The organism is Acinetobacter pittii ATCC 19004 = CIP 70.29 (assembly GCF_000369045.1).
Classification (GTDB): Bacteria; Pseudomonadota; Gammaproteobacteria; order Pseudomonadales; family Moraxellaceae; genus Acinetobacter; species Acinetobacter pittii.
Genome location: NZ_KB849797.1, coordinates 526,132 through 583,802, shown reverse-complemented (window position 1 = coordinate 583,802; position 57,671 = coordinate 526,132). Strand labels below are relative to the sequence as shown.

Annotated in this window: 44 protein-coding genes, 1 tRNA gene and 1 pseudogene (1 of these 46 running past the window's edge); 33 read left to right on the top strand and 13 right to left on the bottom strand. The window is 40.9% G+C overall.

Annotated features, from left to right (window positions below; all coding sequences use genetic code 11):
- Positions 1–634: the 5' portion of a tetratricopeptide repeat protein gene (locus tag F928_RS21385; RefSeq protein ID WP_005079579.1), read on the bottom strand. 59 nt of this gene lie to the left of the window's left edge; only the first 634 of its 693 coding nucleotides appear in the window; its start codon is at positions 632–634; its stop codon lies beyond the left edge, outside the window.
- Positions 635–895: 261 nt separating this feature from the next.
- On the opposite strand from F928_RS21385, the gene F928_RS21380 reads away from it, so the two are divergent.
- From F928_RS21380 to F928_RS21365, 4 genes are all read left to right on the top strand, one after another.
- Complete coding sequence (locus tag F928_RS21380; RefSeq protein WP_005079577.1) at positions 896–3,709, top strand: type VI secretion system Vgr family protein; 2,814 nt, start codon at positions 896–898, stop codon at positions 3,707–3,709.
- Positions 3,702–4,796, top strand: coding sequence for a DUF2515 family protein (locus F928_RS21375; RefSeq protein WP_005079574.1), 1,095 nt, complete (start codon positions 3,702–3,704; stop codon positions 4,794–4,796). Before F928_RS21380 ends, F928_RS21375 begins: the two co-directional genes overlap by 8 nt.
- Positions 4,797–4,821: 25 nt before the next feature.
- Complete coding sequence (locus F928_RS21370; protein WP_005804793.1) at positions 4,822–5,709, top strand: hypothetical protein; 888 nt, start codon at positions 4,822–4,824, stop codon at positions 5,707–5,709.
- Between the two features lie 89 nt (positions 5,710–5,798).
- The gene (locus F928_RS21365) at positions 5,799–7,007 is read left to right on the top strand and encodes an IS256-like element ISAba26 family transposase (RefSeq protein WP_000343018.1); all 1,209 of its coding nucleotides are present in this window, start codon (positions 5,799–5,801) and stop codon (positions 7,005–7,007) included.
- A gap of 62 nt (positions 7,008–7,069) precedes the next feature.
- Here F928_RS21365 and F928_RS22560 read toward each other — a convergent pair.
- Positions 7,070–7,426 (bottom strand): annotated as a pseudogene (locus F928_RS22560) (short-chain dehydrogenase); the annotation flags it as partial.
- Between the two features lie 36 nt (positions 7,427–7,462).
- Between F928_RS22560 and F928_RS21360 the strand changes: the two are divergent.
- Complete coding sequence (locus F928_RS21360) at positions 7,463–7,906, top strand: hypothetical protein (protein WP_005079571.1); 444 nt, start codon at positions 7,463–7,465, stop codon at positions 7,904–7,906.
- A gap of 137 nt (positions 7,907–8,043) precedes the next feature.
- Here the strand turns inward: F928_RS21360 and F928_RS21355 are convergent, their stop codons facing one another.
- Positions 8,044–8,745, bottom strand: coding sequence for an SDR family NAD(P)-dependent oxidoreductase (locus tag F928_RS21355; protein ID WP_005079569.1), 702 nt, complete (start codon positions 8,743–8,745; stop codon positions 8,044–8,046).
- Between the two features lie 608 nt (positions 8,746–9,353).
- Between F928_RS21355 and F928_RS21350 the strand changes: the two genes are divergently transcribed.
- The 5 genes from F928_RS21350 to F928_RS21330 all read left to right on the top strand — a co-directional run bounded on the left by F928_RS21350 (position 9,354) and on the right by F928_RS21330 (position 12,326).
- Complete coding sequence (locus tag F928_RS21350) at positions 9,354–9,857, top strand: DUF2867 domain-containing protein (protein ID WP_005079567.1); 504 nt, start codon at positions 9,354–9,356, stop codon at positions 9,855–9,857.
- A gap of 80 nt (positions 9,858–9,937) precedes the next feature.
- Positions 9,938–10,639 (top strand): DUF1003 domain-containing protein, encoded by a 702-nt coding sequence (locus tag F928_RS21345; RefSeq protein ID WP_005079566.1) that lies wholly within the window; start codon positions 9,938–9,940, stop codon positions 10,637–10,639.
- Positions 10,640–10,750: 111 nt separating this feature from the next.
- Positions 10,751–11,416, top strand: coding sequence for an RluA family pseudouridine synthase (locus F928_RS21340; protein ID WP_005079564.1), 666 nt, complete (start codon positions 10,751–10,753; stop codon positions 11,414–11,416).
- A 126-nt stretch (positions 11,417–11,542) separates the two neighbouring features.
- On the top strand, positions 11,543–11,920 hold the full coding sequence (locus F928_RS21335) for a ribonuclease E inhibitor RraB (protein WP_005079563.1): 378 nt from the start codon (positions 11,543–11,545) through the stop codon (positions 11,918–11,920).
- Positions 11,921–11,948: 28 nt separating this feature from the next.
- Positions 11,949–12,326, top strand: coding sequence for a nuclear transport factor 2 family protein (locus tag F928_RS21330; protein ID WP_005071906.1), 378 nt, complete (start codon positions 11,949–11,951; stop codon positions 12,324–12,326).
- 44 nt (positions 12,327–12,370) lie between these two features.
- On the opposite strand, the gene F928_RS21325 is transcribed toward F928_RS21330, so the two are convergent.
- Positions 12,371–14,461, bottom strand: a complete 2,091-nt coding sequence (locus tag F928_RS21325; protein ID WP_005079559.1) for a TonB-dependent receptor — start codon at positions 14,459–14,461, stop codon at positions 12,371–12,373.
- 74 nt (positions 14,462–14,535) lie between these two features.
- On the opposite strand from F928_RS21325, the gene F928_RS21320 reads away from it, so the two are divergent.
- Positions 14,536–15,681, top strand: a complete 1,146-nt coding sequence (locus tag F928_RS21320) for an acetyltransferase domain-containing protein (protein WP_005079555.1) — start codon at positions 14,536–14,538, stop codon at positions 15,679–15,681.
- A gap of 40 nt (positions 15,682–15,721) precedes the next feature.
- On the opposite strand, the gene F928_RS21315 is transcribed toward F928_RS21320, so the two are convergent.
- Positions 15,722–16,189: an Lrp/AsnC ligand binding domain-containing protein gene (locus F928_RS21315; protein WP_001247568.1), complete on the bottom strand. Its 468-nt coding sequence runs from the start codon at positions 16,187–16,189 to the stop codon at positions 15,722–15,724.
- Between the two features lie 136 nt (positions 16,190–16,325).
- On the opposite strand from F928_RS21315, the gene dadA reads away from it, so the two are divergent.
- The 5 genes from dadA (at position 16,326) to F928_RS21290 (ending at position 22,487) form a co-directional block, all read left to right on the top strand.
- The gene (dadA, locus tag F928_RS21310) at positions 16,326–17,591 is read left to right on the top strand and encodes a D-amino acid dehydrogenase (RefSeq protein WP_002118025.1); all 1,266 of its coding nucleotides are present in this window, start codon (positions 16,326–16,328) and stop codon (positions 17,589–17,591) included.
- Positions 17,592–17,611: 20 nt separating this feature from the next.
- A complete protein-coding gene (alr, locus tag F928_RS21305) occupies positions 17,612–18,715 on the top strand; it encodes an alanine racemase (RefSeq protein WP_005071914.1) in 1,104 nt (367 codons plus the stop codon).
- A 10-nt stretch (positions 18,716–18,725) separates the two neighbouring features.
- Positions 18,726–19,085, top strand: a complete 360-nt coding sequence (locus tag F928_RS21300) for a RidA family protein (RefSeq protein WP_005071917.1) — start codon at positions 18,726–18,728, stop codon at positions 19,083–19,085.
- Positions 19,086–19,246: 161 nt separating this feature from the next.
- Positions 19,247–20,686 carry an amino acid permease gene (locus tag F928_RS21295; RefSeq protein ID WP_002118023.1) on the top strand — a complete coding sequence of 480 codons (1,440 nt, stop codon included), beginning with the start codon at positions 19,247–19,249 and terminating at the stop codon, positions 20,684–20,686.
- Positions 20,687–21,056: 370 nt separating this feature from the next.
- Positions 21,057–22,487: an amino acid permease gene (locus F928_RS21290; RefSeq protein ID WP_005079552.1), complete on the top strand. Its 1,431-nt coding sequence runs from the start codon at positions 21,057–21,059 to the stop codon at positions 22,485–22,487.
- A gap of 62 nt (positions 22,488–22,549) precedes the next feature.
- Here F928_RS21290 and mauR read toward each other — a convergent pair whose 3' ends face one another.
- The gene (gene mauR / locus F928_RS21285) at positions 22,550–23,431 is read right to left on the bottom strand and encodes a LysR family transcriptional regulator (protein WP_005071920.1); all 882 of its coding nucleotides are present in this window, start codon (positions 23,429–23,431) and stop codon (positions 22,550–22,552) included.
- Positions 23,432–23,597: 166 nt separating this feature from the next.
- Here mauR and mmsA point away from each other — a divergent pair, with 166 nt between their 5' ends.
- The 7 genes from mmsA to shiA all read left to right on the top strand — a co-directional run bounded on the left by mmsA (position 23,598) and on the right by shiA (position 32,198).
- Positions 23,598–25,115, top strand: a complete 1,518-nt coding sequence (gene mmsA / locus F928_RS21280) for a CoA-acylating methylmalonate-semialdehyde dehydrogenase (RefSeq protein WP_005071922.1) — start codon at positions 23,598–23,600, stop codon at positions 25,113–25,115.
- Positions 25,116–25,126: 11 nt separating this feature from the next.
- Complete coding sequence (gene mmsB / locus F928_RS21275; protein ID WP_002118054.1) at positions 25,127–26,017, top strand: 3-hydroxyisobutyrate dehydrogenase; 891 nt, start codon at positions 25,127–25,129, stop codon at positions 26,015–26,017.
- 77 nt (positions 26,018–26,094) lie between these two features.
- On the top strand, positions 26,095–27,744 hold the full coding sequence (locus F928_RS21270; RefSeq protein ID WP_002118052.1) for an AMP-binding protein: 1,650 nt from the start codon (positions 26,095–26,097) through the stop codon (positions 27,742–27,744).
- Between the two features lie 11 nt (positions 27,745–27,755).
- Complete coding sequence (locus F928_RS21265; RefSeq protein ID WP_002118030.1) at positions 27,756–28,883, top strand: acyl-CoA dehydrogenase family protein; 1,128 nt, start codon at positions 27,756–27,758, stop codon at positions 28,881–28,883.
- A gap of 21 nt (positions 28,884–28,904) precedes the next feature.
- The gene (locus F928_RS21260) at positions 28,905–29,678 is read left to right on the top strand and encodes an enoyl-CoA hydratase (RefSeq protein WP_002118081.1); all 774 of its coding nucleotides are present in this window, start codon (positions 28,905–28,907) and stop codon (positions 29,676–29,678) included.
- A 12-nt stretch (positions 29,679–29,690) separates the two neighbouring features.
- Positions 29,691–30,716 (top strand): enoyl-CoA hydratase/isomerase family protein, encoded by a 1,026-nt coding sequence (hibcH, locus tag F928_RS21255; RefSeq protein ID WP_002118072.1) that lies wholly within the window; start codon positions 29,691–29,693, stop codon positions 30,714–30,716.
- 120 nt (positions 30,717–30,836) lie between these two features.
- On the top strand, positions 30,837–32,198 hold the full coding sequence (gene shiA / locus F928_RS21250) for an MFS transporter (RefSeq protein ID WP_002118019.1): 1,362 nt from the start codon (positions 30,837–30,839) through the stop codon (positions 32,196–32,198).
- Positions 32,199–32,321: 123 nt separating this feature from the next.
- Here shiA and F928_RS21245 read toward each other — a convergent pair whose 3' ends face one another.
- The 4 genes from F928_RS21245 to F928_RS21230 all read right to left on the bottom strand — a co-directional run bounded on the left by F928_RS21245 (position 32,322) and on the right by F928_RS21230 (position 36,624).
- On the bottom strand, positions 32,322–33,218 hold the full coding sequence (locus F928_RS21245) for an EamA family transporter (protein ID WP_005071928.1): 897 nt from the start codon (positions 33,216–33,218) through the stop codon (positions 32,322–32,324).
- A gap of 64 nt (positions 33,219–33,282) precedes the next feature.
- Positions 33,283–34,722 carry an amino acid permease gene (locus F928_RS21240; RefSeq protein ID WP_005071933.1) on the bottom strand — a complete coding sequence of 480 codons (1,440 nt, stop codon included), beginning with the start codon at positions 34,720–34,722 and terminating at the stop codon, positions 33,283–33,285.
- Positions 34,723–34,780: 58 nt separating this feature from the next.
- Complete coding sequence (locus F928_RS21235) at positions 34,781–36,217, bottom strand: NAD(P)/FAD-dependent oxidoreductase (RefSeq protein ID WP_002118046.1); 1,437 nt, start codon at positions 36,215–36,217, stop codon at positions 34,781–34,783.
- An 11-nt stretch (positions 36,218–36,228) separates the two neighbouring features.
- Positions 36,229–36,624 carry a nuclear transport factor 2 family protein gene (locus F928_RS21230; RefSeq protein WP_002118089.1) on the bottom strand — a complete coding sequence of 132 codons (396 nt, stop codon included), beginning with the start codon at positions 36,622–36,624 and terminating at the stop codon, positions 36,229–36,231.
- Positions 36,625–36,896: 272 nt separating this feature from the next.
- Here F928_RS21230 and F928_RS21225 point away from each other — a divergent pair, with 272 nt between their 5' ends.
- Positions 36,897–38,408 carry a MocR-like pyridoxine biosynthesis transcription factor PdxR gene (locus F928_RS21225; protein ID WP_002118034.1) on the top strand — a complete coding sequence of 504 codons (1,512 nt, stop codon included), beginning with the start codon at positions 36,897–36,899 and terminating at the stop codon, positions 38,406–38,408.
- Positions 38,409–38,534: 126 nt separating this feature from the next.
- Here the strand turns inward: F928_RS21225 and abaI are convergent, their stop codons facing one another.
- Together abaI and F928_RS21215 are read right to left on the bottom strand one after the other, a co-directional pair.
- Positions 38,535–39,101: an acyl-homoserine-lactone synthase AbaI gene (gene abaI, locus F928_RS21220; protein WP_080631243.1), complete on the bottom strand. Its 567-nt coding sequence runs from the start codon at positions 39,099–39,101 to the stop codon at positions 38,535–38,537.
- Between the two features lie 63 nt (positions 39,102–39,164).
- On the bottom strand, positions 39,165–39,581 hold the full coding sequence (locus F928_RS21215) for a DUF4902 domain-containing protein (protein ID WP_005079551.1): 417 nt from the start codon (positions 39,579–39,581) through the stop codon (positions 39,165–39,167).
- 783 nt (positions 39,582–40,364) lie between these two features.
- Here F928_RS21215 and abaR point away from each other — a divergent pair.
- The 9 genes from abaR to F928_RS21170 all read left to right on the top strand — a co-directional run bounded on the left by abaR (position 40,365) and on the right by F928_RS21170 (position 57,413).
- Complete coding sequence (abaR, locus tag F928_RS21210; protein ID WP_005071946.1) at positions 40,365–41,081, top strand: LuxR family transcriptional regulator AbaR; 717 nt, start codon at positions 40,365–40,367, stop codon at positions 41,079–41,081.
- 687 nt (positions 41,082–41,768) lie between these two features.
- Entirely contained in the window at positions 41,769–43,658 is a 1,890-nt protein-coding gene (locus F928_RS21205) for a fatty acyl-AMP ligase (protein WP_005071949.1), read from the top strand.
- 50 nt (positions 43,659–43,708) lie between these two features.
- The gene (locus tag F928_RS21200) at positions 43,709–45,484 is read left to right on the top strand and encodes an acyl-CoA dehydrogenase family protein (protein ID WP_080631247.1); all 1,776 of its coding nucleotides are present in this window, start codon (positions 43,709–43,711) and stop codon (positions 45,482–45,484) included.
- Entirely contained in the window at positions 45,481–45,741 is a 261-nt protein-coding gene (locus F928_RS21195; RefSeq protein WP_005071952.1) for an acyl carrier protein, read from the top strand. The genes F928_RS21200 and F928_RS21195 overlap by 4 nt, the downstream gene beginning before the upstream one ends.
- Positions 45,738–49,697, top strand: a complete 3,960-nt coding sequence (gene dhbF, locus F928_RS21190) for a non-ribosomal peptide synthetase (RefSeq protein WP_005071954.1) — start codon at positions 45,738–45,740, stop codon at positions 49,695–49,697. Before F928_RS21195 ends, dhbF begins: the two co-directional genes overlap by 4 nt.
- Positions 49,698–49,721: 24 nt before the next feature.
- Positions 49,722–53,468, top strand: coding sequence for an outer membrane lipoprotein-sorting protein (locus tag F928_RS21185; protein WP_005071957.1), 3,747 nt, complete (start codon positions 49,722–49,724; stop codon positions 53,466–53,468).
- On the top strand, positions 53,465–54,739 hold the full coding sequence (locus F928_RS21180) for a DUF1302 family protein (protein ID WP_005071959.1): 1,275 nt from the start codon (positions 53,465–53,467) through the stop codon (positions 54,737–54,739). The genes F928_RS21185 and F928_RS21180 overlap by 4 nt, the downstream gene beginning before the upstream one ends.
- A 54-nt stretch (positions 54,740–54,793) precedes the next feature.
- On the top strand, positions 54,794–56,659 hold the full coding sequence (gene dfrA, locus F928_RS21175) for an alpha/beta fold hydrolase (protein WP_005079547.1): 1,866 nt from the start codon (positions 54,794–54,796) through the stop codon (positions 56,657–56,659).
- Positions 56,652–57,413, top strand: a complete 762-nt coding sequence (locus F928_RS21170; protein ID WP_005071962.1) for a 4'-phosphopantetheinyl transferase family protein — start codon at positions 56,652–56,654, stop codon at positions 57,411–57,413. Before dfrA ends, F928_RS21170 begins: the two co-directional genes overlap by 8 nt.
- 167 nt (positions 57,414–57,580) lie before the next feature.
- Here F928_RS21170 and F928_RS21165 read toward each other — a convergent pair.
- Positions 57,581–57,656 (bottom strand) — tRNA-Gly (locus tag F928_RS21165).
- Between the last annotated feature and the right edge of the window lie 15 nt (positions 57,657–57,671).

Sequence of the window (57,671 nt, the reverse complement as noted above, 5' to 3'; positions counted from 1 at the left end):
GAAACCATTTCTTTGCCAGTTGTAGGTTTTTCGGTGTGCCTTCACCATTTAAATACATCTGGGCCAAGTTGTACTGAGCATCGCTTTCATTGTGCTCAGCCGCTTTGGTGTACCACTTAAGTGCTTGCTCATCGCTTTGTGAGACGCCGTGACCTTTTTTATATAGATGAGCTAAATTATATTCTGCGGGTGGGTAGCCTTGCTTGGCAGCACGACTAAACCATTCAAACGCCTTTCCATAATCTTGCGCAGTTCCTTCACCTCTGTCATATAACACCCCTAAGTTATATTGTGCTTTCGCATGGTCCTTGGCCGCAGCCTTAGTAAAATAATCAAAAGCGCGCTTGGCATCTTTTTCGACGCCCGTGCCTGTGTAATACATCATCCCTAAACTATATTTTGCCCCCATACTTCCATTTTGATCAGCCACAGTTAGCCATTTAAACGCTTGCTCATAGTTTTTAACAACGCCTTGTTCGCCACTTAAAAGCATCATCCCCAGATGATATTGAGCAACGGATTGTCCTTGTTCTGCACGATATTGAATATCGGCCACGCTCGGTTCAGCAAATGCTGAAGAATGAAGAGAGAAAATCATCGTAAATATATAAAAAGTAGTATTTTTTATTTTCATATCTCATCCTGCATTTTATTAATTTGAGTAGTTGTTTTCTTCAATATCTATTTGAATATAAAAGAAAAATATTAAATATATTTGGTTGGTTTATAGTGCTTTAAAATGATCTGATTTTACGGTTTAAATACCTATTTAATAAAAAATTAACCTAAAACTGCATATTTAGACTAGTTACATTTTGAAAATGAGTATAGATAGACAGATTAGTCTTTTTTTAATTAAAATGCGGCCTAAATATAAGTTTGATTGATAATAAAAATGCAGATGAGTGTGTCGAGTATATTGGAGCGTTTAGGCCTTGTTTCACAAAATCGCGCTGTTCATATCCAATTCTCAAATCAGTCTTTAAATCAGCAAGTTTTCTTGCAACGCATTGAGGGTGAACATACCCTCAATCAAGGTAGCGTTGCTGAGTTACTGTGTCTATCGACAAACGCACATATTGCATTAAAACAATTTATTGGCTGTCAGGTTGCCGTAGATCAAGTCACCGATACAGGCCAGTTCTTTAGAACCACGGGCATTATTACCGAAGCGAGCCAAGGGCAAAGCGACGGCTCACTCACCATTTATAACCTCACCTTAAAAGACCCAACTGCACTCTGGCATAAACGCCGTAATAGCCGCGTGTTTATGAACAAAAGCGTGCGCGATATTAGCGAAATTCTATTTAAAGAATGGCAGGGGAAAAGCCCGTTATTTGCCGCAAGCTTAACACTCGACACATCTGGCTTAACCAAAGACTATGATGTGCGTCCATTTGTGATGCAGTCAAACGAAAGCGATTATGACTTTTTAACCCGTTTATGGCGTAGTGAAGGCATTAACTGGTTGGTCGATGAATCGCAACTTTTTGTCACTGACCCGAATGCTTCCATTCAGCCACAAGTGTTACGTTTAATTGACGATAACCAAAATTATCAGGCGCTTGAACGCCGTAGTCTCCGCTACCAACGCAGCAGTGCGACAGAACAGTTCGACACCATTACCCAAGTCACGGCTGAACGCCGCTTACAACCGACTTCTGTTCATGTGCAACGCTGGCAAGCCGATGCCCTCCAGCAAGAAGAAGGCAGTGGCAGCGTACAAGGTAAACAGCAGCACAGCGAACACTATGACAATGCTAGCCTAAACCTTGAAGATGCATGGCATGTTAGCCCCGCTTGGATGCAGGACTTAAACGGTGAAGACCAAGCCACTGCTTCAGGCAATGGCCAGATTGAACAGCTTAACCAGCACATTAATGCTTACCATCACCTGAGTTCTAAACAATTTACCGTTTCAGGTAACATCCGTGATGCACAGGTGGGTTACTGGTTTGAACTCAATGACCATCCAGAACTCGACCAACATGACAGTGCCGATAAAGAATTCTTAATTTTAAGCAAGCACTACTACAACCAGAATAATTTACCAAAAGAATTACAACAGCAACTTGAGCGTCTGTTGCCCAAAGACAAACTCAACGCAGCCGAACTCGACAACCAAAACCCTGAGCAGCGCCACTTTGCTGAACTGAACGTTGTTCGACGCAACATTAAAGCTGTCCCTGAATATAGCCCGCTAGAACACCGACCAGCCGCTTACCCGCAGCGCGCTAAAGTGGTGGGACTAGAAGGCGAAAGCATCCATGTCGACCAGTGGGGGCGCATTAAAGTCCGTTTCTTGTTTACCCGAACTGACGACCATAGCCATGACGGTGGAGCTGGAAGTAACGACAATGACACTGACTCCGCTTGGGTCGATGTACTGACTCCATGGGCAGGCGCAGGTTATGGCGCACGCTTCTTGCCACGTGTTGGTGAGATCGTGGTGATCGACTTCTTTGACGGTAACATTGACCGCCCATTTGTAGTCGGACGTATTCATGAAGCCGAACGTCACCCAACGCAGTTTGACCAAAAAGGCCAGCTACCTGACACTAAAAAACTCAGCGGCATCCGCTCAGAAGAAGTCGACGGTAAAGGCTTTAACCAGCTACGTTTTGATGACACCACAGGGCAAATCAGTGCCCAGCTACAAAGTAGTCATGCGGCAAGCCAGCTCAACTTGGGTAACTTAAGCCATCCAAAAGATAAGGCGGAGAGTGAAGGTCGTGGTGAAGGCTTCGAACTAAGAACAGACCAGTGGGGCGCAGTAAGAGCTGGCAGTGGTTTACTCGTTAGTACCCACAAACAGGATCAAGCTCAAGGTGTACACCTTGATGCAAATGAGGCTAAGCAACAAATAGAAGGCGGCCTCAACAATGCCAAGGCACTCAGTGAAGTTGCTAAAAATCAGCAAACTGACCCGTTAGAAAATTTAGAAAACTTAAAATCTTTTATTGAAAAACTTGAGCAGCAAGACAACGCAAAAGCCAAAACCTTTAAAGAAGCGATTATGCTGCTGGCAAGTCCGAATAGTGTCGCGTTGAGTAGTAACGAAGACATTCACTTAACCGCAGATGGGCAGCTAAACCAAACTGCTGGAGACAGCATTAATCTGTCTACCCAAAAGAACCTGATTGCACATGCCCAAAATAAAATTAGTCTTTTTGCAGCTCAAGAAGGGGCAAGACTCTATGCAGGCAAAGGCAAAGTTGAGATACAAGCGCAAGGCGATGGAGCAGATTTGATTGCCCGTAAAGCTGTTCAGGTGATTTCGACTGAAGACAAAATCGAAGCGACCGCAGCCAAAGAAATTGTACTCACCGCAGGCGGTTCTCAAGTCAAAATTACCGGTTCGGGCATTTTTATGACTACGAGCGGCAAGTTTGAGGTGAAGGCTGGACAGCATTTGTTTAAAGGAGGAGCTGAAGTAGGCATGAACCTTCAAGGGTTACCTGCTTATGAAGCCTATAATGAGAGGTTCAAGATGTTATTACCTTCAGGTGAACCACTTTCATTTGTTGATTACAAGATATCTTCTGAAGGTAAAGAAATTTTTGCTAACTCAGATAAGAAAGGTCAAACCAAAGAAATACATAGCCCTAAAGAACAGGGGCTTAAGCTCGATTTGTTATGGTTGGATCTAGAAACAGTAGATGAAGCCGAAGTTTGGGTAGATCCAGCGCAAGGAAGTAAAAATGTCTAACAGTTTAGATTGGAACAGTAAAACGAACATAAGTGAACATAGTTGTAAGGATGCTCACTGTGACTGTTTGACATTTTGGGAAATATATCAGCAAGAAGCGATCAAGAGATTATCTAATTTACAAAGAGCGAATAACTATAAACTTGAGCCAGGATATGAGGCAAGAGCAAGAAGAATTGCCTCTGTATATGCCAAAATATTTTTAGAAATAGAGCTCGGTGGGAATAAAAATCTACTAGGACGATATTATTGGATGGGCTTAGGAGCCTTTGCCTCAAAAACAGTTGCAACTATATTCAAGCATTGGGGGAGTCTGCTTGGCTATAATGTCGGTGTACAAGAGGCTATAAATCTTTTTGCTCGTGGCAATTTGTGGTTGTTTATGGATATTGCTCCTTGGCATTTAGCTTGGAGTGTATCTTCGGAATCTTTTAAGAGTTGTAAAGATACACGAGATACAAGTACATTCAAATTTGTTAAGCCAGCATTAATGAATTTGCCATGGTCATCGTGTTTACCTAGTATTAAAAATTTAAAAGCGACAAAAGAAATTAGAAAGGCTTTTGCTCTATTACCTGAAATTGAGAAAGCTTTTGCGAATGAAAAAAGTGAACAAAAAAAATTTAAAATTGCTAAAGATGATTTATTTGCGCATTTAATGTTTATTGCTGTACAGGAGCAACATAATATTCTTCAAGTTGTTGTTTGGGAAAATACATCAGTTAAATTTGGCGCGTGGATGCAACGTTGGTTTATAGGTATGCCAGATGCCACACTTGTTCTATCAAGTGATTATAGTGTAGACGCGGTAAAAAAGAATTGGTTTGGTAATTATACAGGTAGTAAAGCTGATCAATTAGTAGAGCTAAAAGAGGATGTCTATATTGCTCCTCTCAAGGATACGATTGCTGAAGATTATGATAGTCGTATGAAATGGATTGGTAAAGCAGCTGAAAAATATCACCGTTTAATGCTTGATGAAAAAGGTCGGCCATTTTTACAACAAGAATTGAAAACCATTTCTAAATGGGGAAATAGTAAAGCCGATTTTAAAATACATTCAAGTAGTAATGAAGGGAAGGTGTGATGTTAGACAAGGCTGGAAACTTATCATGAAAAACTATTTATCTTTATTTATCTGCATTATTACATGCATCTTTTTAACTTCTTGTAAGCCCGCAAATAATACTACCCAAGGAAATAAGTCGATGAACCAAAATCAAGATGTAATAGCCCTTCATTTTGGTGAACAAGGCATGCAGGATTTTAGTAAAAATAGTACTACGCCAGTTGATCGTCAGCCTGCAGGGATGAATTTTTTATCATTAGATTGGACTCCACCAAAACTAGGTCGAGTACGTGTGATTACTGAAAAGAGTAATTTAGAAATTGAAAATGTGATCAGTGTGCTAGGTACACAAGTAGCTCGACGAAGCAATGATGGTATTCAAATCATGGACATTAATGCTAGCTTACATCCAAATGAATATACCACGAGCCAAGAAGCCTATACTGCTTATACTAAATTAGTACATCAGATTAATGACAAACAATGGAAGCAATATTTTTTACCTTTTAGTGCTCGAATTGATAAGCAAGATAATTTTAAGCATATGAATGAAACGATGGGTAAGGTTATCGATCCGACTTATGTATTAAGTTTTAAAGAATGGCAGGACATTTTATCGAAAACAAATAGACTCGTATTTAACTTATACAATGGTGATGCAGAATTAAGTATTAGCCTTCAACAAACGTATCAAGATGATAAAAAAGAACAGTATATGGTGAGGTATAGCTTTGAGAACTTTAAATATGCAGGACGAAATGCTATATCTGATACAGATAAGATGAATTCAGAGCAGTTAAAGCAAGCATTTGAAACTGAAGTTGCCAATAATAAGAAAGCCCGTAAAACTGAAGAAAATAATATGAAAAAAGAGGGTTACCATATAGATGAGAGCTATATAGACCCAGATATTTGGCCTTATGTGCAATAAGCTGTAAGAAGCGTGGGACTGTTCTAAATTTTGTGTAAGTACTTAATTTTCATTTATCCTTCAGAGGATAATTACAAAAGGTACTTCACATGGATGAAGCAACAATCAAAAGTATGGCTGCCGAATTGGCTAAAGGTCTAAAAACACCAGAAGACTTAAACCAAATGACAGCAGTCTTTAAAAAATTCATGATTGAAACTGCACTCAATACTGAACTTTCAGACCATCTCGGTTATGAAAAGCATCAGCCCAAGAAAGGCTCAAATAGCCGTAATGGGTTTAGTTCTAAAACCATTACAACTCAAGATGGACAACTGGCTTTAGATATTCCCCGTGATCGAGAAGGTTCATTTGAGCCACAAATTATCAAAAAGCACCAAACACGCATCACCAGTATGGATGACCAAATCCTCTCACTGTATGCAAAAGGAATGACTAATAGGGAAATTGTAGCCTTCTTCAAAGAAATGTACGATGCCGATGTGTCAGCATCTCTCATCAGCAAAGTTACCGATGCTGTGATTGAGCAAGTGACTGAGTGGCAAAATAGAGCCTTAGATAGCCTTTATCCTGTTGTCTATCTTGACTGTATTGTTGTCAAAGTCCGTCAGCACTCCAATGTGATTAACAAGTCCGTATACCTTGCTTTAGGCATCAATATGGATGGGCAAAAAGAATTACTGGGTATGTGGATTGCTCAGACAGAAGGTGCCAAATTCTGGCTGTCAGTCATGACAGAGCTAAAAAATCGAGGAGTACAGGACATTCTTGTTGCCTGTGTAGATGGATTAAAAGGCTTCCCTGACGCGATAGCCTCTGTTTACCCTCATACTGATATTCAACTGTGTATCGTGCATGTTGTACGCAATAGCCTGAGATTTGTAAGCTGGAAAGACTACAAAGCTGTTACGTCGGGTCTGAAAGCGATTTATCAGGCAAGTACAGAGGAAAATGCTTTAAAATCCCTAGACATCTTCTGTGATCAATGGAATCACCAGTATCCCAAAATTGGAGAATCCTGGCGGGCCAATTGGGAAAATATCCGAACGATCTTTAGCTATCCAGCCGAAATACGTCATGCAATTTATACAACAAATGCGATTGAGTCGTTGAATAGCGTAATACGCCATTCAACGAAGAAAAGGAAAATCTTTTCATCTGATGACTCAGTAAAGAAGGTCATTTACTTAGCAACATCAAATGCTGCGAAGAAATGGACGATGCCAATTCAAAATTGGCGTTTAGCAATGAATTGGTTTACGATTCAGTTCGATGATCGATTAAAAGATCATTTATAAAAAATGGAACTTACACAAAATAATTTACAGGCTCAGAAGCGTAATTGATTACGCTTCTCTTGTCATAAGAAATAGTTTAAGCAGCTTGAATGGGCTTCACCACAAAAGGAAACAGTTTCTTGCTTATGCTGGTGTAAGTACCAGAACTGCTCCGCAATGGTTTCTGGATGTACCGTGTAGGTCTTATCTTGTGCTCCAGATGTCCCATCAACAAAATCATTCACAATCACTTGGCTCACATAAACATTTGAGTCCGCTAGACTATGAGCAAGTAAGTTGGTGGTTTTGTATTGGGCGGCAGCTGTAGTTGCTAAGGATGAATATTCTTTGGCAACAAAGTCGATGCCAACTGCATCGAAAGCAAAAATCCCGTTTGTCGATAAAATACTGCCATGATTCTTTTCTAAATCACCAGAGCAAATATTGCAAGCCGAATTAAAAAAGGTTCAAGTAAAATGAAATTTTTATCATGTATATGGATATTTTTATTATTTGGTTGTACTTCTAAAAATATAGATTATCAATCTACCGATATTAATTTTGGAAAATTTAAATATTTCCAATCTATGTATAGTGGAGAAAAAACATACCAAGGTTTTGTTACAAGCTCTTCTTCTTTAAAAGAAATTTCTGAAAAAAATGCATTTCCTATTTCTAAGCTAAATTGTTTGGAAAATCAGTTTATGGTAAGAGGTGGAGTAGACTTAGATTCAGAAGAAATTAATAATCAATTATATAAATATATGGCACATGTCGAAATATGTAAAAATGATGATTGTTCAGTCGATATTAAAAAAGCAAAAATTGATACTGAATGTAGAATCGAATTAAGAAAAAATTACTCAAATGATGCTTATCAATCAAATAAAGCAAAGTTGACGAATGCTAATTTTGAATAAAATCAATTTGTTGGTGCTAAATTTGATCTATAATTTATTAAGTTGAGAACTAGAAATGTAATAAACCCGCCAAAGCGGGTTTATTTATTTATCAGAGAAGCGTAATTGATTACGCTTCTTCTGTCATAAGAAATAGTTTAAGCCGCTTGAATGGCTTCTCCACAAAGAGAAACTGTTTCTTGTTTATGTTGGTGTAAGTACCAGAACTGCTCTGCAATGGTTTCTGGATGTACTGTGTAGGTCTTATCTTGTGTGCCCGGTGTTCCATCAACAAAGCCATTCACAATCACTTGGCTTACGTAAACATTTGAGTCAGCGAGACTATGAGCAAGCAAGTTGGTGGCTTTGTATTGAGCGGCAGCGGTGGTTGCTAAGGATGAATATTCTTTGGCAACCAAGTCGATACCCACTGCATCGAAAGCAAAAATTCCATTTGTTGATAAAATACTGCCGTGGTTCTTCTCTAAATCACCTAAGCAAGTTTGAACCGTCGCAATATAGCTCGAAACACGAATATGAAAGCTTTTACTAAGCTCTAGTGGAGGGTTTTCTAAGATATTTCCTTCAATATCATGGAAAGCATTCCAATGAATATTTTTAATCTCTCCTAATCGGTCTTTAATACGATTAATAAGATTTGGTATATCTTCAAGAACCGCTAAATCACATGCAAAAGCGTAAGCTTCAATACCTTGTGTTTTAAGTTCTAAAATGGCTTTTTCGAGTTTTTCAGCATTACGTGCCACTAAACCGATTTTATAGCCTTCTTTACCAAATTTATGTGCTACGGCTTTGGAAATACCCGTTCCATAACCAAAAATTATAATATTGTTGTTCATTATAAAGTTCCAAAAAACCAATTATTTGGTTAGAAATAGTTTATAATATGTTTTTATAATGTATTCAAGCGCAAAAGTTATCTCTAAGAATAGTACTCAAAGAATAAAAATGCTTAAAAGCGGGGATTAGGGAGTCAGCTTTACATGAGTTATTGGGCTAAACATGCGCGGTTGAACGAACTTCCAATTTGGCTTAAAAAATTTTCTTGGTAAAATAAACCGGAAAATACAAATAAAGTGGAATTTAAATTTAACTAATTATGTTTAAATGGGAATAAATTCTTTTAAATTGGCTTAATGTTGTAAAAAATCCCAAAAATAATAAAAATTCGCTTTTCTTAGAAAAACAATCCCGCAGGGTGGTGGCTAAACTATATCTCAAGGGTGTGATAGGGATCGAAAAGAGTAGCATGCACCAAAACGTATAACGTTAGTGTGTACTCACCCAAAAGGTCTCGATTCGGCTTAGGACGCTATAGATCAAAAGTTTATAGGCACAAGGTTATAACTTACAAAGTTATGATTGTTGAAGTAAACCATAGATGTTTTCCCTTGACACCCTAAAAAATTCTCTATAATAAAAACGATACTTTACAAGAATATAATTTATGAATAAGCCTTATCTTTCTTCGCTACCTTCTGACAGTCAAATCTCATCTCAATTGAACAATGCCTACTTCCACGACTCGTGGAGCATTGTGCTTGGTCAACCTGATCTAAGTGTATTTGAGCAGCTTATTAAGCTATTTCAGCACACTCCGCAGTGGATAGAGTGGAGCATGAATATGCGTAATAAAATTACTTCAAAGATTGGGCTTAAAGATTTAGGAAGTTTTAAGCAGATTGATACTCATAAAAAAGAAAATGAGTATGTGGCAGGTGACCGAATTGGAATTTTTACTTTTTTGCAGCGTACCGAAAATGAATTAGTGATTGGAGACGATGACAAGCACTTAAATGTGACTTTATCTATTTATAAAAATGAAGATACCCAAGTGCTTACCGTAACTACAATAGTGCATATTAAAAATTGGCTTGGGCGATTGTATATGCTACCTGTAATTCCTGCCCATCGAAAAATCGTACCAGCGACTTTACAGATTTTAGGTTAGATTACTATTTTTATTTACGATGTGATCAGCCAAAATTGTTTATATAATAATCTTATTATCATAATAAAGAGCTGAATAATATGGAAAATAAAAATCAGTGTCGGCAGTGCGCCGTTTGTGGGAAAAATTTTTCTTTAAAAGATCTAGTGTCTGGTGAAGTCATCCGTAATGTGATTAGCGACGAAATTTTAAAAGACTATCCAGATTGGAATTACTCAAGTTTTATTTGTCGGGCCGATCTGGCAGATTATCGAATTAAATATGTGCAGTCGCTATTACGCTCAGAAAAGGGTGAACTCTCTAATTTAGAAAATGAAGTGATTGGCAGTATGCAACGCCACGAGCTAATTAGCCGAAATACCGAATCCGACTTTGATCAAAAATGGACGTTTGGGGAAAAACTGGCAGATAAAATCGCATCATTTGGAGGAAGTTGGGCTTTCCTTATTTGCTTTGCTCTATTTTTGACAGGCTGGATTATTCTAAATACGGTCGTAATGGTAGTACGGCCTGTTGATCCTTATCCCTTTATTTTGCTGAATTTAGTATTGTCATGTTTAGCTGCAATTCAGGCGCCTATTATTATGATGAGCCAAAATCGCCAAGAAGCAAAAGACCGCTTACGTTCTCAACATGACTATCAGATTAATTTAAAAGCCGAGCTTGAGATTCGCCATTTGCATGAAAAAATGGATCATCTTTTGTCGCATCAATGGGAAAGACTTGCGCATATTCAAGAAATTCAGCTCGATCTTTTGGCTGAAATGAATAAAAAACGATAAAGATTTTCTGAGTTTCACGTGGAACATGAGTAGAGCGTTATAGATTATTTTGCGGTAGAACCGAAATTTCTTTATGATTTGCCGCCATGCTCCATTGCTGCTTCTACGACCATGCCTTTAAACGACAACTTTGTTTACGCTCCACCACAAGATCCACTTTCAATTCTATTTGAAGATGACGATTTAATTGTGGTTGATAAACCTGCGGGTTTGTTGTCGGTAATGGGCCGTTTACCAGAGCATCATGACAGTGCTTATTTAAGGGTGCTGGAAAAGTTCCCTTTGGCTAAAGTGACGCATCGTTTAGATATGGCGACGTCGGGCTTACTTATGTTTGCCAAGCATCGTGATGCAGAAGTTGCTGTAAGTAAAATGTTTCAGGCCAGAACAGTTAAAAAGCATTATATTGCGTTGGTGCAAGGCCAAGTCGCACAAGAGGGCAGCGTTGAAGTTCCTCTCATTACTGACTGGGAAAATCGCCCAAGACAAATTGTACATTTTGAATTAGGAAAACATGCTAAAACCTTGTTTCAACCACTCATTTATGATGAAAAGAACAATCAAAGTCGAGTATTACTTGAACCAGTAACAGGACGTTCACATCAGCTACGTGTGCACATGATGCATATAGGACATCCGATTATGGGGGACAAGTTATATCACCCTGAGCCTAAACGTTTTCGCTTAAACCGCATGGCCTTACATGCCGCATATTTGGCTTTCCAACATCCCTTAAATGGAACGGATGTAGTGATTGAGTCACAAGTGCCTTTTTAAAATTTATATAATTAAAAAATTAATTTGATGCAATTGGGAACGGAATATATACCCAAACTGCAATAAAAGTCGGGTATTCTTGATGTCGAATAATATTAATACTGCGACAACAACAAGGAACATTTTATGACTCGTGACTACGAACAATTTCCAGATGACGATAACGGCAACGTACTTTGGCAAATGGCTGAAGATGGGGATGACTTAACCGAGCTGCATGAAATTGAATTTTCTATTGCTTTTCATGATCAGAAAAATGCAGAGCAATGTGCGCTGTATTTGCTTTATCAAGAACAAAAAGTTTCACTTTTTCAAGATGACTCTGTTGAGCCAAATGAATGGGTGATTACTATCTTCGTTAACATGGAACCTGAGTATTCAGACATTGTTGACTTGGAACAATGGTTTGCCAGCATCGCTGAGAAATTTCAGGGCGAATATGATGGATGGGGCTGTATGGCCTATGTCTTCGAGGAAGACGAAGAAGATGACCTGTTGCAGTAAGGTCTAAAATAAAAAGTAGAAGATAATCATGAACTTATCTCAAAAACAAATTGCAGTACGGTTTTTAGAGCTTGCCGCAGCTGGTGAAGTCGATGAAGCTTACAGCAATTACACTGCGCCGAACTTCAAGCATCACAACCCTTATTATGCGGGTGATGCGACTTCTTTGAGGGAAGGGATGCGTGAAAGTGCAATTGAAACTCCCAACAAAGTCTTTGATGTTCAACATGTCATTGAAGAGGGCGATTTGGTTGCTGTGCATTCAAAACTTGAAATGCAAATGAATGGGTTAACCACCTTGGCCGTGGTTCATATTTGCCGTTTTGAAAAGGGTAAAATTGCTGAGTTTTGGGATATTGGACAAGTACAGCCCGACCCACTCGTCAATGAAAATGGTATGTTCTAATCAAAAGCCCGAAACTATTCGGGCTTTTTTATTTTATAGATAAATTAAAATTTCCACTGTGCCGAGATTGAAGCATTCAGTGGCTCACCTGGTTGAACCCATAAATCGCTATAACTTGAGACATAGTAGGTTTTATCAAACAGATTATTTACATTGAGCTGATAACGTAAACGGTCAGATGGTGCATAGTAGCTATTTAAATTGACCAGCGTATAACTTGGTAAGTTAAATCCATTATCTAGATTATGCCCGCTACGCTCATCCACATAGGTGAGGTTGGCACCTACACCTGCTTTTCTTGCACCTTCTTGTAGAAACTCATAGTTAGTGCTTATAGCACCTTGGTGTTTAGGAACATTGCTCAGCCGCGCGCCTTTTGCCAAGTCTTGGTCTTTTTCAATTTGAGCATTGGTATAACTATAGTTGACATTGACGAACCAGCGATCAGTGATCTGGCTATTTAAGTCAAACTCAACTCCTTTACTACTCACTTCACCTGCTGCGGTTTGAAAATTACTGTCGATTGGATCGGTTGTCAGTACATTCTGTTTTTTCATTTTAAACAAAGCGAGACTAAGCACACTTTGATCATTTATTTTATATTTGGTGCCGACCTCATAACTTTCGCCTTTTTCAGGGGCAAAAGTCTGACCATTTCGATTCATACCACTATTCATGGCAAATGAGCGACCATAGTTGCTATAAAACGCCCATTGGTCAGAGGCTTTAAAATTTACTCCGAAACGTGGACTATTCTGGTGAAGCGTTTGGTTGCTTTCAGTCTGAGTCAGGTGATTTTCAAAGTCTTGTTCGACCTGATCAAAACGGTTGCCAAATAGCACACTCCACTGATCATTAAAAAAGATCTGGTCTTGAATATTGAGTGCAAAATAACGCTGCTGTTCTTTGGTGTCGGTAAACGGGGCTAAGTTCGGTAAATATTTGCCATATTCGGGTTGGTAGATATCAATTGTGTTTGGCATGCCAGTACTGTGATTACGACGAAGCTGGTTTTGTTTATAGTCGAGTTGACCAAGCTCGGTCGAAAGCAAAATTTCATGGCGAGCCCACGAAGTATCAACCTTGCCAAGTACCTCTGTCTGAGCCAGCACATCTTGACTTGTATAATCACGATAGCGACGTTGACGCTCTAAAGTACGTCCATCGGCTTGCATACGACGAGGTTCGGTTGCAAAGCCGACCATTTTGGCGTCTTTATAGCTGACTGCACTGTTTAGCTTCCAGTCAGGGTTAAATTCGTGACTCAGACGTAATTGGTAAAAGTAATCTTTTATTTTCAAATCACCGTCGTCAGGTTCACCTGTAAAGGTTTTCGGGTCCATCACAAACTGGTGATTGACGGTGCTGACACCACGGTCAAAGGTTCCTTTGTGTTCTGTAAATTCACTGTCAAAGTCGAGTTGCGTCTGGTCTGAAATTTTCCATGTGAGCTGTGGTGAAAAGAACCAACGTTCACTACTGACATGATCACGGAAGCTTTGATTATCTTCATGAGCCACTGCTACACGATAAGCCAGTTCATCGTTGATAGGGGCTGTATGTTCCAGACTAATTCGATATTGTTCTTGGGTATTGGCACGTAGGTTAAGTTCACTTTCGCTTTCCCACTGCGGTTTTTTACTGTTGAGGTTAAGCAAACCACCAGTTTCGCCACGACCATATAGAGCAGCCATTGGCCCTTTTAAAAACTCTAAAGATTCAATATTTACGACATCTTTTGGCGCACTAATCCCTCGGTTGATACTCAAGCCGTTACGAATCATAGAGGCGCCTAAGTTGGGATCGGTACTAAAACCACGGAAAGAGTAGTTATCCCAAAAGCCACCACCAAAACTGTTTTGATGAAAAACCCCACTCACCAAGCTTAATGCGTCATCAATCCGTTGAACGTCTTGTTGTTCCATCATTTGTTTTGAAACATAAGCACGGTTAAAAGGGACATCTAAAACATCGTGAGTAAATTTAGTCGCCGAGCTATTTTGGCTCACACCTTCTTGGGTACTTTCAGCCTGCACGCGTATGGTCTCAAGTACTGTTGAGGTTTCGTCTCCCCAAGAGAATGTTGATATAAAAGATAACCCTAACGAAGACAACAATCCTAATTTGTGTTGCATAAATAATCAGCCATGAAAGACAAAAGAACTAAAATGTAATAGTATAACGTTACATTATTTTGTTTATTATCGCTATGCTTATAGAAAAAAATATTGAACGTTTACAGTCGATTGATGCATTGCGTGGTTTGGTCATCCTGATTATGTTGCTCGACCATGTAAGAGAAACATTCTATTTACATAAACAAGTTACCGATCCAATGGACGTAACAGTAACAGAACCAGCATTATTTGGCAGTCGATTATTGGCACATATTTGCGCTCCGGTTTTTGTACTTTTAACGGGTATTTCTGCATTTTTATTTCAGTCCAAAAAACAGGACTTACAACAAACGCGTGCCTTTCTATTAAAACGCGGCTTATTTTTGATTGCACTAGAGCTCACGCTGGTGAACTTTGCATGGACAGCAACTTTTCCACCCGAAGTCATTTATTTACAAGTGATCTGGGCGATTGGTATTAGCATGGTGGTGCTAGCATGCTGTGTGAGTTTACCTTTACCAGTCATTGCGAGCGCAGGTTTGGCTATTGTTTTTGGGCACAACTTATTAGATTCAGTACATTTCTCACAAGGCGTCTTACAAAATATATGGTTGGTTTTACATGACCGTGGTTGGATTGAGATTGCAGGCATCAAGCTTCGCACAAGCTATCCTGTTTTACCTTGGATTGGCGTGATTTTATTGGGCTATGCGTTAGGTCAGTTCTTTAGTTCAAAATATTCAGCACATCAAAGAAGCCGCGCTTTACTCAGTCTTGGCTTAATAAGTATTGGGTTATTTGTTTTACTACGTTTTATCAACGTCTATGGCGACCAGCCGTGGCAGCATTTTGAGTCATTACAACTGAGCCTTATGAGCTTTTTTAACCTCACTAAGTATCCCCCGTCTTTACTGTTTATTTTGCTGAATGTTGGAATTGGCTTGATTGTGCTGGTGGCTTTTGAACGTATGCAGCAATATTCATTTCTAAAACCATTAGTGGTATTTGGTTCTGTGCCTATGTTCTTTTATTTATTGCACTTATATGTGCTGAAACTGATGTATGTATTTGCGCTCAGTGTATGGGGAGCCAACTACGGAAACTATTTGTTGGTCAACCATGTGTGGATGCTGTGGTTAATGACGATAGTGTTGTCTTTTGCACTCTACCCAGCGGTTAAATGGTTCTCGAAGTTCAAACATCAAAACAAACATATTTCGATTTTAAAATATTTCTAATTTTCAAAACGTGAGTAAAGCGAGTTCAATAATGCTCGCTTTACTTGCTTACATCTAAATACAGAGTTTCTTTCACTTCTTCCATAACCACATAACTGTGTGAAGACGCCGAAGCGGGGAGCTTTTTTAATAGATCTCCCAATAAGCGGCGGTATGCACTCATTTCTTTTAAGCGAGCTTTTACAAGATAGTCAAATTCGCCAGAAATAAGATGACATTCGAGGACTTCAGGAATTTCGACTAAATCTCTAGCTACCTGATCAAACACATCACCAGATTTGGCAGATAACTTAATTTCTAAAAAAACGAGAAGGTTACGGTCTACGTAGGCTGGGTTTAGACGGGCGTAATAACCCATGATAATGCCATCGCGCTCAAGGCGCTTTACACGCTCTGAACAGGGGGTGGTAGAAAGGTTGACTCTCGATGCCAATTCACTAATCGCAATTCGTCCTTCACGCTGCAAAATGTCCAGAATCATGCGATCTATACGATCTAAGGGGCGCATAGATATTTCCTCTTTTTTTTAAATTCTCGCGAGAAAAACATAAATTTACCTAGATTATAGCCTGAAAAACAGTGAAATAAACTATTGAAGCAGAAATATACTAGTTAAATAAACTGGTGTGCGTGAGGGAGTGGAAATGCGCGTAATTGTTTTAGGTAGCGGCGTTATTGGAGTGGCAAGTGCCTATTATCTAGCTCAACAAGGAGCTGAGGTTACTGTTCTCGATCGCCAGTCAGGTCCTGCTGAAGAAACAAGTTTTGGTAATGCAGGGCAAATTTCGCCTGGGTATTCGACTCCTTGGGCAGCACCAGGAATTCCTTTTAAAGCTGTGAAATGGATGTTTCAACATCATGCACCGCTTGCGATTAATTTAGATGGCAGCATGTGGCAGTTACAGTGGATGGCTCAAATGCTAAAAAACTGTAATCCACAAAGTTATGCTGTAAACAAAGAACGTATGATGCGCGTGGCTGAATACAGCCGTGACTGCTTACGTGAACTTAGAAAAGATACAGGCATTAATTACGAAAACCGTGCAAAAGGCACGTTGCAGTTATTCCGTAAAGAAGCACAAATGGAAGCGGTTCAACGTGACATTAGCGTGCTACAAGAATGCGGCGTAAGCTACGAATTATTAAATGGCAATGAACTTGGTCGTGTAGAACCAGCGTTGGCAAATGCACAAGATAAACTGGTTGGTGGTTTACATTTACCAAATGATGAAACAGGTGACTGTTATTTATTTACCAATGCTTTAGCTCAAATTGCTAAAGAGTTGGGTGTTAACTTCCAGTTCAACCAGAACGTAGAAAAATTGATTGTTGAAGGCGATGAAATTAAGGGCGTTCAGGTCAATGGTAAGGTCTTAACCGCAGATCGTTATGTTTTAGCATTTGGTAGCTATTCACGTGATTTCTTGAAACCACTTGATCTACAGTTGCCTGTATATCCTGTGAAAGGTTATTCGTTGACGATTCCAATTGTTGACCCTGCTTTTGCTCCGCAATCTACAGTGCTTGATGAAACCTACAAAATTGCGATTACTCGTTTTGACCAACGTATTCGCGTAGGTGGAATGGCAGAGTTAAGCGGTTTTAATTTAGGTCTAAATGAAGACCGCCGTGCAACATTGCAAATGGTGACTCAGGACTTGTTCCCGGGCGGCGATATGGCACAGGCCTCTTTCTGGACTGGTTTACGTCCAATGACACCAGACAGTACACCGATTATTGGCGCAACTCGCTTTAAAAATCTGTTCTTGAATACAGGTCACGGTACTCTAGGCTGGACCATGGCGTGTGGTTCAGGAAAATTAATCAGTGACATCGTATTGAATCATAAGACTGATATCAGTACAGATGGTCTTTCAATTCAGCGTTATTCACACGCGCATGCTGCATAACGGACGTTAGGGAAGTAATCATGCCTCGTCCTATTACCGCAGTCATCCACCGTCAAGCCTTACAAAATAACTTGGCGGTGGTACGCAAGGTTATGCCAAACAGTAAGGTCTTTGCCGTTGTAAAAGCCAATGCTTATGGACACGGAATTGAACGCGTTTATGAAGCATTTAAAGCAGCAGATGGCTTTGCCTTACTTGATCTTGGTGAAGCAAAACGCATTCGTGCTTTAGGTTGGACAGGTCCAATTTTATTGCTCGAAGGAATTTTCTCTCCTCAAGATTTATTTGATTGTGTGCAATATCAACTCAGTTTCACCATTCATAGTGAAGCGCAAATCGAGTGGGTAGAAAAGCATCCTTATCCTGCTCAATTTGATGTTTGCCTAAAAATGAACAGTGGTATGAACCGTCTTGGTTTTAAACCACAACACTATGTTCAGGCTTGGGAACGTTTAAATAACTTGGCAAATGTGTCCAAGATTACGCACATGATGCATTTTTCGGATGCAGATGGCGAGCGTTTTGGCCAGCAAGGTATTGATTATCAAATCACTGCATTTGAAGAAATTATTAAAGATTTACCGGGTGAAAGGTCGGTAAGTAATAGTGCGGCAATTCTGCGTTATCAAGACCAGCTCAAATCAGATTATGCACGTAGCGGCATCATGCTCTATGGCAGCTCGCCAGACTACCCGACGCATAGTATTGCAGACTGGGGCTTACAACCGACCATGAGCTTACGCAGCGAAATTATTTCCGTTCAGCATTTAGAGCCGAATGAAAGTGTAGGTTATGGCTCAAACTTTGTCGCAGAGCAACCCATGACGATTGGGATTGTGGCTTGCGGCTATGCCGATGGTTATCAGCGTATTTCACCAACAGGTACGCCTGTTTTAGTGGACTCTGTCCTCACTCGTACAATTGGCCGCGTCAGCATGGATATGTTAGCAGTCGATTTAACAGGTATTGAAAGTGCCAAAGTCGGCAGTGAAGTCGTGCTTTGGGGCCAATCAAGTACAGGCGTCGTTTTACCTATTGATGATGTCGCAGTTTCATCCGGTACGGTGGGCTATGAACTGATGTGTGCTGTCACCGCCCGTGTTCAATTTATTAATCAGGTATAAGGAAATCCGAATGTCTAATTCAGATATACAAAAGATTAACACTAACGAAGTCATGAGCGCCGTGACTGTTTTTAACAAAGTGGTTTATCTGTCAGGTCAGGTACCTAAAAATACCGAGCAAGACGTGGCAGGCCAAACTCGTGAAATTCTTGCAACGATTGATGAACTTTTAGCATTAGCCAATACAGATAAATCTCGTTTGCTCTCTGCACAGCTCTATTTGAAAAATCTTTCTGACTTTTCAACCGTAAATGCAATTTGGGTTGACTGGTTAAAAGGGTGTGTTGCTCCATCGCGTGCCACAATTCAGGCCGATTTGGTCAATCCAGATTGGTTAATTGAAATTGCCGTGACGGTAGCACAAAAGTAATTCGTTTTTACTCCAAAAATGATGATGTATCTAACAGAAGGAAGATAGATACGGTTTAACCAGTCATTTTTGGTGAACAGATTCAGTGACCTATGGCATACGGTTCAATTTTCGCCGTAGGTTGCTGATCTTAACAAAGGAATTCAAAAAGGAATTTTAATATGACAACGGCTCGTCATTCAGATACAGAAAATTCTCCTGATCATCTGCAACGAAAACTGTCTAACCGTCATTTACAACTGATTGCTATTGGCGGTGCAATTGGAACTGGCCTATTTATGGGTTCAGGTAAAACCATCTCCCTCGCAGGTCCTTCAATTCTTTTGATCTATATGATTATTGGAGGAATGTTCTTTTTCTTAATGCGTGCAATGGGTGAGTTGCTCCTTGCAAATCTGCATTACAAATCTTTTGTTGATATGGCTCATGACCTGATTGGTCCTTGGGCTGGTTATTATTTGGGCTGGACTTATTGGTTAGGTTGGGTGCTGGTGGGTATTGCGGACCTTTCAGCGGTCATTAACTATTTAGGTTTCTGGCTACCCGATGGTGCAAGCTTCTCACCAATACAGCAAGCCATGATTAGCGCAGGTTGTGTGTTGTTTGTGATGGGTCTTAACCTCTTAACAGTACGCCTATTTGGTGAAATTGAATTCTGGTTTGCTCTTATTAAGATCTTGGCGATTATTGGCCTGATCGGAGTGGGCGGCTACATGATTTTCAGCCATTTCCAAGCTCCGCAAGGCGCTGTTGCAAGCATTAGTAATGTCTGGTCACATGGCGGTTTATTCCCGAAAGGTACAGAAGGCTTCTTGGCAGGATTCCAGATTGCTGTATTTGCTTTTGTCGGGGTGGAACTTGTAGGTACAACGGCTGCTGAAACCAAAGACCCACAGAAGAACTTGCCTAAAGCAATTAATGCGATTCCGGTACGTATTATTTTGTTCTATGTGTTGGCACTGTTTATTGTGATGTCGGTAACACCGTGGGATCATATTCGTGCAGACAAAAGTCCGTTTGTTGAGTTGTTCTTAAATGCGGGTATTCCGGTTTCTGCAATCATCATGAACTTGGTGGTGCTGTCTTCGGTGATGTCTTCAATGAACAGCGGCGTGTTTTCAACTAGCCGTATGTTGTTTGGTTTATCAAAAGACGGTCAGGCACCTGGTGCATTTGGTCGTTTATCAAAACGCGCAGTTCCTTCAAATGGTTTGATTTTCTCTTGTACCTTTATTATGGGCGGAGCGGTGCTTCAGTACTTTGTTCCAAACACGATGGAAGCATTTACTTTGGCAAGTTCACTTTGTGTGATTCTATTCATTAGTGTCTGGAGTCTCATCATGGTGTGCTATTTACGCTACCGTAAATTACGTCCTGAATTACATGAAAAATCAACATTCAAAATGCCAGGTGGCGTTTGGATGAGTTATGTTGTTTTGGCATTCATGCTTTTCACTTTAGTCATCTTGGCATTAGAGCCAGATACATTGAAAGCTTTATATGTCAGTCCAGTATGGCTGGTCATTTTAGGTGTTACCTATCATGTGCTCTATAAACCACGTATGAAAAAACTAGGACGTGAACTCGTCAACGATCATTAAGTTTTATTAAAAAGCCAATCAATCATGATTGGCTTTTTTTATTTTTATTAGATTTTTTATCGGAATAATATTGTTTATTTTTGGATCAATAGAGCAGTTTGGAGGGTATTGGAAAAGTACATATAGCAGGATCACATGCTACACTTCGGCTAATCTGGAACCCCAGATTGATTAATTAAAATTGCCGTGAAGGCAGTAAATAAATAATGTGACTTAAAAAAATCAGGACAAACGATTTATCAATTAAGGAAAAAATATACTTGAACATCTTGTCCTGAGGTATAGACTCAGCAACCCACGATATACGGTTCGTTTTTCTCCCTATAGGTTGCTGATTTAAGTTAAGCAAAATATAAAAAGGACTTCTAATATGACAATGGTTCATCATTCTGATGAGGCAAGCTCCCCTGATCATTTACAACGGAAATTAAATAATCGCCATCTACAAATGATTGCAATTGGCGGTGCAATTGGAACCGGCCTATTTATGGGCTCGGGCAAAACCATCTCCCTCGCAGGTCCTTCAATCCTCGTTATCTACATGATAATTGGTGGCATGTTCTTTTTTCTGATGCGTGCATTAGGTGAATTACTACTTGCTAACTTACATTACAAATCATTTGTCGATATGGCTTATGATTTGATTGGACCATGGGCTGGCTATTATATCGGCTGGACCTATTGGTTAGGCTGGGTACTGGTCGGTATTGCTGATTTGTCTGCGGTCATTAACTATTTAAGTTTCTGGCTACCCGAAGGCGCCAGTTTCTCACCCATGCAACAAGCCATGATTAGTTCAGGCTGTGTACTATTCATTTTAGGGCTTAACCTTCTTACCGTTAAGCTATTTGGTGAAGTTGAATTCTGGTTCGCACTCATTAAGATTTTGGCCATTATTGGCCTGATTGGAGTCGGTGGTTACATGCTCCTCACTCATTTTCAAGCTCCGCATGGTGAGGTTGTGAGTGTAAGTAATGTGTGGTCGCATGGCGGCATATTTCCAAAAGGCGTAAGCGGATTTTTGGCAGGTTTCCAGATTGCCGTGTTTGCCTTTATTGGCGTTGAATTGATTGGTACAACTGCTGCTGAAACGAAAGATCCAGAAAAGAACCTACCTAAGGCAATTAACGCGATTCCTGTACGTATTATCCTTTTCTATGTGTTGGCACTCTTTGTGGTGATGTCAGTAACCCCTTGGGATCACATTCGTGCAGATAAAAGTCCATTTGTTGAGTTGTTCTTAAATGCAGGTATTCCTGTTTCAGCCATCATCATGAACTTGGTCGTACTGTCTTCAGTGATGTCTTCAATGAACAGCGGTGTGTTTTCAACCAGTCGTATGCTGTTCGGTTTATCAAAAGATGGTCAGGCGCCAAGTGCTTTGGGGCGTTTATCAAAACGCGCAGTGCCATCAAACGGCTTAATTTTCTCATGTATTTTCATTATGGGTGGAGCGGTGCTTCAGTACTTTGTTCCAAACACGATGGAAGCATTTACCCTGGCAAGTTCACTCTGTGTAATTTTATTCATTAGCGTTTGGATTTTAATCATGGCGTGCTATTTACGTTATCGTAAAACTCGTCCTGAACTTCATGCCGCATCAACATTTAAAATGCCGGGCGGGGTGTTGATGGCTTATGTCGTTATTGCATTCTTCTTGTTTACTTTGGTGATTTTGGCACTCGAGCCAGATACATTAAAAGCGGTATACGTGAGTCCACTATGGTTGGTGGTTTTAAGTGTAACTTATTTTGTGTTCTATAAGCCACGTATCAAAAAATTAGACCAAGAACTCGTTTAATGAACTATAAATGATTTCAAAAAAAGCCAATCATAAGTGATTGGCTTTTTTATTTAGGCTTTTTAATCAACCAACAAATGCTGATATTTATCGGCTTGTTTACGTAGATAATCCCAAACCAATTTAATGCGCGGTTCATGTTGTAAATCAACAAAAGTCAGCATCCAAAAGGTATGAGTAAAGCGAACTTGTTGCTCTAGCACCTCTTCAAGTTCCGGTTTATCATCTGCCAAAAACTTGGGCAAAATCGCAAGTCCTGCGCCAGCACTCACCGCAATTTGCTGGGCCAAAATACTGCTGCTACGGAAGTTGGCATTCAGCTTCAAAGGTAAACGTTCTAGACAATACAACTCGGGGCTATACACTAGATCATCAATATAGTTCACAAAGCGATGTTGGGTTAAATCTTCTAAGGCTCGAATAGGCGGGTTTTGGGCCAGATAGTTTTTGCTACCATAAATTTTTAAACAATAATCTGATAATCGCGTAATGATGTAAGGGCCAGACGTAGGACGATCAATTGACACCACAATATCTGCCTCACGGTGTGAAAGCTTAATCATTTTTGGCACTGGAATTAAGTCGATGGTGAGTAGTGGGTATTGAATCGAGAACTCAGCCAGTAAGCGAGCTAAAAACGCAGTACCAAAGCCTTCAGGTGTGCCAATTCGCACACGACCTTGCAAAGGTTGATGTGGTTTTTCAATTTGTAAGAAAGCTTGTTCCATTTGCTCAACTCGAGGAACAAGTGCCATTCCTTCGAGTGTCAGCTCATAACCCGTCGCTTCACGCTTAAACAGCGTTGTACCCAAAGCAAGTTCTAGGGCCTGAATCCGTCTAGCCACCGTACTGTGCTCGACACCAATAATACGTGCAGCATTGGTCAAGGTTTTAGTCCGAGCTAAAACCAGAAAAAAATGTAGATGATCCCAATCCACTTTCATTTTTGTTGTCATCCTTGTGCATATTTGCACAACAATCGTGCATGAATTTCCGTTGGTGGTCAAAGTTTTCTTTGCTAGTCTCAATTGAAACTGGAATAAAGAAAATACGATCAAAAGGTATTTTCTAATAATTGAACACAATAAAAATATGGCCTACGGAGAGGTTATGAACACAATCCAAAAAATCGAATTGGAAACCGCTAAATTACTCATTAACGGAAATTTTATCGAATCTGAAACACAGGAATGGCAAGACATTATTAACCCTGCGACTCAGGAAGTAATTGGTCGTGTACCATTTGCAACGGTTAAAGAAGTTGACGCTGCTATTCAAGCTGCACAAGATGCTTTTGCTTCTTGGCGACAAACCCCAATTCAGGCACGTATGCGCATCATGCTCAAGCTACAAGACTTGATTCGTGCCAACATGAAAGAAATTGCACAAGTATTAACGGCGGAACAGGGTAAAACCTTGGCAGACGCTGAAGGCGATATTCAACGTGGTCTAGAAGTGGTTGAACATGCCTGTTCAGTTGGTACTTTGCAAATGGGTGAATATGTTGAAGGTGTTGCGCGTGGTGTAGACACCTATACCTTGCAGCAACCTTTGGGTGTCTGTGCGGGCATTACGCCGTTTAACTTCCCTGCCATGATTCCACTTTGGATGTTCCCAATGGCAATCGTGTGTGGCAATACATTTGTTTTAAAACCATCAGAACAAGATCCTTTATCAACCATGATGCTGGTTGAACTTGCCATTCAAGCAGGTATTCCTGCTGGCGTGCTCAACGTTGTGCATGGCGGTAAAGAGGTGGTTGACCGTTTGTGTACGCACAAAGATATTAAAGCGATTTCATTTGTAGGTTCAACTGCAGTTGGAACACATGTTTATAACCTGGCAGGGCAACATGGTAAACGCGTGCAGTCGATGATGGGTGCAAAAAACCATGTTGTGGTCATGCCTGATGCCAATAAAGAACAAACTTTAAATGCTTTGGTGGGTGCAGCATTTGGTGCAGCAGGACAACGTTGTATGGCATTGTCGGTTGCAGTCATGGTCGGTGACAGCAAACAGTGGATTCAAGAGCTAGTCGAAAAAGCCAAAACCTTAAAAGTAAACGCAGGCCATGAACCAAATACTGACATTGGCCCAGTCATTTCAAAACGTGCTAAAGCGCGTGTGCTTGATTTAATTAATAGCGGTGTTGAGCAAGGGGCAGAGTTGCTACTCGATGGCCGTGATGTTCAAGTTCAAGGCTATGAATCGGGCAACTTTGTAGGTGCAACGATTTTTAGCGGCGTAAATACCGACATGCGTATTTATAAAGAAGAAATCTTTGGCCCTGTTCTTTCAATTATTTGTGTAGACACACTTGATGAAGCGATTGCGCTTATCAACGCCAACCCATTTGGTAACGGTGTAGGTCTATTTACACAAAGCGGTGCGATTGCACGTACTTTCCAAAACTTAATTGATATTGGTCAAGTTGGTATCAATATTCCAATTCCTGTGCCAGTGCCTTTCTTTAGTTTTACCGGTTCAAGAGGTTCGAAACTGGGTGATTTGGGGCCATACGGCAAACAAGCTGTGCAGTTCTATACTCAAACCAAGACCATTACCAGTCGCTGGTTTGAAGATAGCCATGAAGTTGGCGGTGTAAATACAACTATTAGTTTACGTTAAGGGGATCACGGATGAATATCGCCTTTATCGGTCTAGGCAATATGGGCGGCAAAATGGCCCATAACCTACTTAAAGCCGGACTCAAAGTTTATGGTTATGACCTCAGTGAAGTCGCGATTCAGCACTTCGCCGAGGCAGGTGGGGTGGTGTGTAGCAGCCCGCAGGATGCAGCTAAACAAGCAGATGTGGTCATTACCATGTTGCCTGCGGCCAAGCATGTTAAAGAAGTTTACTTGGGTGAAAATGGTGTTTTAGAAGTACTAAAAGCAGGTAGCTTATGCATTGATAGCAGTACCATTGACCCACAAACCATTAAAGACATTGCTGCTGTTGCGCATAGTAAAAATATTAAAATCTGTGATGCACCCGTCTCTGGTGGAACCATTGGTGCTCAAGCAGGAACCTTAACCTTTATGGTGGGTGCCGATGATCAAACCTTTAACGAAGTAAAACCTGTGCTTAGCCACATGGGCAAAAATATTGTTCATTGTGGTGATGTCGGCGCAGGTCAAATTGCCAAAATCTGCAACAACCTGATTTTAGGTATTTCAATGGCTGCTGTTGCCGAAGGTATGGCACTCGGTGTAAAGCTGGGCATCGACCCACAAGCATTGGCAGGCGTCATTAACACCTCAAGCGGTCGTTGCTGGAGCTCGGATGTGTGTAACCCATGGCCACATATTAATGAAAATGCGCCAGCATCTCGAGGTTACCAAGACGGCTTTGCAACTCAGCTGATGCTAAAAGATTTGGGTCTTGCAGTAGAAGCGGCAGGCCAAGTTAAACAGCCAGTTGTATTAGGTGGTATGGTGCAGCAGCTCTATCAGCAAATGTGCATGCGCGGTAATGCCAATCTCGATTTTTCGAGCATTATTCAGCAATACCTGCCACAAGAGGCATAACGGTAAAGCCAAAGGATGGCTTTAAACACATTAAACCCTGTCGTGAATAACAACAAATCCAGACTGAGGGAAAAGATATGATGGATTATCAAAATGCTGCACAGACTTTCGATTTGGAAAGTACTGCAAAACTGATGTTATCAGGTTCACTTGATGCCTTAAATGCTTGTTATGAATGCTGTGATCGACATGCCGATGGCGACAAAATTGCTCTGTATTGGCAAGGAAAAGACGGACGAAAAGAGCAATATACCTTCCGTGAATTAAAAGAGTGGTCAAGTCAGTTTGCCAACTTTCTAAAATCACAAGGTGTAAAAGCAGGCGACCGTATTTCAGGTCTATTACCAAGAACACCCGAATTGATCGTGACTATTTTTGCAGCTTGGCGAATTGGTGCTGTCTATCAACCACTATTTACTGCATTTGGCCCAAAAGCGATTGAGCACCGTATTCAGCTTGCACAAAGTAAGCTGGTGGTGACCGATACGGGCAACCGTAGCAAGCTTGATGAAATTGAAAATTGCCCTGCAATTGTGACGGTGGCCGATGCACAAGGTACTCCGCTTAAAGCAGGTGATTTTAACTTTTGGAATGAAGTAAAACAGCAGTCCGATCAATGTGATCTGGTTATGCGTAGTATCCAAGATCCTTTCTTGCTCATGTTTACTTCAGGCACTACAGGTCCTGCTAAACCATTGGAAGTGCCATTAAAAGCACTAATTGCCTTTGGTCGATATATGCAAGATGCTATTGGTTTAACCGAAGAAGATTCATTCTGGAATATTGCCGATCCGGGTTGGGCGTATGGTCTGTACTATGCGATTACTGGGCCGTTATTCTTGGGTCACGCTACTTTGTTCTATGAAGGTGGTTTCAGCACAGATAGCCTATGCCAAATTGTGAAAGATTATAAAGTTAACAACTTGGCAGGTGCACCAACGGCTTATCGTATGATGATGGCGGCTGATCCAGCACAAATGACGCCGTTAAAAGGGCAGTTCCGTGTAGTGAGCAGTGCAGGCGAGCCACTGAATCCAGAAGTAATACGTTGGTTTAAACAAGTGCTTGATGCTCCGATTTATGACCATTACGGACAAACTGAAGTGGGCATGGTGGTGTGTAATCATCATGGTTTAAAACATGAAATTCATGCTGGTTCAGCAGGTTTCCCAAGTCCGGGCTATCGCGTTGCTATTGTCAATGAACAAGGTGAAGAACTGCCGCCAGATACACCGGGAATTTTAGCAGTCGACATTAGCCAGTCTCCAATGATGTGGTTCGGCGGCTATAAAGAAAGTCGTAAATCGCCCTTCATTGGTCACTACTATTTAACTGGCGACACTGCCGAGTTACATGCCGATGGCAGCATGAGCTTTGTAGGGCGCAGTGATGATGTAATCACTACATCGGGTTATCGTATTGGACCTTTCGATGTAGAAAGTGCTTTGCTTGAACACGACGCTGTAATTGAAGCAGCAGTGATTGGTGTACCTGATCCGGACCGTACCGAAGTGGTTAAGGCCTTCGTAATTTTAGCTGCGGATGCTCAACCTTCCGATACACTTGCTGAACAACTCAGTCAATTTGTAAAAAAACGGCTTTCTGCACATGCTTACCCACGTTTAGTTGAATTTGTGAGTGAATTACCTAAAACTCCAAGTGGTAAAATTCAGCGCTTTTTATTGCGTAATCAAGAAATTGCTAAACAACAAGCTAAAGCAGGGTAAAGGAAATAATAATGCAATTTACCGAAGAACAATTACTCATTCGTGATATGGCGAAAAGTTTCGCCCAAGAACAAATTAAGCCTAATGCCAGCGATTGGGACCGAGATGGAACTTTCCCAAAAGAAACCTTGGCTCAAATGGGGCAACTCGGTTTTATGGGTATGCTTGTTTCAGAGCAATGGGGCGGTTCAGACACGGGTAACTTGGCATATGTACTGGCGCTTGAAGAAGTTGCGGCAGCAGATGGCGCAACCTCAACCATCATGAGTGTACATAACTCGGTTGGCTGTGTGCCTATTTTAAAGTTTGGTACTGACGAGCAAAAAGAGCGCTTTTTAAAACCTTTAGCACAAGGTGAAATGATTGGTGCTTTTGCCTTAACTGAACCACATACTGGCTCAGATGCGGGAGCCATTAAAACCCGAGCGGTGAAAGATGGCGATGATTACATTTTAAATGGTGCCAAGCAGTTTATTACCTCTGGTAATAATGCTGGTGTCATTATTGTGTTTGCCGTGACCGACCCGAGCGCAGGTAAAAAGGGCATTAGTGCCTTTTTAGTTCCACGCGAAACTCCAGGTTATGAAGTGATTCGTGTTGAAGAAAAACTAGGTCTGCATGCTTCAGATACGTGTCAGATTGCTCTGACCGATGTGCGCATCCATAAAAGCTTAATGCTGGGGAAAGAAGGCGAAGGTCTGAAAATTGCTCTCGCCAATTTAGAAGGTGGACGTATTGGTATTGCTGCACAAGCAGTCGGTCTAGCACGTGCGGCACTCGAAGAAGCAACTCGCTATGCCAAAGAGCGTATTACTTTTGGAAAACCAATTTTTGAGCATCAAACCATCGCGTTTCGCCTTGCTAGCATGGCAACTGAAATTGAAGCAGCGAGACAACTGGTTCACTACGCTGCGCGTTTAAAAGAAGCAGGTCAACCGTGTCTCAACGAAGCTTCAATGGCCAAGTTATTCGCTTCAGAAATGACTGAACGCGTGTGTTCGAGCGCACTACAAGTGTTTGGTGGCTATGGCTACCTGAGAGACTTTCCAATTGAACGTATCTATCGTGATGCCCGTATTTGCCAAATTTACGAAGGTACGAGTGATATCCAGCGTTTAGTGATTGCACGTAGTCTATAAAATCAGAACAAGGAATAAGTAATGCAGTGGCAAAGTATTTTATTAGAAAAGCGTAATGGGGTTGGACTGATTACATTAAATCGCCCTCAAGCGCTCAATGCCTTAAACAGTGAATTAATTAGTGAAATTAATCAGGCATTAGATCAGCTCGAAAAAGATCGTGAAATTGGCTGCATCGTATTGGCAGGCTCAGAAAAAGCTTTTGCCGCAGGAGCTGACATTAAAGAAATGGCTGATTTGGCATTTCCTGATATTTATTTAGATGACTTTTTTCATCTTGCAGACCGTATTGCACAGCGCCGTAAACCTCTAATTGCAGCGGTGAGTGGCTATGCATTGGGTGGTGGCTGTGAGTTGGCGCTGATGTGTGATTTTATTTATTGTGCTGATAACGCCAAGTTTGGTTTACCCGAAATCACTTTAGGGGTGATTCCGGGTATTGGTGGCACACAACGCTTAACCCATGCGATTGGTAAAGCCAAAGCAATGGAAATGTGCCTTACCGCTCGTCAAATGGGTGCTGTAGAAGCAGAGCAAAGTGGTTTAGTTGCACGTGTGTTTACTAAAGAAGAATTACTTGAACAAACCTTGCAAGCCGCTGAAAAAATCGCAGCACGCTCTTTAACTGCAAACATGATGCTTAAAGAAACTATTAACCGCGCTTTTGAGGTGAACCTCACTGAAGGCTTACGTTTTGAAAGACGTATGTTCCATTCAATATTTGCAACATTTGACCAAAAAGAAGGAATGCAGGCATTCGTTGAAAAACGAAAGGCAAATTTTAAAAATCAATAAGAGATCAATAAAATGAATACAGAAAATCACTTAATGATTGAGCAACAAGGTAAGTTGGGCATGATTACCTTAGACCGTGTGACTCATCTCAACGCATTGTCGCTAGATATGATTAAAAGTATTGGCACCCAATTGGAACTGTGGCGAAATGATGCTGCTGTTCAGGCAGTGTTAATTAAGTCAAATAGCCCAAAAGCCTTCTGTGCAGGTGGAGATATCCGCTATCTCTATGACAGTTATAAAAATGGCACGGCCGATTACAAAGGCTACTTTAGTGCCGAATATAAAATGCTAAATATACTACGTGAATATGAAAAGCCAATCATTGTTGTGCTTGATGGCTATGTATTAGGTGGTGGTTTTGGCTTGGCTCAGGCTTGCCACATTGTGGTGAGCAGTGAAAAATCCAGATTTGCCATGCCTGAAACAGCGATTGGCTTTTTCCCAGATGTTGGTGCAACTCATTTCCTGTCTCGCCTTGATGATATTGGTGTTTATATGGCCATTACGGGTGAGCAGATCAGCAGTAGTGATGCGCTTTACCTCGATTTAATTGACTACCATGTGCCAAGCGAGCAGTTACAAGCTTTGCAAGATGCTCTCGTTGACGCGCCAAGTTTAAGCAAAGAGGGAATTGAACGCATCATTACCCGATTTATTACTCGTCCTGCTGAAAGTGAACTCAAACAATTGGCGGAAGGTATCCGTAAACACTTCGGATATCAGCATTTAGATGAAATCGAGCAAAGTCTTGAAAATGAAAAAGATGAAAGCTTAAAGACTTGGGCAAGCAAGATGCTCAGCATTTTGCAGCAGCGCTCATTTATTGCCAAACAAACCAGTTTAAAACTGCAACATTTAGGTCGAGGTCTCTCTTTACCTCAGTGCATGCAGCTTGAACGTGATTTACAGGATATCTGGTTTGAGCATGGTGACTTTATTGAAGGTGTCCGCGCTCTCATTGTTGATAAAGACAAACAACCACAGTGGCAAGAACGTAATTCGAAATTTGAGCCAATTTTAGAAAAATTGAGTTAAACCGTATTAGAAAAACATAAAAAGCTTAAGGAGATAAAGCGAGACCTGAAAATGCTTATGGTCAGGGCTGGTCATAAGCATAAAAAAGATAAAACAAGAAAATCTAAAAAGGATATTACGATGCAATCAATACATGGAAACGGTTCAAATACTAAAAAGTCGTCACATCGATTAGCAGGTATCTCTAGCATGGTCGGCACCACCATTGAGTGGTATGACTTTTTTATTTACGGTGCGGCGGCGGCGCTCATTTTTAATAAGCTATTTTTCCCAAATCTGGATGCACTTACCGGCGTGCTTGCTGCATTTGCCACCTATGCCGTTGGATTTATTGGAAGACCATTAGGCGGCTTAGTCTTTGGTCATTTTGGTGACAAGATTGGCCGTAAATCGATGTTGCTACTGACCTTGATGCTCATGGGGATCCCAACCGTACTGATTGGCTTATTACCGACTTATGAATCAATTGGATATTGGGCTGCGATTGGTTTGGTTGTCTTACGATTTATTCAAGGGATGGCAATGGGCGGCGAATGGGGCGGTGCTGTACTGATGGCCGTTGAACATGCTCCCGAAGGTGGTAAAGGGTTTTGGGGAAGCTTGCCTCAAGCTAGTACAGGTGGTGGCTTAATGCTAGCCTCAATCGCGTTGGGTCTGGTGTCGTTATTACCTGAAGAAGCACTGTTTAGCTGGGGTTGGCGTTTACCATTTCTTGCCAGTATTATTTTACTGGCAGTGGGTTGGTATATTCGTGTAAAAGTGCCAGAGTCACCAGATTTCGAAAAAGTAAAACAACAGTCTGAAGAAGTCAAAGTTCCTGCTTTACAGGTTTTTAAAAACCATCCAAAGCAACTCATCACTATTATTTTGGCTCGCGCTGCCGAGAATGCATGGTTCTATATTGCCTCAACATTTACATTGGCTTATACCACTGCACAACTTGGAATTCCACGCCAAGACATTTTATTTGCCACCATTTGCGGCGCAGCCGTGATTTTATTTATGACGCCGTTATGTGGACATTTGTCAGATAAAGTCGGCCAACGCAATATGTTTATGTTTGGCCTATGCATACTGGCGCTTTACTGCTATCCATTTTTTACCATGCTCAATACAAAAGATCCGGTATTAGTGTGGACAGCAATTGTTTTAGCAATTGGCGTTGTGTTCCCAATTATGTACGCACCACAAGCTCAGCTTTTTGCCCGTCAATTTCCGGCAGAAATTCGATATAGCGGAATCTCGATTTCGGTACAGTTGGCTGGTGTATTAGGTGGTGGTTTGGCACCGATGATTGCTACTAAATTGTTGAGTGTCGGGCAGGGTAATCCATATCTAATTATGCTTTATATTGGAAGTATGGCTGTAGTCGCAATTATATCGACGTCATTTATGCCTTGTGATAAAAGCTTTGTAGTAGATACGCATCATACAAACCCTAAAAATTTAAATCTTAATACGAATGCTTCAGATCATTCTTGAGCTATTTGGAGAATAAAGGCCTAAGTTTTTCTTAGGCCTTTATTGAGGTAAGCTTAAAATTAAGATAATGACGATATATAGCTGTTGTAGAGATGAGATTGGTTTTTGTACGAATATATTGTATCAGGGGTGAAGTGGCTTTTTTCCAATCAAATGCGTTTTGATTTTTTGTCCAAGTAGATGAACCATTAAACCTAGCATCACAACAACAGAACCAAGCCATTGCCAGTTATTTAAATGTTCATCTAAAAAAATATTGGCAAAAATCATACTAATGACAGGAACCCATAACGAAAGTGGGCTAATCTTGGCTGCTGGATAACGTGTCAGCAAATAAATCCATAAACCATATCCAATAATAGTTGCGAAATAAGCTAAGAAAGCAGCAGCTCCCAAACCACGCCATGTTAAGGCGTGCCAGTCTACAACGACACCTTGCCAACCTGTATCTTGGATAGCGAATAATAAAAACCAAAGAGGAGTAAGAATATTTCCCCAAACGACTAACCCGATTGGATTAATGGACCCCATTCGTTTTATAACAATATTTCCACATGCCCAAGAGAATGCTGAACATAAAACGAGTATCAAGCCTAATAAAGGGATATGACTATGCTGTTGACCTAATGCAATCAGTAATAGTCCTAATGATGCGATAACGATTGCTAGCCATTGATTCCAAGATGCTTGCTCCTTAAGAAGAAATACAGCAATCATCACTGTAAAAAAGGCTTGTGATTGAACAACTAAAGCAACTAGCCCAGTAGGCATACCTGTGGCAATAGCACTAAACATAAAGGCAAATTGAGAAAAGTTGCTAATAAACCCATATGCCAAGAGCCATTTCCATCCGACTTGTGGAATACGAATAAAAAGTAGAGCGGGGATTAGAACTAAAATATAGCGTAAACATCCCAACATCATGGGGCTAATTTCACTCACACCAACTTTCATAAAATAAAAGTTAATACCCCAGATGAACACCACTGCAAAAGCAGCGAGTTTATCTTTCAACAACATGTGCTTATTCCTGAAAAGAGATTTACGACCTATCTAAAAGACAGGTCGTGTAAACGAGAGGAGGTTAGATTTTGTTATGCTTCGCAGGAACGAGAGTATCTAACTTGGGATGTTGATTACGTAATTTAAGTAGTTCCACATAGTCACGAATCATAAAAATGCAGAATAAAATCGCAGCACTAGCAATACCGAACCAGAACGCTTTTTGTAAACTTGGAATGAGGGACATTGCGGCAAAGATACAAACCATACCAATAATGGCAACATAACTGAGGTATGGGAAACACCACATACGAACTTTAATTCGTTCAGGGGCAACACGTTCTAGGTGACGACGTAAACGGATTTGAGAAAGGGCAATGATGATATAAACAAATAAAGCTACCGTACCATAGGACTCGACCAAGAAAGGAAAGATACCCTCAGGTGAAAAATACGAAGCTAAAATGGAAATATAACCAAATAGTGTGCTGAATAAGATGGCACGAACAGGGACTCCATTTTTAGACAATTTAGTTAAGGCACGAGGGGCATCACCATTTTTGGTTAAAGCAAACAACATACGGCTTGCAGCATAAACTCCTGAATTTAGACAACTCAGAACCGCAACTAAAATGACAGCATTCATAATATCTGCAACAAAAGGGATATTGAGTACTTTAAGTGCACTTACATAAGGTGTTGCGATATCGGGGCTGCTCCACGGCACAAGGCATACGACTAAAAAGATTGAGCAAACATAAAAGAGCAATACACGAGTGATGACAGATTGAGTTGCCTTAGCAACAGATTGCTCTGGATTTTTTGTTTCTGCTGCAGCAATTGTGACGATTTCAGCACCAAAATAAAAACCAGTAGCCGCAACTGCACCTGATAACACAGGAACCCAACCATTTGGCATAAAGCCACCATGGTTTAATAATTCACCTAGTCCTGAAGCTTGATGGTTTGGCCAGAAACCAAATAAATATAATGAACAAAGGAAAATAAATACCCCAATTGCTGCAACCTTGATAGATGAAAACCAAAATTCAAATTCACCAAAAGATTTGACAGAGAACAAATTGGTTGCGGTTAATAGAACGAGCAGAACCAGACTCACGATCCATTGGGGAATATCAGGTAACCAGTAAGCGAGAAGTTTAGCCCCAACAATTGCCTCAAGGGCAATCACGATCACCCAAAAATACCAATACATCCAGCCTGTCATAAATCCAGCGAGGCGAGATAAAAATGGTGAATCTTGAAAAGCGTAGCGAGCATAAGCATAAAAGGAACCTGTTACCGGTGAAGCAGTGGCTAACTCCCCCAGCATACGCATCACTAAAATGATTAAGGTACCTGTGATGAGAAATGAAAGAATGGCTGCAGGGCCGGCAGATTGAATCACTACTGAGCTACCGACAAATAGCCCCATACCAATGACACCACCAAGTGCCATCATCTGGACATGGCGTGGCTTCAAGCTACTTTTTAAATCTTGGTTTGAATCTGAATCATACATGGCTAACTCCCCTCATAATTTTTATAACCGTATCGTTAGGCTGATCGTTGAATAACACTTAAAGCATTTCGTCTTTTAAGTAATACCAGCGGTACAACAAGGCTTGCCCCAACCGTCTAAAAGGTCGAAATAAATGTGAAGGTAATGGTGACTGATAAATAGGTAGATCAAATTGTGGGCGTTGAATGCCCATTACTCGTTCTGCAAGACGACGTCCTGCCATTGCTGAAAAAGATACACCATTGCCGCCATAGCCAATTGCATAATAGATAGTTTCATCAGGATTAGGCTGTACAATTCGTGGCATCATGTCATGACTGACATCGACCCAACCCCACCATGAATATGCAATTGGTATACCACGCAAGCTTGGGAATTTGCGATAGAGTCCTTCTTTTAAACGCTCTAGATGTACAGGGTTATTTGCATCGGCTCCTGTTAAAGCACTTCTGCTGCCACACTGTACTGAACCATCAGGCAATAAGCGGTAATAATGGCGTAAAGTGCGAGTATCTGTAATGAACGTTGTACTATGTAGGCCTGCTTCTTTAAGCTCAGCAGCTGTTAACGGACGGGTGACAATAGAATTAGATAAAATTGGCATGATTTTGCCAGACAAGCTTGGATGCAAACCATTAGGTGTATAACCACCTGTTGCTACAGCGACTCGTTTAGCTTTGACCGTGCCATGGGGGGTACGTAGATAGTGAATACCATTACGTGTTTCCCAATCTAATACAGGACTTGAGGTATGTACTTTCGCGCCGGCAGCACGCGCTCTTTTTAAATATCCAAAAGCCAATTTTAAAGGATGTACACCAATACCATCAGGTTCGAGTAACGCACCGGCAGCTTCTTGGTCTCCAACAAATTCTTCGTGAAGTTGTTCGCGGCTTAGCATACGAGTGTTATAACCAAACACATCTTTCATGACTTTGCCTTCGTTTTCTAAAAACGCCAGTTTTTTTGCACGATGAGCAATATATAAATGCCCACCATCTTGTGCATCACATTCAATACCAGTTACCAGATGTTTAAAATAATCAAAACCTTCGCGGATTTCTGCATCTAAACGTTTGGCTATATCTAGTCCCCATTTTTCGATCCACTGTGAACGATATAACCGACCAGAAGCATTTTGACCTTGTCCACCATTTCGGCTTGTACAACCCCATGCACTACGATTTGCTTCAAGAACTAATGGCGCAGTGCCAAATTGTTCTGTAAGAGTTAACGCAGTTGAAAGACCAGTAAAACCGCCACCAATAATGACAATGTCGGCCTCTGTATCACCTGGTAATGGGCCATCATCATCGGGAGGTGTTCCAGCCGTTGCAACCCAGTAGGTTGGTGCGTATTGTTCGTTGCCAGTTACGATCTTATCTGTCAACGGATCAAATTTAGCGTTGTAGGTTTTAAAGCCACGATGAATAGGTTCAGATATTGGATCAACTATTTTGTCTAAAGAAGTTAATTGTTGTACTGATTGATTCATGGGCAGGCTCCTTAAGCGGCTGCTTGCACGGGGCGATTTTTACGGAATGCATTTTTGACTAAAATTTTTCCATCTTTAAAGGTGAAAACATCAACCATGTTGGCTTCAATCTTTCCACCTTCAGGGGTTGATGCTGTAAATGTTGTTTCAGAAACTCCGTATAGCGCATCTTCGCTCAACCAGTGTTTACCATTAAGCCACTGTGCATCAGGAAAACTTTTAAAAGTATTTTCAAATGCTTGACGAACAGCTTCATGCCCTTGAATACGTGTACCGTATACCTCATCACCTGCAACTGTTTCAAAACAACAATCAGGATGCATACAGTCCATGAGTTGCTCTACATCGTGTTTATTCCATGCTGTAGAAAAGTCAGTGATTAGTTGCAAAAGTTGAGCTTGGTTCATCTTTTTAACTCCAAATACATACGAATCTTTTTTGATGATTAAACTGTACGGAAATAGAGCAATTAGCCGTAGTACCAGATTTAATGTTTTGATGGAGCCAGATTTAAATTAATTTAAATATTTAAAATTTATTAATTTTTTATGTTTTTCATATATTGGAATGGGTCTTGCATTTGTATTTGTGATGCCAGATTTCGGTAAATCATAGGTCTTCAGAAGCAAAATGCACCATGTTAAGCATTTGGGCTTCAAAATAGGTCGAGAAATGCACTATGGAAAGAGATCAGTTTGTAACAAGTCCAGTAGTACCAGGTATATGGAACGTATTATTTGCAGAGACTGAGCAAAGTGGACTCAATTTGCAGGGACGAATTTGCCGTATGATGTTTACTGCATTAGTACAAGGTTATCTCAAGCCAGATATGGCTGTTCCATCAAGTCGTTATTTGGCAGATCAACTTGGAGTTGGTCGTAATACTGTGACTATTGCATATCAACAACTCGTAGCTGAACGTATTTTAGAGTCTAGGCAACGTAGTGGACACTTTGTGCATCCCAGCTTCCAAATTGATAGTAGTGAAAGCAAAACGATAAAAACGACATCAAAATCTACAGAATGGGTTTCACGCTTTCGTCTTTGCCCATCAGCACAAAGGCATATTAATAAACCTGCGGATTGGATGAGTTACCCATACCCGTTTATATATGGTCAGCCTGACTTTGAAAGCTTCCCGGCTTCATCTTGGCGTGAGTGTGCTGTTAAAGCTTTATCAGCTAAAGATGCATCGATATGGGCAAGGGATATTACACAACAAGGTGATGATACTTTTCTTATAAATGCAATACGGCAACATATTTTACCGACCCGTGGAATTATGGCCAAAGAAAATGAAATATTACTTACGGTAGGAAGCCAGCATGCATTGTATATGTTGGCAGCACTACTACTTAAAGAACAACAAAGTGTTGGTGTAGAAGACCCTGGCTATCCTGATGCACGAAATATTTTTATGTTGCATACACCAAATATTGTACCATTAGCGGTCGATCATGAAGGCGTTACTCTAACAAATGCTGTGGGCTGTGATTATTTTTATGTGACGCCAGGGCGACAATGCCCAACAGGCATCACCATGTCTCCTTCACGCCGTAAAAAGCTTTTAGAACTGGCGGAGCAGCAAGATAGTATCATTATAGAAGATGAATACGATGCACAGGTTTTGGTTCAAAATACTACGATCCCTGCATTAAAAAGTTTAGATCGGCATGGGAGAGTGGTTTATATCGGGAGCTTATCTAAGCCTCTAGCACCAGGTTTACGCTTAGGATACATCGTAGCAGCCCCAGAACTCATTAATGAGTTGCGTCATTTGCGTCGTCTAATGCTTCGGCACCCCAATGTTTTTAATCAAAGAGTATTTGCCTTTTTTATTGATCAAGGTTATTACCATGGCATGTTACGTCGTCAGTTTCAGCTCCATAAATATCGTGGTGAGCAGTTAATATCAGCATTACACCATCACTTTCCTACATGGAACGTTTACGCATTAAATGGTGGCTCGGCATGTTGGATTGATACCCAAAGTGATATCAATTGTACTCTTTTAGCCCAATACGCAGCTAATGTAGGAGTTTTTATAGAGGCCGGTCAGCCATTTTTTCTAAGTACAGATCACCATCAACATTTTTTAAGGTTAGGCATTGGATCTATTACTGCCGATAAAATTGATGAGGGAATTCAGGCTTTAGATCAGGCAGTTAATGATTATAAGAAATACAATTAAAAAAATTTTTATGAGTCAAACTAATTTTTCGGGTAGTACTTTTAGTACATTTGAAGCGAAAAAAGAGGTGCAAGTGCTACTTTTTTCTCGCTCCAGCTGTTCAATGTGTACCTAATTGATTATGAACTACACATCAATCAAGCATGCAAACATCGTATAGCCATCAATAACCATGGGTGGGCCTGCACGATGAGCACGAAAACCCGCAGCACGTAATAACCGCTCTACCCCCAGAGGAGAGGTGGTAATGAGTTGTTTTGCGCCTTGTTCCCTTGCAAAGTTGATAGATTCTTGCAGAATTGCAATAGAGACGGGCGATGACACAGCTTGACTAGCTGAAGATGGCGGATTTGAGAAATCTACTGCTGAGAATCTTGATAACTCCCAAATTTCTGGTGAGCAAGGAATAGGCATTCCATTAAGTAATTGAGGAAATATCTCACCAAGTAAATAAGGTTGAGTAGTTGGTAGTAATCTGGCACAACCAATAATATTAGATTCTCTATCTTGAGCGACGACATAGGCGGTATCGACTTTGTCAAACTGATCTAGTTCTTCATTATTAGGACAGTTCAACTCCCAACCTAAATATTCAACAAATACCCTATAGCGGTAATTTTTAAATTTAGTATATAGGCCTTCTGAAAAATTATTTTGAAATCCAGCAATAACATTCATTACAAGTGCTTCCACTTATTTTTCAAGTGACTTTACTTAACAGGTGAGGAAGCGGTAACTGTAAGAATTTACAGGTTTCTAAGAGAAATATGGAGTTAATTTAGCCATTGTTTGGGTTGTATTGATTTGAGCATAAATGAACTGTTCCCAGAACAAAGTATCGATTTTCTTTTCAATTAGTGTTTCAGTAACTTCAAATCCAATATCTGTACCAGATACATCAACAAGCATAATATTGCTTCGAGGCAGTCCAATTCTTTTTATACTCGTGATGCCATTGTACTCAATGAATTCCCAATCCCATCCCGTACTTAAAGCTGGGGTCAGTGATGTTGCCCATTCAGTAAAACCATAATAGAGAATTTGAGAATCTTCAATTTGTGTTGATTCAACAATAGATATGAGGTGTTGGAGCGGATAGTTCATGAGCTGGTTTTCATTCATTCGAATAAAACCATCTGCTGATATTGAGAAATGAGGGGGGATGGTGACCATGCTACCTGTTCAAGTGACTTGAATTGGGGTTCAATGGATAAATAACATAAATTATTGCCAATAAAATACTGTTATGTTTAACAGGTTAAATGTAATTGTATGGCATACACCGTTAAGCTGTTCTTACTAGAGAGTTATTCAGCCTTTAAGGCTTACTTATGAAAAAACGAGAATTTTGTAGTTTTAATATGCAAACTGCCTTTTAAAAAAATGCTAAGTAGATTGGTGTTGTTATAGATTTTTTAGTGTACATCAAGTCTCATTGTTAAAATAATAATCCTAAGCAAGGTGAGTTGTAATGTAATTGCTTGATTTATTAAATTATTAAAGGTGTATTTAGTTTCTTTACATAATAATTAGTAAAATTATACCGGCTAGATAGTTGATAGAAAATATTGTTTAATTAAATTAATGAAAACTGAATATTAATAATAATTAATAGATCTTCTGATCTTTTTTAAAATACTTATTTTTTGGAATAAAATGCATCCTGTAAAATTTAATTTTTCAAGCATAATCCGCACATGGAATATAACAACCTTAGAAGCTCTCACAAATTTAGTTTGTCTGAATAATTTGCAACCATATCTGGCTTAAAAGAGTTGTTAATTAGATGATGAATTCAAAATCTGAAATTGAGAAATCAGATAAATAAAATTAGGTATCTAAAAGCTTTGTTGAAATAAAGGTAAACGAAGAGACCTACGCTTCAATTGGATTGTTTGAATTCACAATATGCAACTGAACAAAAAATGATTTGTGAATGGAGTCTAATGAGAGTAAATGGAAAATTGGCAAGAGGATTTATTATCAGAATTTCTGATCGTAAAAAATGAATACCAGCTGTTTGAAATCGTTAAATCTACAGCTTCAAAGCTTGGATTTGATTATTGTGCTTATGGTATGCAGTCGCCATTATCTATTGCTGAACCAAAAACGATTATGTTGAATAATTATCCAGAAGCATGGCAAAAGCGGTATGTGGAACAGCAATATGTGAAGATAGATCCAACTGTGCAGCATTGTATGGTATCACTTCAACCTCTTGTCTGGTCGAGCCAATTTGCAAAGACACAAGAAGAAAAAGATTTCTGGGAGGAGGCGCGCTCTTATGGCCTTAATGTCGGTTGGGCTCAGTCAAGCCGTGACTTTATTGGAACCAGAGGGATGCTAACACTCGCAAGATCCAATGACCAATTGTCGGAAAAAGAGCAAAAGGCACAATATACAAATATGTATTGGTTGTCTCAAACAGTGCATTCTAGCATTGCTAAAGTTGTAAATGAGGTGGAATTCGCTCAGTTTAATCTTTATTTAACAAACCGAGAAAAAGAAGCACTGCGTTGGACTGCTGAAGGTAAAACGTCAGCAGAAATTGCCCAGATTCTAGGGGTGACTGAAAGAACAGTAAATTTTCACCTCTGTAACTCAATGCAAAAGCTAAACGTAAATAATAAAATCTCAGCAGCTATCCGAGCTGTGATGCTAGGACTTTTATAAAAATATACGTATAAATAATACATCTGAATAAAGTAAATAATTGTAATATTTATATTTTAAATTAATCGTTACTAAAACTTGTTATAAAAGCTATTTATCAGAGTTTTATTTTAAAATTAAACCAACTGGAAAAATTTAATTTCATATTATTTTAGTATTCATGATCTTATGACGAAAGTTAAAATTAATTATATTGATTTATAAAAGTATATATTGGTTGTGAGAAATTATAATGTTGAAATATGATTTATTTTTAAATGAATAATATGGGTGGATTGTTAATCTATACTTAAATAGCTTATTGCTATAAGAAATTAAATCTCAAAAACTAAAATATCAATAAAAGAATTATACAAGCTAAGAATTCGCTGATGTATTTAAAACCTTTAGACACTTTTTCAACTACTAAAAAAGTAAAGATGAAAATAAGTTTAATATTTAATCTAATTGCAAAAAATAGAAATGAGTAAAAGGATTTATAAAAGGTGTCTAGCTTCTCGATTTTTATAAATATAGACCAACCTGTAAGCACTTACAGGTGTAATAAATGGCACCCAAACATAAAATATAATGTGAATTTATATTTTAAACAAAAAGTATATTCATTTTTATTAAAAGCCCCGACGAGAAATGTAATTTCTAAATTAGCGAATTTTAAGGGTGCATTATAATTAATCGGAGTAAGTTATGGCTGTAATGGATACGGATAATATCATTGCAACATTGGAATCCCACGCAAATTTAAATGGAAGTAAGGTTGCTTTCGAGTATTTAGGGCGTCAATCGGGTGGTATTCAGTCTCTTACGTATAAAGATTTGAACGCTCGGGTTCAACATCAAGCTCAGGTATTAATGAATCTTGTAGACAGTGGCGATCGCGCTGTATTGCTATTTGAACCTGGGTTGGACTTTATCGTATCGTTCTTTGCCTGCCTAAAAGCTAAAATTATCGCGGTACCAGTCAGCCTACCTTTTAATCGTAATGGTTTTTCTAATATTTTGAATATTATGAATGACTGTGAGCCAAAAATAGTACTCACCACTAAAAAGATTCTTGAGCTATCAGGTCTGATCACATTAAAAGCTCAAAATGAAAGCTTAATATTACATGCTGTTGATACTGAGCTACAGCGTGATTTGGTACAAAAAGATTTCCCGCCCATTACTGAAGAAGATATCTGCTTCCTGCAATACACTTCGGGATCAACAGGTTGGCCTAAAGGGGTAATTGTTACCCATAAGAATATTATGGCAAATGAAGTCATGATTGCTGAAGCTTTTGGCACGCAACCTGAAGATATTGGCCTTACATGGCTACCTGTTTATCACGATATGGGGTTGATTGGCTCAGTTTTGCAAACTGTGTATGTGGGCCTGACTTGCTATGTCATGTCACCGCTGGACTTCATTCGTAAGCCTCTAAAATGGTTGCAATTTATCAGTGAAAAAGGTGTCACAATTACTGGTGGACCAAACTTTGCTTATGAATTATGTCTGCACCGCATCTCTGATGAGCAGGCTGCATCGCTTGATCTGAGCCGTTTACGGGTGCTGTTTAATGGTGCTGAGCCGATCAAGGCTCACGTCATGCAACGCTTCATGGAAAAGTTCAATACCCAGTCGGAACTGAAACTAGATACTTTCTTGCCATGCTATGGACTGGCAGAAGTTACGCTTTTAGTTAGTGGTGTGACCGGTCCTCTCAATTCAATTTCAATCGATCGTGACAAGTTAAATGCCAATCTGATACAGGCCAGTCAAGATCAGACCGCCGTGCAAGTGGTGAGCTGTGGCAAGATCTCGGCACATATTGATTGCCGTATTGTCAATCCGCATACCCGTCAAGAAGTAGCGGCTCATGAAGTTGGTGAAATCTGGCTAGCAGGTGAGAGCGTTACAGCAGGTTACTGGCAGAAGCCAGAGGTCAATCAGGAAACTTTTGCGGCGACTATCATTGATGACGCGGGTCAGCCGAGTCAAGTGCACTACTTGAGAACGGGTGATATGGGCTTTGTCAAAGACGGAGACCTATATGTAACTGGCCGCCTTAAGGATGTGATTATCATCCGTGGCAAGAACTATTACCCGCAAGATATCGAGTGCTCTGTTGAAATGGCACATCCTGCTGTTCGTAAAGGCTGTGTTGCGGCAGTGAATATTGCTGATTCTGAGGGTGTTACGGTTGTACTTGAGATCAAGAAGAAATCACTAGACAAGACTCTCAATTTTGAAGCCATTAGAACTCAGGTCAAGGAACAAGTGACAGCTGATATTGGCTTACCTGTAGAAGGCGTCTATTTACTGCATCAAGGCCGAATTAACAAAACTACTAGCGGCAAAATTAGAAGAAGAAAAATTAAAGAACAGATCGAACGCGGTCAATTGGTTTGTTTAACCCATCCAAACCGTAGAACAGTGATTGCTCGAAACTATGTCAAAAACGGCTTAGAAGTCATCCGTGATCGTGAGCAGCGGGGGCAGCTGATTCGTTATAGCTCCAATCTTCTCAACTCAATGATCAAGGAACGTGAAGTACGCGCGCTGATTTTTAATCGTCTGAAAAGTGCTTTGTTTTAACCCTTACCCTTTAATCATTTGAGTGAAAATCCATGTCACTTACATCTAATTTGCGGCAGTTTCAGTCTGCTGCTCGTCTGGAGCAAATTTTAGGCTCCGTACATGATAACAACAACGATTTTTCTTGGTCCGCTGCCATCGAGCGTGATGAGAAGGAGCAATATCCTCAGCGTGCTGTTGATTTTCTGAATGCGGTGGGTATGAACCGTTTCTATGTACCTTCAGAGCTCGGAGGTCGTATGGAAATTGGTGAAGAGTTGCTATATCTGCATCGTGTGTTGGCACGACGAGATCTAACTATCAATTCGACCTATAGCACGAACGCTTGGTCTGTGATTGTGTGGATCGGCGGTAATCCGAATCAATGCCAAAATATTGCTAGCCGAATTTTAAGTGGTGCTGCCCCAGCATTGGCTTATAGCGAGAAAGCGCATGGTGCTGACCTATTATCTAGTGAAGTGACAGCACAGCCTGCCGAGAGTAAATACATCTTAAATGGCGAAAAATGGTCAATCAACCGCGCCACTTTAGGAGACTCTTTAAGCCTGATCGCTAAAACATCGAATGATCGTGGACCACGTAGTTTGAGTGCATTCTGGCTTGATAAGCGTCATATGGCTTCTAAAGGAACCTATAGTCTGAACCGCCTACCAACAGTGGGCATGCGTGGTTTAGATATTAGTGGTATTGGCTTTAACAACGCTGAAATTCACAAAGATGCTTTGATCGGTGAAGAGGGCCAAGGGTTAGAACTTGGACTCAAAACCCTACAGGTAACGCGTGCATATTGCAGTAGTTTCTCGCTGGGGGCTGGCGATACGATGCTACGAATCGCGACCGAGTTTGCTATCGAACGCGAGTTATATAACAAAAAAGTAATAAGCATTCCACTGGTGCGTGAGCAGCTCGCTACAGCCTATGCCTATCTATTAGCAGCGGAGGTGTTATCACTCGTTGGCGCGCGCGGATTACACGTTTGTATTAATCAGTTCAGTACATGGTCGCCAATCGTCAAAGTACTGGTGCCTGAGTATGTAGAGTCACTTGCCAAGATCACTTCTTCAGTGCTTGGGTCACGTTTCTTCTTAAGAAATGCATATGCAGATGGAATGTACCAGAAAGCATTCAGAGACCATCTGATTGTTAGTGTGTTTGACGGAAGTAGCACCGTTTGTCTAGACAGTCTGAGTTTCCAGCTCAAATCTGCCAATAAAGGTCGTAGCAAAAAAGCCGACCATCTCAACCAAGCCGAAGCTAAAGCACGCTATCGCCAGTTGTATGACTTACAAGTGGAGACAAACGCTATTGATTTCCGTGGGCTTGAGATTTTCAACCGAGATGGCGATTTGGTGATGGAGTCGCTGGGAACAATCATTGAAATGCTCAACGATGCCGAAGCCACAGTAGGGTTGTCTACTGAAATGCTATCTACGCTACGTAAGCATGCGGACCGGCTTCTGGTTGAACAGCGTACATTAGATCAAAAAATTCAGAATTACTTTTCAAGCTCTGAGGAAAGCAAAGAGTTTGAAACTTTGCGTTTTAGTCTCGCTCGAGGCTACGCAGAACTGTTTGCCCGCATTGCTGTGCTGGGTTTCTGGGTCTTCAACCGTCATGGCTTAAGGACTGCTTTAAAGGATGGAGCATGGTTGATCATTTTCCTAAATGCTGCTGAAGGGCAGACATCTCCTCCTATTACGTCATTACGTGAAAGCACATTAGCAGATTTGCTAGACCGAATTTTAACCAACCACATGTTATCTGTTATCGATTTCGCATTGGCACCGCGTGATGCCAAACCAGTTAAAGAGGAGATTACCCCATGAATAAGGATAAAGTTTACTGGAGCGCGATCATTCGTACGCTAGTAGCTAAAGAGATGCGTGTAGAGCCTGAGACGATTGATCCAGAGCAAAAATTTACCACTTATGGTCTTGATTCGATCGTTGCTTTGTCTGTGTCTGGGGACCTAGAAGATCTGACAAAACTGGAACTTGAGCCGACACTGCTATGGGATTACCCAACAATCAATGCGTTGGCTGAATATCTGGTTTCTGAGTTGCAACAGGGAGTTGCTTCATGAATAACATTGCGAGCCTAGAACCAAAAATTCTGTCGCGTCATGCGATTTCTGCAGAACAACTTGGTATTTGGTATATCCAGCGTCTTGAGCCAACTTGCAGTGCCTACAATATGGTGGTGGCTTTTGATGTGAAGGTCAACCAGCCATTAGGCAATAAGCCGATGGAGATTTTGGAAGCAGTGTTACATGATTATCCGTTACTACGTGTAAGCATGCCTGCCAATGATCAGGGTATCGAGCAAATCATTTGGGATCGTGTATATCCTAATATCATTCTCTCTGATGCTCGTCATGTTGAAGCTTCTGATTTGACGAAATTAGTCGAACAGGATACCAAGCAACCATTTGACCTGACTCAGCCACCGTTGTGGCGTATCCATTGTTATGAGCGTGGTCAGAATCACTATGTGATTGCAGTTGTAATTCATCATGCCTTAATGGATTTCTGGTCAATTGGCTTGTTGCTGCGTGATGTCTGCAAGCGTTTTGGGCTAGTGACAGAGTCAAATCTAGTGAACGGAATCGAGTTCGCTCAATATGCAGATAAGCAGAAGAGCAACGTGATTGGTGATGCTGATGAAAGCTTACTGTTTTGGAAAAATGCGTTAAAGCATGCTCCACATGTGCATAGCATTCCACTTGATTATCCACGTCCAGCTGTGCAACAACATAAAGGTAGCTCGGTAATTTTCCGTGTACCTGAGTCAGTATCGTCTGGTCTTGTAAACTTGGCGAAAGATTATGAAATTACCTTGTTCGGTCTTGTACTATCGGGCTTCTATATCCTGCTGAACAAACTATCAAATGAAAATAATCTAGTCGTTGCCACAGCAGTAGCAGGTCGACTTGAACGCTCTTTGCGCAATGCACTAGGACAGTTTGTCAATACAATTGCTCTTAACATAGACATCGATGCTGATCAGACTTTACGTCAATTTACACAGCAGGTGCAGGAACAATTAAAACAGAGTCTTAAACATCAAAAAGTTGCTTTTTCCAGAGTGGTTGAAGCTGTTTCACCAAAGCGTGATGGCAGTATCAACCCATTGGCTCAGGTTGGAATGTTTTGGGAACGTCTAGGTGGTTTGGATGAGTTTAAAGAATTACTCTTACCAATCCAGAATCCAGCTACTTTAGCTGGTCAAGACCTTACGCTAGGAAGCTTTCCAGTTCGCCAACAAGAAGGCCAACTAGATATTATGCTAGAAATGGGTGGTGAATATCAGGGTGAACTGATTGGCGTACTGAAATACAACTCTGAAATATTTTCTGCGGAGTCTGCCGAGAATATGGTGCAACTACTGCAAGTTGTACTATCGGAAATGGTGGCTCATCCTGAACGTAAGATCGTTGAGTTAGATATCGCACCTGATTATGCGAATGGCATTCAGCTAGGCTATCTACGTGGTCAGGTGACCGACTATCCTCGACATGATCTACTGGGAATGATTCTAAAACAGATCGATGAGCGTGGTCACAATCATGCTATGACTTCTAGAGATCATGCTGTCAGCTATCATGAGTTAGGTCAGCATATTGCTGGGATTGCTGAATATTTACGTGCACATGGTATTACCAATGGGGATCGTGTAGGTCTGATGGTAGACCGCACTGTGCTATTGCCCGCGGCAGTCCTCGGAATCTGGGCGGCAGGAGCAGCATATGTACCGTTGGATCCTAGTTTCCCAAGAGAACGTTTGCATAACATCGTAGAAGATGCTGAACCTAAAGTCATCTTGACCCAAACTGACTTGATGGATGCTCTTACAGTCTCTGTACCACGTCTAGATATCAATCAAGCTGGTGTTGTTCCCCTTGAGCAAGTACGTGAGACGCTTGCCTTTGGTGATACCGCTTATGTGATGTACACCTCCGGCTCGACAGGTAAACCTAAAGGCGTGCGTATTGGGCATCCTTCAATAGCTAATTTCTTACTGTCTGTGAATGATAGGCTGCAAGCAACTGCTGATATGCAGTTATTAGCAATCACTACTTATGCGTTTGATATTTCTGTTGTTGAACTATTGATTCCACTGATGTACGGCGGTGTGGTGCATGTGTGCCCACGTGAGATCTCTCTAGATGGGAACCTGCTGGTTGAGTATATGCAGGCGAAGTCAATCAATGTTATGCAGGCAACGCCGTCCTCTTGGAAAATGCTCTTGGACAGTGAGTGGAAAGGTATCCCACATCTAACTGCACTTAGCGGAGGCGAAGCGCTAGATCCTGTACTCGCAGAAAAACTACTGGGTAAAGTCAGCTGTCTTTGGAACGTCTATGGTCCGACCGAGACAACTGTGTGGTCCAGTGCAGCCCACATCACCGATGCCAAATATATTGATTTAGGCGAACCAATGGCGAACACCCAGCTTTATGTTCTTGATGAACAGCAGCGATTGGTTCCACGAGGCGTTATGGGAGAGCTCTGGATTGGAGGCGATGGTCTTGCAGTCGATTACTGGCATCGACCTGAGTTGACAGATGCACAATTTAGAACTTTACCATCCCTACCAAATGCTGGTCGACTCTATCGCACCGGAGATAAAGTCTGTCTGCGAATGGATGGGCGTTTGACTCATCACGGACGTCTGGATTTTCAGGTCAAAATCCGTGGATTCCGTATTGAGCTAGGCGAAATCGAGAATGTCCTCAAACAGATCGATGGTATTACAGATGCAGTAGTCTTGGTTAAGACCACAGCCGACAATGATCAGAAACTGGTGGCTTATGTGACTGGACATGATATTGAAATGGCTGGTTTAAAAAAGACTCTACAAATCCATCTTCCGGCTTATATGGTGCCAAGTACGTTTATCCGATTGGATGAGTTTCCAATGACGGCTAACAATAAGTTAGATCGTAAGGCATTCCCTGAGCCAGTGTTTGAGCAGAGCAACGATTATGTTGCTCCACGCGATTCGATCGAAATCGAGTTATGTACTACCTTTGAGCAGATTTTATCAGTCAAGCGAGTTGGTATACATGATGATTTCTTTGAATTAGGTGGGCATTCATTACTGGCTGTGAAACTTGTCAATCATCTCAAGAAGGTATTTGGTACCGAATTATCAGTTGCTTTACTTGCACAGTACTCAACTGTTGAGAGTTTGGGGGAGATCATCCGTGAAAATAAAGAAATCAAACCTTCAATCGTAATCGAACTGCGCAGCGGAACTTATGAACAGCCGCTATGGCTCTTCCATCCGATTGGTGGCAGTACCTTCTGTTATATGGAACTCTCGCGTCATCTCAATCCGAACCGTACTTTACGTGCTATTCAGTCTCCGGGTCTGATTGAAGCAGATGCTGCTGAAGTGGCGATTGAAGAAATGGCGACACTCTATATTGCTGAAATGCAAAAAATGCAGCCTCAAGGGCCTTATTTCCTCGGTGGTTGGTGTTTTGGCGGTGCGATTGCATACGAGATCAGTCGTCAGTTGCGTCAAATGGGGCAGCAGGTCACAGGGATTGTCATGATTGATACACGTGCTCCAATTCCAGAGAATGTGCCTGAAGATGCTGATGATGCCATGCTTTTGTCTTGGTTTGCTCGTGATTTGGCTGTGCCTTATGGCAAAAAGCTGACGATATCAGCGCAATACTTGCGTGAATTGAGTCCAGATCACATGTTTGATCATGTGCTTAAAGAAGCTAAGGCCATCAATGTCATACCTCTGGATGCTAACCCATCAGATTTCCGGCTTTACTTTGATACTTATTTGGCGAATGGCGTCGCACTACAGACCTATTTCCCAGAGCCTGAAGATTTTCCGATCCTCTTGGTTAAAGCCAAAGATGAGTCTGAAGATTTTGGGGAAAGTCTCGGCTGGGATCATTTGATCAAAGATACGCTTACACAAGTGGATCTACCTGGTGACCATTCATCGATTATGTTCGCTGAGAACGTTGCGGCTGTGGCCAAGACAATTGATCAGATGTATCCAATTCCTGCATAAGAAATACAAGAAGGTAGAACCACTATGGTGACCATAGAACATGCTTTCCTTATACCGGCCGAGATTGATAAAGTTTTTAAATATCTTGCAAACCCGGGCAATGATGCAAGCTGGCAATTGTCATGTAAGCATTCAGAGCTACTAGACACTACTCCGCGTGTGGGCAGCAAGTATGAACTCAATTTGAGCTTTGCTAGTCGTGAGTTGGCCTTTAAAGGTGAAATTACACACCTGGTACCGAATGAATTGTATGCCTTCCAAGTGTTAGAAGGACCGTTTTATTACAAAGGTACTTATCGCTTCAAACCTCATCCAGAAGGTACATGGATTGAATGGTTGTTTGAGGCAGAGCCGGGCGGCTTTTTTGGTGTATTTCCTAATGCACTGCTAAAAAAAATGGTTCTTGCCCAGTTCAAAAAAGATCTTGCTAATCTTCAGGCGCTGGCTCAGAAGGGCGGAACCTATGAGGCAGTGAGTACGCAAACGCAAGAGATTGAAGAGCCATCGGTAGAAGTCAAAAAACCATTGCAGGAGATAGAAGAACCATCGCCAGAGATCAAAAAACCATTGCAGGAGATCAAAGAATCATCGCAAGAGATCGAAAAATCACTTCAAAAGACTCATCTAGTGATGGAGCAATATGCGCGATGGATTCTTAGACATCGCCGTATTGTACTGACAGTGGTCATGCTCTTGACGATTGCTTTGGCATACCTTGCATCTGGTGTAAAAATTATTATTGATCCAGGCGCACTTGCACCGAATGGGCATCCTTATATCACCTCGACCAAGCTGATCGAAAAAAAATTCGGCTCCAAGTATATGGTTGTGATCGGTATTACACCGAAGCAAGGTGATATTTATCAACCGCAAGTGTTGGAAAAAGTCAAACGTATTACCGAAGAAGTGGACAACGCCCCCGGCGTTGTTCGATCAACTATGATGAGTTTGGCTGCACGTCAAGCGAAAGGGATCATGGCTAATTCGGAAGGGTTTGATGCCAAAAAATTATTGCCGACCAGTTCAGTCACTCAGGATGATATCGATCAACTGAAAAAAGTGTTGGCAATGAATCCAACTTATATGAATTCAGTGGTGTCTAAAGATCAAAGAACTGCTGCGATTTTGCTTGAGCTTGAGGAAAGTCCAGAGGGCTTCCAGAAGATGATGGCTCCGATCAACAAAATTGTAGAAAGCGAACAATCTAAAGATATGACGCTCAGTGTCGGCGGTAATCCTGTCTATCTAGATAAAGCTGAAGATTACTCTAAGCGTATCAATATCTTGTTCCCGATTGCCGTATTGGTGATTGGATTGTTGCACTTTGAAGCATTCCGCAGTAAGCAGGGTTTGATTCTGCCACTCGTTACAGCTTTGCTTGCTGTGGCATGGGGTATGGGCATGATGGGGCTGTTCAAACAGCCTATGGATATCTTTAACTCGCCTACACCAATTTTGATCCTGGCCATTGCAGCAGGGCACGCCGTGCAGTTGCTCAAACGCTACTATGAAGATTTTGATCGTCTGATTGCTCAAGGGATGGAACCTAAAGTTGCCAATAGCGAAGCTGTGGTGCAGTCTTTAGTTCGTGTTGGTCCAGTTATGGTGCTGGCTGGAGGAATTGCGGCGGCTGGATTCTTCTCTCTGTTGACCTTCAATATTCCAACTATCCGTTCATTCGGTATTTTTACTGGAATCGGGATCATCAGTACGTTGATCATCGAGATGACTTTTATTCCAGCACTACGCTCAATGTTGCCACCGCCTTCGGTTACGAAGGTCAAACGCAAAGGGCTACCGATCTGGGATTGGATTCCAAATCGTATTGGCGATGCCATTTTGTCAGTTCGTCCACGAATGATGTTAATGACTGCGATTGCGGCAATTGGTGTCTTTCTTGCGATCGGCACGAGTCGTATTGTGGTAGATAACGATAGTCGGAATTTCTTCTCTCGTGACCTACCGATGCAGCAGGATGACAGGTTCTTGAATCAGTCACTTGGTGGCACAAACAGCCTTTATATTATGGTCGATACGAAGGTCCGTGACGGTATTGAAAACCCAGAGATCCTAAAAGCGATTGATAATACAGAGAAGTTCGCGAATTCAATTCCAGAGGTTGGTAAAACAATCTCTATCGTGGACTATATCAAAAGGATGAATCAGGCAATGAATGCCGATCAGCCACAGGCATTTCAGGTTCCTGCAACCAAAGATGTTGTTGCTCAATATCTGCTGTTGTATTCAATGTCTGGTGAGCCGACTGATTTTGAATCCTACATTGATACTACTCAGCGCTATGCCAAGATCACGATTCTTATGAAAACGGGCAGCAACCACCGTATCAAAGAAATCCTTGAGTCGCTAAAAACGTATATGGCGGCTCAATTGGGTGACAAGGCTGTAGTGAGTTTTGGTGGTGACGTGACGCAAACGATTGCTTTGACTGAGACAATGGTTCACGGCAAGCTTATGAACATTCTACAAATTTCATTTGCCGTATTCTTTATTTCAGCCCTGGTCTTCCGTTCGATTTCAGCTGGACTGATTGTTCTGACACCACTTTTGTTCTCAATTCTTGCCATCTTTGGTGTGATGGGCTGGCTCGACATTCCGCTCAATATTCCAAATTCCCTTATCTCGGCCATGGCTGTAGGTATTGGTGCGGATTACGCAATTTATTTCCTCTATCGTTTGCGTGAAATCTTGCGCGAAGAAGGGGGAGATATCAAAGATGCTATTCGTAAAACATTAAGTACTGCTGGTAAGGCTTCTCTTTTTGTCGCGACTGCGGTCGCTGGCGGGTATGGCGTATTGTCCTTATCGCAGGGCTTCCACGTACATCAATGGCTGGCGATGTTTATTGTGATTGCGATGCTATTCAGTGTGTTTGCAACCTTAATTATGGTACCTACAATGATTCTAATATTAAAACCTCGTTTCATCTTTTCCTCAAATAAGAAAAGTATCCCCGTTGCACAAACTGTTGTGACAAGCCTTTTGTTAGGTACTGCGCTCACCTTTTCATTACCTAAAACATCTCATGCAGATGAAGTTCAAGACATTGTTAATCGTAGTGATGATGCCTCTAAATTCCTGACTTCAAGTGCTAGTGCCAAATTTATTTTGACTTCTAAAAATGGCGAGCAACGTGTGCGCTTGACTAAAAATATGACCAAGCTTGCTGGAAATACTCAGAACAATATGCGTTTGACCGAGTTTATCTCGCCTGCAGATGTACAGGGAACCACGACGTTATTGATTGAGAACTCAAAAGGCAGTGATAGCATGTTTGTCTATTTGCCTGCATTGAAAAAAGTGCGCCGTCTTGCATCAGCGAATAAGGGTGATGCTTTTATTGGTACGGACTTTAGTTATGGTGATGTACTTGGCTATAAGCTAAGTGACTGGAAGTACACCAAACTTGCAGATGGCAAATTTAATGGCAAAGATTGCTATATGATCGAAGCAACGCCAATTAATAATACGGTGAAGAGTGACTTTGGTTATAGCAAACGTCGCATGTGCATACTCAAAGACAACTTTGTTACAGCAACCATCGACATTTGGGATACAGCAGGCAAGCCGTTAAAGCATATTGAGTTCACGGATATCCGTCCTTACGGCAAAGTGAAACCAAGATGGCAAGCCATGAAATCTATGGCGAAGAATCTGCAAACTCAGCATATGACACAAGTGATCGTCAATGATTTTGTCGCAGAAAAAACCTTATCGGATAAGCTTTTCTCACCTCAGAGTCTTGAAAAATGACGCAAGGTGCCTATTGGGTATTTGCATGCTGCAGTAGCTTTATGCTACTGCAGCATGCTTATGCAGATGACAGCGAAATGAGTTTTGTGAGCCAGAACTCAGCCAGACTCGATGTCTGGTCATCAGATCGTGATTTAAGTTCGTTAAAAAACATTGGGCAAGCAAGTTTCTGGTCCAATGGTACGCTCAAGTTTAACCCTGAGTTTAAGATCCATTACGACATAAATATTGGAGACGAAACAGAACATACTGTAAACCCAGATCAGGTGAGTAAGGTGAATCGCAACTTACGTGAGTTGTACGCCTCTTACAACTGGGACCAGACCGTCTATGTCGATGTTGGTCGTCAGATTGTCGTCTGGGGGAGAGCGGATGGAATTAACCCAACGGATAACCTATCGCCCCGTGACTATACGCGTCTAGTACCAGACGAGACAGATCAACGTCTAGGAAATGATGCAATCAAATTGACGTATATTCCTGAATCTGGAACCAATAAATGGACGGCATTGTGGTATCCGCGTAGTCGTTCAGATGTGATTCCATTGCGTCAGATTGCTGGTGTTCAGTATGACATAGACCGTAAGAGCCGTCCTGCATTTGCAATGCGTTGGGATTATTCTGTAGATGGTCTAGATGTGGGTGCATCGTATTTCTCAGGTTTGGACCACATGCCCGATCTGTCAATTATTTCTGCATCTCCAACAGGGGAGGCAACATTGCAGCTGAAAAATAATTCTATGTCCGTCTATGGATTTGATTTCAGTTATAACCATAACGATATCGTATGGCGCGGTGAAGCTGCCTATACAAAAACTGACTCGAATGGTAGTGAAGATCTTACGCACAAAAAAAATAATCTGACCGTGGTCATGGGTCCAGAATTAGCATTGAAGAATTCCACCGTGAGTTTAGTAGGTGTCTATAAACATACGGAGGACTTAAGATCTGCCGATAGTCTAACAAATCCATTATTGAGAGAAGTTTACCGTTATCAGCAAACCATCAGTAACCAATATGAGCGTGATCAATATGGAGCTATGCTGCGCTATGCACTTAACCTCCTGAATGACAATCTAAAGTTAGAAGTAACAGGTTTCTATTTTGCACCAGAGCCCAATGAGATGCTGAGAGTTCGTATTAATTACAACCTTAATGATCACTGGCAATTGAATGCAGGTGGTGATCGGTTCTGGGGCAGAAATGATACGGTGTTAGGACAATTTAGAGATAACAGTCTGGTGTATGCCCAGGTTCGATATAACTTTTAAGATAATTCGCTCCAAAACAATGCTGGAGTTTGCAGTCCCTAATTAAGGTGATTTATGAATAATTTAAATAATGCAAAAAAAGATAATTTTTCACGGAAGACCATATTAGTAACAGGTGCAGCAGGTTTTATTGGCAGTAGATTGATCGTTGAACTTCTACGAGAAGGTCATCAGGTGATTGCTGCACTACGCAATGCGGCAACTAAGAAAGAAAAGCTATTAGGTTTCATTGCAACACAAGGGCTGACAGATCCATCTATTTCTTTTGTTGAGTATGATTTAAGTCATGACTTTAAGTTGGACTCTCTACTAACGGATGCTCAAAAAAAGATCCATGTTGTTTATCATCTTGCAGCATCATTTAATTGGGGCATTAGCAAAGCTGAAGCTCAGCGTACGAATGTTAAATCAGGACTTGCTCTGATTGAATGGGCTGCGACATTGAAGCAGCTTGAGCGATTTATCTGGATTGGTGGATATCGTGTCGCTACTCCGCCGCAAGAGTCTGCTGATGATTTGTATTATAAATATGGTGGTTACGAAGCTTCGAAAATTTTAGGGCATCAGGCTTTTATTGAGACATGTAAGCGTTTAAATGTGCCATGGACCGCAATAAATCCGGCGACAGTCATTGATGGTTTTTATACTTATGGTGATATGCAATATATTGGTATTGCCGAAATGATTGATAAGTTATATCAAGGACGTCTGCTGGCGCTGCCTGGTGGGAGTGATACATTCCTACCACTCTGCAATATGCAATATATCGTGAGCTTTCTCATCCGAACGATATCTTTTCCTGAGACTATTGCTCAGGAGTATGTATTACTTGATCCTGCGACACCTAAATGTCATCGTCTAGTTAACCTAGCTGCCGAGCATTTAGGGGTTAGCGCACCACATTTGCAAATACCTAAAGTTCTGCTCGAGAAATTACCCGAGGTATTGCTTGGTGGCTCAAAAGAGCAGCTCGCTTTCATTTCTAATGAAAACTATCATGTCGCTGAAACAGAAAAGATGGCTGTTAAGATGGGTATTGCGGACTTAATCAGTACCAGTGCTTATTTTTCTCGTTGGATTGATCGTCTGGTCCTTACACGTTTTGGTCGTATGCAAGCTCCAACACCTAGCTGTTTCAGCTATCAGAATCGATATTGGACAGAAATCTATACTAAACAACCAGTTGGTTCAGAAAAATCTTCTGCATTATTTTTACACGGTATTCCATTCGATAGCACATGTTGGTTCCCAATAGTTAATAAAATCACCTATGATCAGGTCGCAATGATGGACCTACCTGGACTTGGGCGTTCAGGTAGTTATGAGGTGATGGAAGATAACAATCATCAGTTTATTGATAATGCTGCAAAGCTTTTAGCACCAAATAGTGTTGTTATTGCTCACTCGTTAGGATGTTTATTTGCATTGAGTCTTGCACAGAAATATCCAAATAAAGTTGCACGTCTTATCCTTATATCGCCTTATTTCGTGCAGGCACAGGCCGCAAAAATATTTCAAATACAAACGATCTCTAATCTAATTTTCCGTTTTGTATCGAAAGATAAAATTGCTAAAAATCTGCATCCAGATGGACAAAAAAATCTATCTGTTGGTTATGCGATGGATTCATTACGCCGGGTGTCGGTAGCCAAGCATATTAGTGAGTATATGCATCGTATTAGTTTGCCTCAAAAGAGAGTATCTCAAACAGCTTTGTTAAACGAACTTGGTTCTAAAGTTGAAATCATTGTTGGAGAGAAGGATCCAATTGTTACTACAATAAATCCTAATATCCCTGTACATATCATTACTGGCGCAGGCCATAATCCGCACGTTACCCATGTAGAAGCGGTTTATGATTACCTCACACCAGTTCTAACCAAATATATCAGCACCACAGTACAGCTCAGTGATGTCTGATATTTCCAAAGTACAGGTGTATGTCTGCCCGGTTTCACGCGTGCCACAAAACCATCTCATGTTGAGTCATTATCTCAGCTTTCTCAATGCGGCAGAAAAGTTGAGATATGATCAATATCATCCTCATGCTGCACGACTTTTCTTAATTTCTCGTGTGTTAACGAAGTCTGTTTTAGCAGATAAGTTGGGTATTTCACCCCATGAGGTCAACATTCAATTACAACCTAACGGCAAACCTTTTATACAAGGTAGTAAAGCTGTTTATTTCAATCTTAGTCATTCAGCAGACGTTATTGTTCTTGCGGTGACTGAAAAAGGAGAAATAGGAGTTGATGTTGAACGGCTGGACCGTGAGTTCGATTGGATGCGTGTCGATAGTGTGTTAGCGCCAAGTGAAATTGAATGGATTCAGGAAAATGAAAGGATTGATCCATCCACTGTATATCAACGGTTTTTTCAAATATGGACCTTAAAAGAATCCTATATTAAATGTACTGGCGAAGGAATGAGTCGTCATTTAAAGAAGCTCAACTTTCATGTGTTAGCTGAACATATAGAGTTTCTCGATTCAACTCGTGATATTCAAAAGGCAGAAGAATATTATTTCCAAAGCTATGTCTATGATCATAACTTCATCTTTTCTATCTGTTTACAACAAAGATGTAGTCTAGAGCGCTTTAACTTGGATTGTTTTCAATCATTACCCTTTATATCTACGCATCGGATAACACCAATACCCTGCAAATATAACTAGATTAACTCGAAACAATTACTGGTTTAAAAATCTGAGTCTATCAATGAAATACTCGGCCTTGAGCTGAGCTATTCTCAGAATGAATATGCTGTGAATCGATAGAACGTAAAATCATGGGTCGATAAAAAGAAAAAAGCCCCAGTCTTTCGACTAGGGCCTTTTAAATTTGGAGCGGGAAACGAGACTCGAACTCGCGACCCCAACCTTGGCAAGGTTATGCTCTACCAACTGAGCTATTCCCGCATATATAAGCAGTTT

What these genes read in the sequence shown, in the direction of transcription:
- F928_RS21320 (WP_005079555.1), top strand. Translation starts at nt 14,536, where the DNA reads ATGCTTATAGAAAAAAATATTGAACGTTTACAGTCGATTGATGCATTG.
- F928_RS21315 (WP_001247568.1), bottom strand. Translation starts at nt 16,189, where the DNA reads ATGCGCCCCTTAGATCGTATAGATCGCATGATTCTGGACATTTTGCAG.
- F928_RS21240 (WP_005071933.1), bottom strand. Translation starts at nt 34,722, where the DNA reads ATGTATGATTCAGATTCAAACCAAGATTTAAAAAGTAGCTTGAAGCCA.
- F928_RS21170 (WP_005071962.1), top strand. Translation starts at nt 56,652, where the DNA reads ATGTCTGATATTTCCAAAGTACAGGTGTATGTCTGCCCGGTTTCACGC.
- dadA (WP_002118025.1), top strand. Translation starts at nt 16,326, where the DNA reads ATGCGCGTAATTGTTTTAGGTAGCGGCGTTATTGGAGTGGCAAGTGCC.
- F928_RS21235 (WP_002118046.1), bottom strand. Translation starts at nt 36,217, where the DNA reads ATGAATCAATCAGTACAACAATTAACTTCTTTAGACAAAATAGTTGAT.
- F928_RS21215 (WP_005079551.1), bottom strand. Translation starts at nt 39,581, where the DNA reads ATGGTCACCATCCCCCCTCATTTCTCAATATCAGCAGATGGTTTTATT.
- F928_RS21270 (WP_002118052.1), top strand. Translation starts at nt 26,095, where the DNA reads ATGATGGATTATCAAAATGCTGCACAGACTTTCGATTTGGAAAGTACT.
- F928_RS21335 (WP_005079563.1), top strand. Translation starts at nt 11,543, where the DNA reads ATGACTCGTGACTACGAACAATTTCCAGATGACGATAACGGCAACGTA.
- F928_RS21185 (WP_005071957.1), top strand. Translation starts at nt 49,722, where the DNA reads ATGGTGACCATAGAACATGCTTTCCTTATACCGGCCGAGATTGATAAA.
- dfrA (WP_005079547.1), top strand. Translation starts at nt 54,794, where the DNA reads ATGAATAATTTAAATAATGCAAAAAAAGATAATTTTTCACGGAAGACC.
- F928_RS21375 (WP_005079574.1), top strand. Translation starts at nt 3,702, where the DNA reads ATGTCTAACAGTTTAGATTGGAACAGTAAAACGAACATAAGTGAACAT.
- F928_RS21205 (WP_005071949.1), top strand. Translation starts at nt 41,769, where the DNA reads ATGGCTGTAATGGATACGGATAATATCATTGCAACATTGGAATCCCAC.
- shiA (WP_002118019.1), top strand. Translation starts at nt 30,837, where the DNA reads ATGCAATCAATACATGGAAACGGTTCAAATACTAAAAAGTCGTCACAT.
- F928_RS21330 (WP_005071906.1), top strand. Translation starts at nt 11,949, where the DNA reads ATGAACTTATCTCAAAAACAAATTGCAGTACGGTTTTTAGAGCTTGCC.
- F928_RS21340 (WP_005079564.1), top strand. Translation starts at nt 10,751, where the DNA reads ATGCCTTTAAACGACAACTTTGTTTACGCTCCACCACAAGATCCACTT.
- F928_RS21365 (WP_000343018.1), top strand. Translation starts at nt 5,799, where the DNA reads ATGGATGAAGCAACAATCAAAAGTATGGCTGCCGAATTGGCTAAAGGT.
- F928_RS21230 (WP_002118089.1), bottom strand. Translation starts at nt 36,624, where the DNA reads ATGAACCAAGCTCAACTTTTGCAACTAATCACTGACTTTTCTACAGCA.
- F928_RS21295 (WP_002118023.1), top strand. Translation starts at nt 19,247, where the DNA reads ATGACAACGGCTCGTCATTCAGATACAGAAAATTCTCCTGATCATCTG.
- F928_RS21360 (WP_005079571.1), top strand. Translation starts at nt 7,463, where the DNA reads ATGAAATTTTTATCATGTATATGGATATTTTTATTATTTGGTTGTACT.
- F928_RS21345 (WP_005079566.1), top strand. Translation starts at nt 9,938, where the DNA reads ATGGAAAATAAAAATCAGTGTCGGCAGTGCGCCGTTTGTGGGAAAAAT.
- mmsA (WP_005071922.1), top strand. Translation starts at nt 23,598, where the DNA reads ATGAACACAATCCAAAAAATCGAATTGGAAACCGCTAAATTACTCATT.
- F928_RS21225 (WP_002118034.1), top strand. Translation starts at nt 36,897, where the DNA reads ATGGAAAGAGATCAGTTTGTAACAAGTCCAGTAGTACCAGGTATATGG.
- abaR (WP_005071946.1), top strand. Translation starts at nt 40,365, where the DNA reads ATGGAAAATTGGCAAGAGGATTTATTATCAGAATTTCTGATCGTAAAA.
- F928_RS21325 (WP_005079559.1), bottom strand. Translation starts at nt 14,461, where the DNA reads ATGCAACACAAATTAGGATTGTTGTCTTCGTTAGGGTTATCTTTTATA.
- F928_RS21245 (WP_005071928.1), bottom strand. Translation starts at nt 33,218, where the DNA reads ATGTTGTTGAAAGATAAACTCGCTGCTTTTGCAGTGGTGTTCATCTGG.
- F928_RS21370 (WP_005804793.1), top strand. Translation starts at nt 4,822, where the DNA reads ATGAAAAACTATTTATCTTTATTTATCTGCATTATTACATGCATCTTT.
- F928_RS21355 (WP_005079569.1), bottom strand. Translation starts at nt 8,745, where the DNA reads ATGAACAACAATATTATAATTTTTGGTTATGGAACGGGTATTTCCAAA.
- F928_RS21300 (WP_005071917.1), top strand. Translation starts at nt 18,726, where the DNA reads ATGTCTAATTCAGATATACAAAAGATTAACACTAACGAAGTCATGAGC.
- mauR (WP_005071920.1), bottom strand. Translation starts at nt 23,431, where the DNA reads ATGAAAGTGGATTGGGATCATCTACATTTTTTTCTGGTTTTAGCTCGG.
- alr (WP_005071914.1), top strand. Translation starts at nt 17,612, where the DNA reads ATGCCTCGTCCTATTACCGCAGTCATCCACCGTCAAGCCTTACAAAAT.
- hibcH (WP_002118072.1), top strand. Translation starts at nt 29,691, where the DNA reads ATGAATACAGAAAATCACTTAATGATTGAGCAACAAGGTAAGTTGGGC.
- F928_RS21380 (WP_005079577.1), top strand. Translation starts at nt 896, where the DNA reads ATGCAGATGAGTGTGTCGAGTATATTGGAGCGTTTAGGCCTTGTTTCA.
- F928_RS21290 (WP_005079552.1), top strand. Translation starts at nt 21,057, where the DNA reads ATGACAATGGTTCATCATTCTGATGAGGCAAGCTCCCCTGATCATTTA.
- mmsB (WP_002118054.1), top strand. Translation starts at nt 25,127, where the DNA reads ATGAATATCGCCTTTATCGGTCTAGGCAATATGGGCGGCAAAATGGCC.
- F928_RS21195 (WP_005071952.1), top strand. Translation starts at nt 45,481, where the DNA reads ATGAATAAGGATAAAGTTTACTGGAGCGCGATCATTCGTACGCTAGTA.
- F928_RS21265 (WP_002118030.1), top strand. Translation starts at nt 27,756, where the DNA reads ATGCAATTTACCGAAGAACAATTACTCATTCGTGATATGGCGAAAAGT.
- F928_RS21260 (WP_002118081.1), top strand. Translation starts at nt 28,905, where the DNA reads ATGCAGTGGCAAAGTATTTTATTAGAAAAGCGTAATGGGGTTGGACTG.
- dhbF (WP_005071954.1), top strand. Translation starts at nt 45,738, where the DNA reads ATGAATAACATTGCGAGCCTAGAACCAAAAATTCTGTCGCGTCATGCG.
- F928_RS21350 (WP_005079567.1), top strand. Translation starts at nt 9,354, where the DNA reads ATGAATAAGCCTTATCTTTCTTCGCTACCTTCTGACAGTCAAATCTCA.
- F928_RS21180 (WP_005071959.1), top strand. Translation starts at nt 53,465, where the DNA reads ATGACGCAAGGTGCCTATTGGGTATTTGCATGCTGCAGTAGCTTTATG.